Consider the following 49,856-nt stretch of genomic DNA (forward strand, 5'->3'; position numbering starts at 1 on the left):
CGTCAACAGCTTTCGCGGCATAAACGCTTAGGCTATTGTCTCATTAGCTACCGTTTGATGACCGAGGTAATTTACACACTAATTTGGACTTGACTGTGGCATGTTAGGGCCTTTATAATCATATATTATTAAATCACCCAGCTTTAATTTACTTTCATCAAATTTTCCATCAGTTTTGTAATCAACTTCCTTCCCCATATATTTAAGATGATCGCACCCGCCATTTGCAGGATAGGGAACATATTTGTAATATTCTCTTATGTCGATATCAGGAAAGACTGATTTATACAACGATGATTGCAACGATTGACAATCAAGATACATTTCACCTTCAACATACCTAATTGTACCATCCTCGTTAAACATATCTTTGGTAAGTGGGCCGTTTCCTGCTTTTGAATAGTTATAAATAGGTTCTCTTATTACTCGTTCATTACCCGATTTACTTAAATCATATGAAACTAATTTATAAGCATTGTCTACCAGTTTTTCCCTTAATCGATCTGCTACAACCACATTGAAAGTTTCATTTTGGATACTCTGTTCATTTTTATACACTGATGTCTGATCCGTTTCATTTCTGTTATTTAGCCCTTTACTTTTCTTGTATTCTTCCCAGGTATTTATCCTCCCTTCTCTGACCTGCATGAGTAAAGCCTTTAATTCTTCGTCTTTTTCATATTCAAGCAATTTATCGATGGTACCATTTTTCTCACTCAACAGCTTGGCAATATGGTAAGTCGGATATATTTCACCTGCTATGATCTTTTGCTCGACCCGTAAGATTTCATCCAGCTTTGCCATCGCCTCCTGTTGTTTTTTTTCGATTTTCTGCTCGTCGGCTACTCCTGCTTCATTTATCAGGGCAGGGATAAGCCCGGCTGCCAGCAATGCGGTAACCCTTCCAGTACCCAGTTTTATGTTCAAATTTCCCACTGCAAGCCTGCTGCCTATTGCGGTTGATACGCCCGTTACCCTGTATATCCCGCTTAGCGCCTTCTGCATGTCAAAGTTCAGCCCAAACTTTATACTGCTTTGCGCTATCAGCCGGGCTAGTTGACTTTCATTATTCCGATACCCAACAGCAGCATTGTGTGCTTCCTGTGACAGGGTATACAACTCCCAGGAAGCTTCTTCCGCATGCCTGTGCATCCTTTCCAGCACTTCACGTATCCTCCGGGTGTCTGCACGTACATAGCTCTCGTGATATTTTGCTTCCACCTGCCAAAGGAGGTTCATCACCGTTCTGTATATATGTCTTTCACAGTCTTCTATATCCATGCTGAACCTTTTTATTTGTTGGGACAACGTAACGGACGACTATATAGATTTTATGGCTGCAATTCTTTCCAATGGGAACGGTCGCAAAGCCTCAATGTATGGTTCCCATGAAGCCGTAAATATCATCATGGGTGAATAAGGAGTGATATAGTTAGTGAAAAAAATAAAATGTCTACTACTGTTTTTGCTTATTTTTATAATAGCAAGCTGCAGTGCTATTGAAAACAGAAGCAACCTGGACTCAGAAGTTAGTATAGCTTCATCGACCAGTTATACTGATTGGTGAGTGGTTATTGGTCTACGCGTTGGGGATTCCGTTGATAAACTGATGGATTTATATGGGAAGCCCGCTTCGGCATATAACGGTGCATTCCTGTATCATATCATACAGGAATACGGCTTTCATGATGATATTACCCTTCGAATCCATGCACATCACCATGTGCCTAAGGCCGGCATATGGGACAGGGATAATAGCCCTGGGATGCGGCATCCCGGGCATCGGTAAAGCGGATAAGGCTTTCCTGGTTAAAATCGGGCCTGCTGCTCAGCTCGATATACTGTCTGCAGGAATCCCGGCAATAGACCGGCTTCCCGTCATGTTCGTAGCCCACAAGCTCCGGCCTGCGCAGGATTCGGGCGCCGCCAAAGGCGTTGTTTTCATAAGGGACACCGGTTATGACCGGAAAGCCCTGAGCAAAGACCAGCATGCCCTCGTCGGTGAGGGCCCTTATCCAATCTGCGTCCTCAATCCTTGGGAACCGGAACTTATAGGTTACGCCCATTCGGGCGCTGAAGCCATTGAAACGCGCAATATGGCTTGCCAAGTCCTTTTCAATTGCCTGACTTACAGCTGCCAGACGGACTGCTTCAAAACCTTCCCGGGTCTGAAATTGGGGGAACATCGCCGTGAAATCCGTAAACAGGCCTTCCATTTCCTCACCGCTTGAAGCATCGCAAACGATCACCGCATCCTCCAGGGTATACCTGACGTAATACCGGCCATCCGCAGAGACGCCGGAGTAAGGTTTTTTCGGGTACCAACAGTAGTCCATGATAGTATAGCCATCAGGACCTTCATACTCGTTCAGCGCATAAACCACAAACCCGTCGCGCTCCAGAAAAACAATAACGGGCATACAGCCCTTCACGCGCATCATGCCCGCTCCATTGCCGTATACCCCGAAAGCATAGTACAGGGCATCAAATAAATGGGTCACGGCGATCTCACGGGTGTTTTGGAGGGTCAATCCGCTTTCATCGGACATCCGCCGCCTTTGCTGCGCCAGCACCGTCACCGCATCCTGCACCGCGTTGTCCACCAACTGATCGTAATAGGCCCGAAGCTCACGATCCTTGTGCAGCATGCGGGATTGTATGCCGGAAATGGTTAAATAGGGACCGATAATCATGATGAACACTATCGCCAGGCTAGTCAGCCTCATTTCTCACAAGCCCTCCTGCCCGTACAAAAATGGTCGGCGTTCGGGTATCCGAAAGCAGGAGCATGTCTCGCAAAGCCGTAGCCATGGTTTTTCCCCTGTTGCGCACCTCCACAAACAGCAAATCGCCGGCCTTCATGTCATATCTTCTGGCCTTGTCAAACACATCCGGGCCGGGTTCATCCGGGAACAATACGGACAGGATGGCATCCTCTCCCCGGGATATGCGGTTGATCTCATACTCCCCCGTGAATTCAAGGACTGTACCGTTTTGACGGTATACCGGATTGATCAGGCTTTGCACATGCTCCATGCGGATATCAAAGGTGCATCCGGTGGCATTAAGCCTGCGCACGAACTCGTTGTACATGTTGGGCGTTATATAACCCGCATCCCTCGCGGAATCCACAAACCGGTTGGTTTCCGTGAAGACCACCGTGTAGGCGGCATCGTCCTGCCGTTCCAGCATGTTCATGACAGGAACCAGGAACAGCAGGACCGCGGCCAGGAAGAATCCGAGTATCTTCCACAACGGGCTGTCCATGCTCATCTTCCCCTTATCTCTATTCTGACCGGCCTCCCGTAGGCATTGAAGCGGATATCGGCCTGATAGGTGCCGTCAGGATCGATGGACTCAAGCCGGAAGTCCTCATAGCTTTCGCCGTCTATCACAAGCTCAGGCAATTCCCCAAATTCGGACGGGCCTGCCGTATCTTCATACAGGCTATTCAGAATCCGCTCCCTGTCCGTCCGCCTTCTGGCAAGGAGCAAGTTGGCTACTTCGTGGCCTGTCATATCACCGAAGCATCCGGAAAAAGTCTCCATCGTGGCCACACCGGGCGTATCCGTATATTCCCTGACGCGGGAAGCATAGTCCCGGTAATCCCGGTATAGCGAGAAGAAGGACGTAAAGGCCAGAACAAGCAACAGTAAGGCGCAGCCTATGTACAAGGCCCGGTTCATCTGTTCGTTCATTTATTCCACCTGGGCGCAGATGATGCCCCTGACCACCTGGTTGCTGTCATAGATCAAATAGGAACGGAACTTGCCTGCCGGATTGATATATTTCCCGGGAAGGTTGCTGTTCTCCGCATCCCTTCTTGCCGCATCCCGCGCGGTTTTGCTGACGCTTTTCAAAAGCTCGTCCGATCCGTTGGACAAGATGACGCAGTTGCCATCGGCAGAGAGTGACCCCTTTGTTTCAGACACATACTGGGTGTAGCTGCTGATGCTGAGACCCGTGCCCCTTTTAGGATCCAGGTCCAGGGAGCGCCCACCGTTTGATCCCAATGTGGCAACAAGGACGATCACTTCTCCGCTTCTGCCTGACAGCGTATTGATGGCGCTGAGGATCTGTTCCCCCCTGACCTCTTTTCCGTCAAAGGCGCGCAAGTCTTCTTCCGCCATGCTTTGGGCAATGGAATTGATGTTGCTGTTGGCGGCGGCGCTGGCATTCTTCATGGAGCCGAATACGCTCAGTCCAATGGTAACAACGGCTATGAAAAGCAGAATGGAAACTCCCAGCCAAAGCGCTTTTGAAATGTTACTGTCCATATCGGCATCTCCTTTCCTGATATTTTGCTTATTCCAGATTTAAAATCCCGATAGTTGTTCATAAAATGCCGAAATGCTCTGCATTCCGGTTACCACCATGGGAACGATCAGATACAGGATGATGAGTGCGTAAACCGGCAAAAAGCCCACGATGTTTCCCAGGTTTTTTCTGCTTTCGACAATATGCTCGTTGAGCTCCTTGCGTTTTTCCTGGTTGTAGCGCATTTCATCCTCCAGTTCCTCAAAGGCTTTCTGAACTCCCAGCTCCTCATTGGCCAGCTGGAGGTTTTCAATGATCCCGTCCAGCGGTGGGAATGCGACATCCTCCTTGAGCTGTTCCAAGGCTTCTTCGGAACCCGAACTGAAATTGGCCAAACATTTCTGGATGGGATCTTTAAACTGGACCGAAAACATCTCCATCCACTCCAGGATCTCCTCCACATGGATTCGGTTCATGTCCTTGAGCATCAGGATAATGGTGTGAAACTGGGCCACTTCCTCCTCCATATCGATCCGCCTGACGGCTTTCAGAAAGCGAAGGTTCAGAACAGGTATCTGGTATCCCAGTACAAAAAACAACAGGCACAGGAGCAATTCATACCATTTGAACTTGCAGTTGCCCAGGCGATGGCATTTATCCAGAATCCTCTGGACGGCCAGGTCCTGGGCCGCCTGATCCTGTATTCCCTCTTCCGCCAGCGCCTCTCGGATAAGTGCTTCATCGGGCTTATGGCGGATCCGCGTCAGGATGTTCCTGTCCATATCGGTTATCTCCTGAAGTTTCTCATACTCCGCGTCGGACAGCCTGCCTCCCAGGTACCCTCTCGGAATCTCCGGAACATGCAGGATGCGGTGGGCATAGTTCAGATTGAGCCCGATAAACAGGGCAAGCCCAATGATGAACGCCGCAAGGCCTGCCAGGATCCTGCGCGTATAAAGAATCCGGATATTGATGCCCGACATGCTCCCCTTGATCAGGGATTCCAACTTCGCTCTTTTCGTCGTGTAGTTGCCGGGCACCAGCCGGTCCACGACAGCATAAAGGCCCATGTCATACAGCCGGTTCACCAGGGATTTTCGTTCACCGTAAAGCCTTTCCGGCCCGTCAAAGCGTTGGATTCTTCGTAAGGCCATGCACGCCGCCAATGCGGCGATAATCGTTCCAAGCCCCAGGACGATGCCGACCCGGCTGTTGTAAAAGTTGTCCAGTGGGGTAAAACTGTTTCCTGCCCATTGCCGCAGGGGCTTGATGAAGAAAATCGGCAGAAGCGAGATAACGTTCAGGCTTCTTAAGGCAAATCTCAGCCTTTCCCGCTTGAAGATCTCCGCCCGTATTTCGCCGCTCAGGTGGCTGATCCCCCTGACAAACACCGAACCCCCGTCCTTCCAGGTATCCCCATACTCCCTGGTGATGTAGATCATGCCTGCCAGGAGCTTCAGGTATTTGTTGGGCGCCACCTCATAGTAATGCTCAAGCCCGGTCTCCTGATCCGCTCCGGACAGGATGTCGCTGATGCGTTCAGCCTGCATGTAAATCTCATACAATCCTCTTTTATTCAAGGCCTCACAAGCCTCTGACTGGGCATCCTCCACCGACTTGAGCTCGTAATACTTGTGCCTGAGCAGTTCATGGTATACAAGCTGCTGTTTCAGCAGCCTAATATGGATATGAGATACGAAGATATCCATAACGGTATCCCCCAGGAGGAGCAAGACCAGCACAAATATAAGCAGCATACCCGGATCGCGGGTGATAAGCCAGAAAAACAGCACCAGCATCACAAAAGCGGACACCGTGATGAGAAATACGGAAGCGGTTTTTCTGCGGACGGTCCGTTCGTCGAAATGGGTATAAAACTCCAGCCGCTTTCGGATATAGTGAAGGATATATCTTGAGAAACGGCAGCGGTTCAAAATGGCATACAGGTATATGAGAAAGGCGGTTATGATCCCACTGCCGCTTCTCAGGCTTTTGCCTCCAAGACTCGCTTTTTGCTGTCTGACGGCCAGCAGGGCAAGCATTGCCGCGCCCAGGCCGCATGCAATGGCAACGATAAGGTAAGCGTTCATCCCACCAAACCCCGGTTCTTCTCAAGAAACCCGGAAAAGGCTTCACCATCCTCCTGGGACATGGCCTGGAGCATGCGGCGGACCTTTTCCCGGCTGATGGGGTTGACGATGCGGTATTCCCCATCCTGGAATTCTATAATGTTCCGCGTTTCAAAGCTCGGTCTGTCGGTCATTCTGGCGTAGAATTCAGCGGTGGTCTCCATGAAATCGGTTTGCTTCTGAGCCATGGTCTTTGCCTCTCTGAACGCCTGGGGATAAGGCTTTTGCGCAGGCAGTTCGATGATCTCGGTGATGCGCTCGATGTACCTTTTCCCCCTGAAATCCCTGGCAAGATGGATGTCGAAGTCCAGGACCGACACCACCTGCTGTTCGGCGATCTTTTCATTGTTGAACATCTCGCATTTGAGCAGGGAATTCCTCAGGGAATAGACCAGATCCCTGGTCGTTTTGGCATGATGGGTGAAAAGGGTGAACAGGGAAGCCACCTGTGCCATCTGCACCATCCATGCCGCGACTGGGTCGGTGGCCACTTCCCCGAGGATATTGACGCTGCCGTCGGTCTTTTTCTGGATGTCAAGACCCTCCTGGCCCGAGATGTTTTCAGTTTCCCGGAAGGTGAGGATATTGCGTTCCGGGTAGAGTTTTCTCAGGTGAAGCTCAAAGGCCATTTCCTGGACCCGCAGGGTCAATGTGGGATAAATATGCCGTACCATGGCCATGAGCAGGGTGGTTTTCCCGCTGCCCTGCTGGCCGGTGATTGCGGTGATCATACAGCCTTTGACCAGGTACTTGATAAGACTGACGGGAAGTTCTGCGCCCTTGTCGGTGATCAGTCCCTCAAGCGTCACATCGCGGATATGGAACTTGCGGACAAAGAAGGCCCAGGATTCCGAAAACGGTGGCCTGACCACCAGAACGCGGCTTCCGTCCTTCATCTCGTTCACACGGTAACCGGTAGCTTCGGACAGCTGGCCGCCCCGGTTATACCGGTAGATGTTCTGGCAGACCCGGCGCAGTTCCTTTTCGCTTTCAAAGCTCAAAAAATCCAGCTTGATGGTTTTCCCCCTGAAAAAGATCCATATGCTTTCATAGGATCTCGGCACCTTTTGGGCCGGCTCCCGGGACGGCCAGCCTGATGAAGGCCCGTAGAAATCCGCATCGGTAACGCCGGAAACGCCTCCCGAAACGCCGTCGATGTTCATATCCCGGATTTCATCAATGACGCCAAGCCCCTTGTATTTTTCATAAACGGCCTGGGTGATGATCTCAAGCTTGTCCTCATGGCTCAGCACGGGGCTTTCACGTTCATAGAGTTCCTCTATCTCCCGGGCCGTGATGATATAGCAGGAGCTGTCGTCATCGGATAATTTTTTCTCACGGTCCAGCCCGTTGGACTCAATCAGGACGGCCAGGGCATCCTGACCATACCGTTTTTTATACTCATGGAGCAGGATGAAGAATTTTTCCTTTACCGACAGCAGAAAAGGATTATCGAAGGGTATGGCGCTGCCAAGCCTATCCCTGGGTATATAGGCGCTCAGGATATCATAGATAAATGCCTTGACAAACTGCTTGTCCTCGATGGAGCCATGCATGCAGTTTTTCAAAGCCTTCTTCAGCACCAGGCGCTTATTGGCCTGCTTTTTGTATTCCACTTCATTGAGACCCAGTTCCAGAAGGTTTGCCCTGGTTATGGCGTCAAGGGATTCCTTGATATGTTCCACCAGGCTCGGTATGGTGTATTTGGAGGCATCCTGGTCCTTTTTGAACTCAGGCCTCATCTGGCGGCTTTTCAGAAAGAGCACCAGAAAAAGCGCCAGAGAAGCTAAAATAACGATGATGAACAGCGTGTTGATCAGGTCGGCGACGGGCATTTTTCACACCCTTTCAGCACATGGTCAACAAGCCCCGAAAAGGCCTGGGCGAACTCATGATCCGGTCCTTTCCTGGCCTGCAGGCAGTATGCCATAAAGTCAAAAACCCGGCCGGTATTGCAGGCATCCATGAACCCCACATGATAGGGAACCGGAAAAAGAGATTTGGCATCTAAACCGTATTCCCGGGCGATGTTGCCCAGCGTGAGCGATGATGCGGGTTCATAGCGGGAGATGACGTAAGCGGTCCTTTTGCCAGCCAGCACCGGGTGTTCCTCCATGGTCCTGCGGAAATCATCCAGGAGCACCCGGTTCTGACTGAGGCAGCAGACGATAATATCCGAATTCTCCAGAAGTCTGCGGCTGTTGGTCCCTTCAAGCCCGCTGTGCAGGTCCAGAATGATCAGGTCATAACACGCTTTGGCGCACATGAAAATGTTCAGCAGCAGATCCTGTTTTTCGGCGCACAGGTTTTCCCTCTTCGCGCTTCCAAACAGGAGATCCAGGCCATGGTTTTTCATCAGGGACCAGGTATAGTCCGGAATCATCTCGGGCCGAAGCCTGCCGTTCCTGTATAGGCGGATGAGGGCATCCAGTCCCTGATTCGTATAGTCCAGCATCCTGATGGCCGCCTGTTCCCTTTTCCTTAACAGGTAATGTTCCAGGGCATTCATTTCGATATGGTTCTGGGTTACCAGGATCCGGTAAGATGTTTTCAGGGCCAGAAAACAGGCTGCGGCCACGGCATTGGCCGTTGTGGCTGCCTGTCCGTGCATGTTTGACCAAAACGCGATTTGCAAACTACTTCATCCTTTCCGCCTTTTTCAGGCATTCCTTCAACTGCTTCAGCTCAATCCCCGTAAGGCTGTTGAGGATGTTGAGAACCTGCGCTTTCCAGACCGGAGAAAACCTCCTTATATGAAGCTTTTCCTCGTAAAGGCTCTCCATAAAGGCCGCAGCATTTCCTTCCTCAAAGTAAAGGACATGGTTCCAGGTCACATTGACCGCATCATACATCCTGCGGTAATAGAGCTTTTCCAAAAAGCCCGGGCTGACCCGGCAGTATTCATAGATGTCATAATAGATGATGTGGATATCGGTATAGGGGTATTGCTGCAGCAAGGCCCGGGTCTGCTCCACGGTATGCTCAAAGGCTGAGCGCTCGGCCTTGAGCAGGGAGACCAGCTTGACATCACGACCAGCATTCAGCGCAAGCTCCGTATCAATCAGCGCATAATCGCATGGATTGGTCTGCAGGAGCTGCTCAAGCTGTTCCCCGTTATGAAACTGGCGCACCTCGGTCCCGCAAAAATCGTATACATCCCCGTGATCCTCATCATAACCATACCGGCAGGCCGAGTATATCCTGACCGAATAGGCTGAAGCCAGTATCCGGGCGATGCTCAGCAGGAGTACCTTTTTGCTCTCGGTATGGGAGCCCAGAAAAACGATCCGCATGCCGCATCCTCCTCTACAGCCGGTTGTTCAGATCATCGGTCCGGGAATCTTCCACGGGCCGGTCATCGGGTTGCTCCGTTGCGATATCTGAAGGGGACGGACCGAACCGGCCGGGTTCCCCATAGACACCCCTTTTGCCTGAAAAGACAAGCTCCTCATCGATCCGTTTTTCAAAATTCATGCGGTTTCTCACTTCCAGCGCCTCGATGGCGCGGTCCACGATGTTCGGATTGGTGCTGATGAGCTCCAGGACCTCAAGATTAGCCGGATAGGTTTTTATAGCATCTTTCTGGATATCGGGCGCCACATACTGGACCGCATAAAGGGTGGACCCTTCCACCAGGCTGGCATCGACAATGGCACTGGACATGCGGAGGATCTCCTCCTCGGTCATGTGAAGCCAAATCAGGCTGTTTTGCCCGTTTTCCCCATGCCGGCAGTCAACCACCCTTTTCTTGGAAAGGATGATATAGTCAAGGCCATTGGGAAACATGATCCGCACATCAACGAATCCGCCTTTTTCCAGCCTTTCCGGCAGGTTCACCACCGTGTATTCCATCACCCTGAGATCATCCGGATACTCCTCCTCGGCGTAGAACAGGGACCGCGTCACGATGGTGTTTTTGGTGATATCACAACGCATGACCATCCCCAGGGCTTCCTCCAGGATCAGAACGGCATCGGATGGTATGACCCGTTCATTTACCTCCGCGGGTACCAAATCCGTATCCGCAATGGTTTCACCGGCTTTTTTATCCGACTGGAAGACATAGACAAGCGACATGGGATATTCCTCATTGAAGGCCTGCCGGGTTTCCTCCGTGATCTGCGCCCGCATCTCGGATTCCAGCCGGGCCAGGTTCGAGCGGTAGTACAGATAGCCTCCTGTCAGCAGGAGAACCGATATGGCCAGTCCCAGCAAAAAGGCCAGGACCATGTGAAAGCGGCGGGGCTTGATAAACAAAACCCTCTCCTCCTTTGAGCAGATTATGCGTTATGGGTGCATGCATCAAACCGGAACACACCCGATTCCCGACATCAGCATGGCCTCATCGAGAACCGCCTGAATATTCTTTTGTTCATTCCTGTTTTGACTGAAAGGATTGGAGACATGGGGAAAAATCAAAACATGGTTTGTCTGAAGTGTTTTTTTAAGTTGCCTGATGTCTGCCTTTCCGAAAGGCATAAACACATAAATCCATTCCCGGTTGGGATCAAAGAGGCGCATCCGATCCATGAAATCCCGGATCAAAGCCAGCTTCCAGTCTGCCGTGGGGCAAAGGACCAGCCGGATATCCGAGCGGTTGAATTCACTGATGGCTCTTTCGCCGCTAAGGCAGCCAAAATCCCCAACAATCCTGCTGAAACCCCTTCCATAGGGGTTGGCTGGTGTGCTGTGCGCCTTAAAATAAGTGATACCGTCCGCCACAAAAATGTCCTCATCCACATGGGTCAACCGGTTGCTTCTGCCCATCACGGCTTCCAGGCGCGCCAAATCCCCGTTGCCGCAGTGTTCGGCAAAGGCTGTCCTGTATCCCCTGGATGCAAAGTAATTGGCAAGGCAGAGCGCGGCGAAGGTGACCCCGGTACCGCGGGCGATACCCGCCACACCTATGATCAGGCGTCCGGCATAGTTGCCATGCGTACCTGACACGGTCCTTCCGGAATGCTGCAGGCTGTTCATCCGGCTGAGCAAAGCCAGGCAGGTCCTGGCATCCCCGATGCGTTTTGCGGGATCATGCCTGACAAGATCCTTTATAAAGTTTGCAAATGCCTCCGAAACACTGCTTTGATCCAGGTGATGCCCAATCTCATCATGGGTGATGGTTGCCGGATGGACACCCGTAGCCAGATGGAAAAGGGTCATCCCCAGGTTGTACAGGTCGGTTCGTTCATCGGATTTTCCGGAACCGAACTGCTCCGGCGCCGCATATCCCTGTGTCCCGATATAGACCGTATCCTCCAGAGATTGCTCATTGAAGGACTTGGCGGTACCGAAATCCACCAGGTGCAGCCTGCCGCTGCCATCCAGGATGATGTTGGAAGGTTTCAGATCCCGGTAGATGACCGGCGGCTGCCTGGAATGCAAATAGTCCAGCACATCGCAGAGCTGCCTGGCCCATTCGATCAGCTGCGCTTCGCCGACCTTTCCTCCCGCCTTCAGAAGTTCGGCCAGGGTTTTTCCCTCGATGTAATCCATGACGATGTAGGTGTACCGTTCATCCTCGAACAGATCGGCTACTCTTGGCAGCATGGGGTGATTCAGGCATTTCAGGATGTTGACCTCTTGCATCTCGCCGACGGCTGAGGGATTGCCCCTGTCGATGACTTTGATGGCCCAAAGGTTGGACAGGACCATGTTCTCGGCAAGGAAAACGGTGGAATAGCCGCCCTGACCAATGCGCTTCAATATTCTGTATCTGAGCCCAATAATCTCCCCTTGCTTCATATTTCACCATAATTATGTATGTATTTACAGTTTAGTATTATACCAGCATTTTTTATATTTTTCAATATAAAATTAGGAATGTTGTTAAAATATAGCGAAAATGAAAAAGGATAGCTGTCATAGCGACAGCTATCCTCATTTTTCACCGGTCAACGGGAAAATTATCTTCTTTTTTGGAGCTCCTGGCAGATGTCATCCCAGGTAAGGCCCCTGTCAACCATCAATACGGTGAGGTGATAGAGCAGATCGGCAATCTCGTATCGGATCTCATCGGGATTGTTGTTCTTGGCGCCGATGATCACCTCGGCTGCCTCCTCCCCGACCTTTTTGCAGATCTTGTCTATCCCCTTGTCAAACAGGTAATTGGTATAGGAACCCTCCTTGGGATTCACCTTTCTGTCGGACACCACCTGGTATATTTCATCCAGAATTTGGAATGACGCACTCATCGTAATCCTCCTCAAAACTCTATCTCGTTGAAAAAGCAGGTCCTGTTTCCGGTATGGCATGCAGGCCCCGTTTGTCTTACCTTCAGCAGGATGGTATCCCCGTCGCAATCAAGGAACAGGGAAACAAGCTGCTGGCGGTTTCCCGATGTTTCGCCCTTGGTCCAGAGGCACTGGCGGCTCCTGCTGTAATAGGTCACCTGACGGGTTGCCAGTGTTTTATTCAGGGCCTCCTCGTTCATCCAGGCCATCATGAGGACTTCTCCGGACTCAATATCCTGCGCGATGGCGGGAACCAGCCCCTGGCTGTTCCATTTGACGCTTTCCAGAAGTTTCTGACCGTCCATGCGCCGCCCTCCTAACGTTCCACCCGGATCATGCTCTCAATGGAGGAAACGGCAGCACAGCCCTTCATATCCTCCAGGGCACGAAGCAGGGATTGCTCATGGGCTTCATGAGTGATGAAGATGAGGCTGGCGTTTTCGCCCCTGTTCTTCTGGATGACCGATTCAATGCTCACGCCATGCTTGCCGAACAGGCCGGCAATCTCCGCCAGGACACCGGGACGATCGGAAACCAGCATGCGTACATAATACCGGGAAATCCAGTCCTTTTCAAAGATCACAGGCGCCCCGTCCATCCCCGTCCGGTGATGCCCGTTCTCGTTCTGGCAGGCCGTGATGATATCCGAGACTATCGCGCTGGCCGTGGGAAAATCCCCCGCTCCCCTGCCATAGAACATGAGGTTCCCCACGATATCCCCCTCAATGAAAATCGCGTTGTAGGAATCCCTCACCGCGCAGAGGGGATGGGATAGCGGAATAAAGGTGGGATGCACCCTGGCTTCAATCCTGTCGCCATGCTTCTTGCCGATGGCCAAAAGCTTAATGCCATATCCCAGTTGCTGCGCAACGGCGATATCCTCCGCAGTCACCCGGGTAATGCCCTCGCAGAAGACGTGTTCCAGCGGCACCTGGTTTCTGAAACAGATGGTGGAAAGGATGGAGAGCTTGAACTTGGCGTCAAGGCCCTCGATATCCGCGGTCGGGTCGGGTTCCGCATAACCCAGGCGCTGGGCTTCTTTCAATGCTGTGTTGAAATCGGATCCATCCTCCGACATCCGCGTGAGGATATAGTTGGTGGTGCCGTTGATAATCCCCATGAACTTTTGGATGTGGTTAGCCTGGAGAGAGCGTCGGATGGTTTTGATGATGGGAATGCCGCCGGCGACACTGGCTTCATAGTAAAGCCCGGCTCCGCTTTTCACAGCCTCCTGCTCCAGTGTGTGCCAATGCTTGGCGATGACTTCCTTGTTGGCGGTTACCACCGACTTGCCGTTCATAAGGGCTTTTCTGATATAGGTAAATGCAGGCTCCTCGCCACCCATGAATTCGGCCACCAGGTCTATCTCCGGATCGTTAAGGATCGTCCCGGCATCGGTCGTCAGGGTGGCGGGATCGATATCGACGGCACGCGGCTTGGACTTGTCCCTGACAAGCACCCATTTCACATCCAGATCCAGGCCTTCCCGTCTCTTGAACATTTCGGCGTTTTGCCTGAGGACCTTCATGACGCCGCATCCAACTGTTCCCAGTCCAAGGAACGCCAGTTTCACTTTTTTCATAAATCCTCCAAACCCCTTTTTCATGTGGCTAAAGCCGCACTGCATATGCACATGGGCTTAGCCACCCGGTTGTATATGCGTTACCCTTTAGGGTAAAATGTTACTATAAAAATGTTTAAGGCCGATTATGCCAAATCCCGGCGAAAAATGCCGGAATGAAACAGACATAATGACCTCCCATCCAAAGACAGGGATATTGCTGTTTATTTATAACATTATACCAAAAGGGACCGGGGCATTAAAGACCTTTTCTCTTAGGCACAGGAGGCACTTCATGCGCATATTGGCGGTAGCCGATACCGAAAGTGAATATATATGGGACCATTTTGACGCGTCAAGGTTTGAGGGCGTTGATCTGATCATCTCATGCGGTGACATCAAGAGCCAGTACCTGTCTTTTCTGACCACCATGATCAAGGCCCCTCTGTTCTATGTTCATGGCAACCACGATACCGGCTATGCGACAAACCCTCCCGAAGGCTGCGACAGCATTGAAGACAGGCTTGTCGAATACAAGGGACTGCGGATCGTGGGCCTTGGGGGCAGCATCAAGTACAATGATCATCCCTACCACAGCGTTCCGCCCTGGCAATACACCGAAAAACAGATGGCCAGGCGCATCCGGAGACTGGAAAGGAAGATCTGGATCAAAAAAGGTTTCGATATCCTTGTCACCCATGCGCCGGCTTACGGCATCTCGGACGACAAGGACCTCTGCCATACCGGATTTCAATGTTTTGTGCCGTTTCTGGACAAATACCGGCCACGTCTCATGATCCATGGCCACATGCACAGAAAATACGGCAAGGCGCCGCGTTCCATCGTATATAACGATACGCTGGTGGTGGACGCTTTCGGCTATTACCTGCTGGACATCTGAAGCATCATGCGCCCGCGATCTTGCCCGTGGAAAGATCGCTCAAGGGGTTGAGGCCCTTGGATTCCGGCATGGAGCATATCACGCCTTCCGCCAGCCAGTCCATCATCAGGATCTGAGGATGTTCCAGGATCTCGTCTTCTTCCACCACAAGCCTTCCTTCCCTGTCGCGGATCGGGCCTGTGAAGACCTTAAAGCTCCGGGAAATGATGGCGCTCTTGAAAAGTTCAATGAGTTTCCGGGTCTCAATGGGGATATGGGTTCTCGCATAGAAAAAGTCCAGCAAACCGGAGTCGAGGCCCCACCAGTAGTTGCGCATGGTACCGGGGGAGGACGGATCATGGCCCAGCCTGGTACCGCCCGCCAATACGCTCCTGATATACTTCTCATAAAAGATTCCCCAGTTCCAGACAGGCACGGCCAGGTATTTCTCAGGGACATAGTCGCCGTTTTCGTCCCGCTTGATAGTATACACGCCGTACTCCCTTGAGAACTGGCGGTTGACAAGGGTATTGTGGTGGCAGATGATATCGGCCCCCTGTTCGGCTATCCTTTTGGTGCATTCGGGCGTTGCGAGGGCAAAGTTCCATGTCTGCATCCATTCCACATAGACCTGCACCTCCGGCCTGATCATGCGCGCACCCAGCGTAAACGCATTGATACTGCTGATGACGTCATTGACAGGGAAAGGGGCGATATAGCCCAGTTTTCCCGTCCGGGTCATGGCGCCGGCCACAATGCCGCACAGGAACCTGGGCTCATGGATCCTGCCGAAATAGGTGTTCACATGTTTGAAGGAATGCATAGCCGAACAGTTGAGCAGGTTTACCCCGGGATTTTCCATGGCCACCTTCAGGGTCGCGTTGATCAGGGACGGGCTGGTGGTGAATATGATCTGGCAGCCCGCATCAATCATTTTCTGGAGGATGGGCGCAGCCTCAATGCTCTCCGGCAGCCCGGTGACCGTCACGGTCTCCACGTTCTGGGCCAGCACATGTTCCAGGTGCATCCGTCCCAGCTCATGGGAATAGACCCAGCTTGAAGAAGCGGCGTCATTGACATGGGCAAAGCCTACCTTCAGCTTTTCATTGCGCATTCTGCCGGTCAGCCTGCCGATGAAGCCGGATTCCACCTTGAGCTGCGGGCTTTTCTGCACCTCAACGGCCTGCTCACCCTTATGATATTCCATTTCGGCGATAAACCGCTTCATGATGGCCCGAAGTTCATCCTCCGGTATGGCGTCTTTGATGCCATGGATCTTGAGATAATCCAGGAAGGCATCGCCCGTCGTGATGGGCAGATTCCCGCCTCCCAGTTCATAGAATATATTTCTGAAAGCGTTGTAAACGGCGCTCAGAAAATACCTGAACCTGTCCTCTTCATTGATCATCCTGCTGGACGGTCGGTAATCCTTGATAAGCTCCCAGAGTTCCTGGAAGCTGCCTTCCTTTGAGAACCATATCTCATTGATGCCCGTCTTCTTGTTAAAGTCCATGAACTCATAGTACAGGCGGATATCCTTGTTGTTCTCATCATATTTCGGGATCAGCCGGGTCACATGCCCCTGGTAGGAATAGTTGTCCAGGTATTTGAGGACGCTGACCCGTTTATTTCCCTCCACAACATAGAACCAGTTCAGGTACTCGTATACCTTTATCGGATCGGAAAGGCCCTTCTTATTCTGAATGTTGTATACATGCTGCCACTTCATGGCAAACTCAGTGTCCACATCCATGAGCGGCATGTAATTGCGGGCGAAGGATATGCTCCGAAGATAGGTATAGGTGCCGCGGATCTTTTTCAGGGGTATATCCACAATGCCCATATCCACTTCGGACACGATGTCGATATTCTTCAGGGCACCGTCCAGAAACGGCAGGTAACCGTTCCGGCCCTGGGATATATAATTGGAATATTCTTTAAGCCCCAGCTTCCGTGCGTTTATGTAGGCCGTCAAGTCCTGACTCATAGCATGATTCCCCCTTTATGGGTATAGTTTGTTATCATCACAGTTATCCAGGAAGGAACATCCGTGGTGTAGATCTTCTGAAGTAGCTTATTGCATCGTTTGAGTGCCAGTAACAGCTGTTCTTTTGTGACGAGTCCCTGTTCATAGGCTTCGGCCAGTTCATCCAGATCCAGGACCTCAAGCCTTGCACCTTTCCTGAGCACCACATCCACAAGCAAATCGTGAAAATACAGGGCATCCTCTTCCGCATCGTAGCGGACATCGACGATATCGCAGTACCATGTGATATTGCCCTGCGCATCCTTCATGGCATTAATTTTCCATCCCTCGTCAAGAAAAATGCAGGAAATGCCGCTCTTGATATCGTTCCTCGGATGGATGGGATCCCATGACGTGACAAGATACCGGTGATCCCTGAAAAGAATCCTGTCGGAGGAAAGTTCCACAATCTCATAGGGCATGTAGCGGACGCGATAGAGCCTGGGCATGGTCCCTCCTGTCTGCGCCTGCAGCGCGGGTCGGTTGCCTGGAACGCCTTTCTGTCTGACGGATGACGAGCGGCTTTGGCGTTTTGATGATGCATATGCCGTGCCTAGATCTTGTTGGATAAATTTTATCAGAGCCGCAGGAAAAATAAAAGTCCATCATTTTGCACCTCCGCAACATCATAATCATATGTGGGTTTTTCCCGGTCCATTCGGGCAATATGCTATAATCTCTTTGACGAACACCGACGTTTTATGGTTTGACGTTTCCACCAGTGTGGTGAAAGGCGGAAAGCGGGCAGATGAGAAAGAAGAAGGATATAAAAAGGAATATACGAACGGAAAACCTGCCTGCCGTCATCCAGCCCAAAGCGAGAATGTGCATGAACTGTGTCAAAGGGCTGCCTGTAGGGATAAACGGTGACGTTTTATGCCGCGAAAAAGGCATTGTCACCTGGGATTACTGCTGCCCAAATCACCGTTTCTTCTACATGGAAGATCTTATGAAGATGGAATTCTACAGGTGTTCAAACTGCGAGTTCTTCACATTCCATCCCCATCCCTACATCCCGTCCTATGGCGTCTGCAGCCTGTTCTCTGTCAGAAAATGCGACGGCAGCGCAAAGAAGGCATGTTCCAAATTTGTGAAGAGAAAGGAAAGGAACGTTTCCTGACAGATAACACCAAAAAAGGGTATCCCGCGTTTTGCAGGATACCCATCTTGTTTATGGTCATGGATTCTCTCAGACAGCCTCTTCCGGATCGTTGATATCCAGTTCGATATCCCGGTATCTTGACATACCGGTTCCGGCCGGAATGAGCTTTCCGATGATGATGTTCTCCTTCAGACCGATCAGCGGATCGACCTTGCCCTTGATGGCCGCCTCGGTGAGTACGCGGGTGGTTTCCTGGAAGGAAGCAGCCGAGAGGAAGGACTCGGTGGCCAGGGACGCCTTGGTGATACCCAGCAGCGCCCGCTTGCCGGTGGCCGGTCTCAGGCCCTTTTCCTCAGCTTCCTGGTTCTTCCGCTCAAATTCAAACATATCCACCAGGCTGCCGGGGAGCATATCGGTATCGCCAGCTTCATCAATCTTGACTTTCCTGAGCATCTGCCTGACGATGACCTCGATATGCTTGTCGTTGATATCCACGCCCTGCAGGCGATAAACCTTCTGGACTTCCTGGAGCAGATAGGACTGCACCGCCTGCACGCCTTTGATCTTGAGGATGTCATGCGGGTTGACTGAACCTTCCGTCAGCTCGTCGCCCGCTTCAACGTAATCGCCGTCCATCACCTTGATGGTGGAACCGTAAGGAATGAGATAGGTCTTGATCTCGCCGGTCTCGTTGTTAACAACCTCGATCTCGCGCTTCTTCTTGGTGTCCTTGATCCTGACAACACCGGCAATCTCGGAGACGATGGCAAGTCCCTTGGGTTTGCGCGCTTCAAAGAGCTCTTCAACACGCGGCAGACCCTGGGTAATATCTTCTCCTGCGACACCACCCGTATGGAACGTACGCATGGTGAGCTGGGTACCCGGTTCACCGATGGACTGGGCGGCGATGAAGCCGACGGCTTCGCCCACGTTGCTTTCTTCACCCACTGCCAGGTTGATACCATAACAATGGGCACATACGCCGATCCTGGAGCGGCAGGTGAGCACGGAGCGGATCTTGGCCTTCTTGATGCCCAGGCGCTCTATCTTCTCGGCCATATCCTCGGTGATCAGTTCATTGGTTCTGACCAGCACCTCGCCGGTAGCGGGATCAACGATATCGGCCGCCGCATACCGACCGGACAGGCGCTCGGCCAGGGATTCGATGGGCTTGCCGCTGGCAACGATCTCCTGGACCTCGATGCCGTCGGTGGTGCCGCAGTCCTCTTCGCGGATGATCACATCCTGGGCAACGTCCACAAGGCGGCGGGTCAGGTAACCGGAGTCCGCCGTTCTCAGGGCGGTGTCAGCCAGACCCTTTCTTGCACCGTGGGTGGAGATGAAGTATTCCAGAACGTTCAGACCTTCACGGAAGTTGGACCGGATCGGGATTTCGATGGTTTCACCCGATGTATCGGCCATCAGACCGCGCATACCGGCCAGCTGGCGGATCTGGTTGATGTTACCGCGCGCACCGGACTGGGACATCATGTATACGGGGTTGAAGCGATCCAGTGTGTTGACCAGGGCATTCTTGATATCCTCGGTGGTCTTGCTCCAGGCCGTGATGATGGCACGCTTTCTCTCTTCCTTGTTGAGAAGACCGTTCCTGTAGTGTCTTTCGATCTCCTCGATCTTCCTGTCGGTCTCTTCGAGGTAACGCCGCTTGACTTCAGGAATAACCATATCGGTAATACCGATAGTGATGGCGCCCCTTGTGGAGTACTTGAAGCCCAATGCCTTGATATCATCGAGCACAAGGGCCGTTTTATGGGCTCCGTTGATCTTGATGCAGCGATCGATGATCTTGCCCAGTTCCTTCTTGCCTGTCACAAAATCGACTTCGTAGTCGAACATGGTTTCAGGATTGGTCCTGTCCACAAATCCAAGGTTCTGCGGGATAGCACTGTTGAAGATGATCTTGCCCACAGTGGTATTGATGACCTTGGACTTTTTGACACCATCTATTTCAAGGGTTCTCTTCACCTTGATCCTGGCATGGAGGCTGACATAGCCATTCTGATAGGCCATCAGCGCCTCCTCGGGAGACGAGAAGACCTTGCCCTCTCCGACAACACCGTTGATCACATTGCCGTTCTCATCCTTCACGGCTTCCTTCTCCATGGTCAGGTAGTAGCTGCCCAGAACCATGTCCTGGGTGGGAACGACAACCGGCTTACCGTCCTGAGGCTTCAAGAGGTTGTTGGCGGACAGCATCAGGAAGCGGGCTTCCGCCTGTGCCTCGGCCGACAGCGGAACGTGTACGGCCATCTGGTCGCCGTCGAAGTCCGCGTTGTATGCGGTACAAACCAGCGGATGGAGCTTGATGGCGCGACCTTCAACCAGCACCGGCTCGAAGGCCTGGATACCCAGCCTGTGGAGCGTAGGCGCACGGTTCAGGAGCACGGGATGCTCCTTGATCACTTCTTCAAGGACGTCCCAGACCTCGGTCTTCACGCGCTCAACCATTCTCTTGGCGCTCTTGATGTTGTGGGCAAGCCCCTTTTCAACCAGCTTCTTCATGACAAAGGGCTTGAACAGCTCCAGCGCCATTTCCTTGGGAAGACCGCACTGGTAAATCTTCAGTTCGGGACCTACCACGATAACCGAACGTCCGGAGTAGTCCACGCGCTTACCCAGGAGGTTCTGGCGGAAGCGGCCCTGCTTACCCTTGAGCATGTCGGAAAGGGATTTCAGCGGCCTGTTGCCGGGGCCGGTGACGGGACGTCCGCGGCGGCCGTTGTCAATCAGGGCGTCAACGGCTTCCTGGAGCATTCTCTTCTCGTTTCTTACGATGATCTCCGGAGCGCCCAGGTCCAGAAGCCTCTTCAGGCGGTTGTTACGGTTGATGACGCGGCGGTAGAGATCGTTCAGGTCGGATGTGGCAAAGCGTCCGCCGTCCAGCTGCACCATGGGGCGAAGTTCCGGGGGAATGACCGGAATGACGTCGAGGATCATCCATTCGGGCTTATTCCCTGAAGCACGGAAGGCTTCCACCACCTCAAGGCGCTTGATGGCGCGCACCTTCTTCTGGCCGTTGGAGGTTTCAACCTCCTCGCGGAGTTCCTTGGACATCTTATCCAGGTCCAGGTTTTGCAGAAGTTCCTTAATGGCTTCGGCGCCCATGCCGGCGCGGAAATTGCTGCCGAACTTCTCAAGGCTTTCCCGGTATTCCTTCTCGTTCAATACCTGCTTGTAGGCAAGCGGTGTGGTACCGGGATCAATGACCACATAGGCCGCGAAATACAGCACCTTTTCAAGGGCTCTCGGGGACATGTCCAGAAGCAGGCCCATGCGGCTCGGGATGCCTTTGAAATACCAGATATGGGATACGGGAGCGGCCAGTTCAATATGGCCCATCCTTTCGCGCCTTACCTTGGAACGGGTGACTTCAACGCCGCAACGGTCACAGATGATCCCCTTGTAGCGGACCCTCTTGTACTTGCCGCAATGGCATTCCCAGTCCCTGGTGGGACCGAAGATCCTTTCACAGAACAGGCCGTCCCTCTCGGGCTTCAGCGTTCTGTAGTTGATGGTTTCCGGTTTTTTGACCTCTCCCCGGGACCATTCCCTGATTTTCTCCGGGGAAGCCAGGCCAATCTGTATGGCATCGAAATTGTTCAGTTCAAACATCGCCCGTCACCCTCCTATATCTCATCGTCATCGTCTGAGATCAGATCGCCCCCGCCAAGCAGGTCGGTGACCAGATCCTCGTTCAGCTCATCGGCCGCGTTGAACTCGGCCTCGCTGATGGTGTCAATCTCAAACTCGTCATCTATCACATCTTTGCTTTCCTCATCCTCAAAGTCCAGATAGGATGCGGTCTCATCCTCACGGCCCTCGATGTTGACATCCAGCTCCTCCAGGTCATCGAAGACCGATTCCTTGATCTCGATCTCTTCGTTCTGGTCGCTGAATACCTTTACATCCAGGCACAGGCTCTGCAGTTCCTTCATCAGGACCTTGAAGGATTCAGGAATGCCGGGTTCAGGCACATTTTCGCCCTTGACGATGGCTTCGTAGGTCTTCACACGGCCAACCACGTCGTCGGATTTGACCGTGAGGACTTCCTGGAGCGAGTAGGCAGCACCATAAGCGGCGAGGGCCCACACTTCCATTTCACCGAAGCGCTGACCGCCGAACTGGGCCTTACCGCCCAGGGGCTGCTGGGTAACCAGGGAGTAGGGACCGGTTGAACGGGCATGGATCTTGTCGTCAACCAGGTGGGCCAGTTTCAGGAAGTACATGTATCCAACGGTGACGCGGTTGTCGAAGGGTTCACCGGTCCGGCCGTCATAGAGCACGGTCTTGCCGTCCTCGGGGAGCCCGGCCAGTTTCAGCGTCTCAAAGATGTCCTGCTCATTGGCGCCGTCGAATACAGGGGTGGCCACCTTCCAGCCCAGCGCCTTGGCCGCATAACCCAGATGTGTCTCCAGTACCTGACCGATATTCATACGGGACGGAACGCCCAGCGGATTCAGCACGATCTGCAGCGGTGTGCCGTCCGGCAGGAAGGGCATATCCTCAACAGGCAGGATCCTGGAAATAACGCCCTTGTTACCATGGCGTCCGGCCATCTTGTCGCCTACCGATATCTTTCTCTTCTGCGCGATGTAGACGCGCACCAGCTGGTTCACTCCAGGCGGCAGCTCATCGCCGTTCTCGCGGGTGAACACCTTCACATCCACAACAATACCCGACTCGCCGTGGGGCACTCTCAGCGAGGTGTCGCGGACTTCCCTGGCCTTTTCACCAAAGATAGCCCTGAGCAGGCGCTCTTCGGCTGTCAGCTCGGTCTCACCCTTCGGGGTGACCTTGCCCACCAGGATATCGCCTGAACGCACCTCGGCACCGATGCGGATAATACCCCTCTCATCCAGATCCTTGAGGGAATCCTCACCCACATTGGGAATATCGCGGGTGATCTCTTCGGGACCCAGCTTGGTATCGCGGGATTCAGCTTCATATTCCTCGATGTGTATGGATGTATAGACATCATCCCGTACCAGCTCTTCGCTGATGAGGATGGCGTCCTCGTAGTTATAGCCTTCCCAGGTCATGAACCCGATCAGGACGTTCTTGCCAAGCGCGATCTCGCCGTTTTCAGTGGACGGACCGTCGGCAATGACATCGCCCTCTTCAACCACATCGCCCTTCCTGACAATGGGGCGCTGGTTGATGCAGGTGCCCTGGTTGGAGCGCTGATATTTCAGGAGCTTGTAGTAGTCCTTGGTACCGGAATTGGTCCGGATGACGATTTCGTTGGCGGTAACCTTCTCCACCACACCCGAATTCCTGGCGATGATGCAGACACCGGAATCCCTTGCGGCCCGGTACTCAATACCGGTGGCAATGATGGGCGCTTCGGGCTTGATCAGCGGCACAGCCTGGCGCTGCATGTTGGAGCCCATGAGGGCGCGGTTCGCGTCGTCGTTTTCCAGAAACGGGATCATAGCCGTTGCCACGGAAACCAGCTGTTTCGGGGAAACGTCCATGTACTCGACCTTATCCCGATCCACTTCGATGATCTGATCCTGGAAGCGGCAGCCGACGCGCTTGTTGACGAAATACCCGTTCTTATCAAGCGGCTCGTTGGCTTCCGCGATGATGTAGGGATCCTCCTCGTCGGCTGTCATGTATTCGGTTTCGCCGGTAACCTGGCCGTTTACCACCTTCCGGTAGGGTGTTTCGATGAACCCGTACTCATTGACGCGGGCATAAGTACTCAAGGAACCAATGAGACCGATGTTGGGACCTTCCGGGGTCTCAATGGGGCACATGCGTCCATAGTGGGAGTGGTGAACGTCACGCACTTCGAAGCTTGCCCGGTCACGGGACAGACCGCCGGGACCCAGGGCGCTCAGACGGCGCTTGTGGGTCAGCTCTGCCAGCGGGTTGGTCTGATCCATGAACTGGGACAGCTGGCTGGAACCGAAGAATTCCTTGATGGCTGCAGCAACCGGACGGATGTTGATGAGCGCCTGGGGGGTTGCCGCATCGATATCCTGGATGGTCATCCTTTCGCGGACCACTCTCTCCATACGGGCAAGCCCGATGCGGAACTGGTTCTGCAGGAGCTCTCCCACTGAGCGGAGACGCCTGTTCCCCAGGTGATCGATATCGTCAACATGGCCAATGCCATGATCCAGGTTAAAGAGATAGTTGACGGTGGCAATAATATCTTCCCTGGTGATGTGCCTGGGCATCAGGCGGTCCCTGTTTTCCCTGAGCACGGCGATAAGCTCTTCTTCCTTGGCCTTTTTGTACTCGCTCAGGATCTCCATGAGGACATCGTAGCGGACCTTTTCGGAAATACCGGCCCTGGCAGGATCGAAGCCCACATAGCCGGACATATCCACGGTCAGGTTACCGATAACCTTAACCGGCTTGCCCTCCACATCCACATGAACCACATTGGTTCCTGAATTCTGGATCTTCCATGCCTTTTCCTCGGTGATTTCTTCTCCGGCCTTGACAATGACTTTTCCTGTATTATTATCTTTAATATCCTCAGCCGCTATCTGGCTCCTGATCCGGTTGGCAAGAGAAAGCTTCTTGTTGAACTTGTAGCGGCCAACATTGGACAGATCATAGCGCTTGGGATCAAAGAAAAGATTGTTGATAAGCGTGCTGGCGCTCTCCTCGGTGGGCGGTTCACCCGGACGGAGGCGCTTGTACACTTCAAAGAGTCCTTCTTCCCTGTTCTTGGTACCATCCTTGGCAATGGTGGCCAGAAGCTTGGGCTCCTCACCGAAAAGATCAAGGATCTCCGCGTCGGTACCGTAGCCCAAAGCGCGCAGGAACTGGGTGATAGGCAGCTTTCTGGTCCTGTCTATGCGCACATAGACGACCTCGGCAGAATCGGTTTCATATTCGAGCCAGGCGCCGCGATAGGGAATAACCGTATTGGAAAAGAGGTTATTGCCGGACCTGTCCTTCTCCCTGGCATAATAAACGCCCGGGGAGCGGACCAGCTGGCTGACGATAACACGCTCGGCGCCATTGATGACGAAGGTTCCGGTTTCGGTCATAAGCGGGAAATCACCCATAAAGATTTCCTGTTCCTTGACCTCGCCCGTCTCCTTGTTGATCAGGCGGACCTTCACCTTAAGGGGCGCGCAGTAGGTGGCGTCCCTCTCCTTACACTCCTCGACCGTGTACTTGATGTTGTCGGTTTCGAGGGTGTAGTCGATGAATTCCATGATTAAATTTCCGGTATAATCAGTTATGGGAGAAACATCCCTTAAAACTTCCCTGAGACCTTCTTCGAGAAAATGCTTGTATGAGTTTTTCTGGACTTCAATCAGATTGGGCATTTCAAGGACTTCTTCGATTCTGGCATAACTCATGCGCGTCGTCCTGCCAAATTTGACCGGATGAACCATTCATATCACCTCGTCGGACTCATTAATTAGGCAAAAAAACATAAAAATATAGAAGGGGGAAAGATCAATCTGTTCCGGCGGCTATGCTTGATTTTCCGCAAGTAATTGGCCGGTTGGATTATGCATGCAAACAATACACTCCAAAGTATCATTCTCCCGCTCTATATTTTTAAGTTCCCAAAAGATTATTGACATGTATTGTACTGTTCATACAATTGTGCTATACTAGGGATGAATAAACTACGGTGAATATGCACAAATCAAAAGCCAAATACAACACGTCATTTACAATAATGCAGTTAATAATTCTAACACAGTGAAAAATCAATGTCAATAGAAGGCGTTGATTTTTTTATTGGGCAAAAAACTGCCGATCAGCGCCTGTATCAAACACCACCTCAACGTTATTCGACAATCCGTATCTCAAACCTGTCAAAATGGACCGCACTGAAGAACTGGTCCGCATTGAAGGATGTCCGCCGGAACCGGACATACTCCCTTGTGTTTTTCGTAAGCCAGAGGGGCACTTCGATGGACAGCTGGGAGCATAATGCCACCAGGCATTGCTCAAGGCGGTCCTGGTAGGTGCCCGATTCATCGTCCACGTCCACGATCCTTTCATCAAGGATGGTTGCGCCCTTATACAGCTTGCCGGACATTTTCATCGCCTTGCTCCCCCTTGCACACGAAAAACCTCTGCCTGGCCGTTAGCCGGCCCGGCAAAAGCATCCGCGCCTCAGCCTCACTTTCCATTCTAATAGAAGACCTCCACCAGGTACAACCCCATGGCTGGGGCTGTCATCCCCAGGGTATTCCTGTCGCCCGTCTCAAACGCCTCCAGGATGACCTCCGGCGCGTAGCGCCCTCTGCCAATATCCACCATGGCACCGGTCATGATGCGGACCATGTTATACAGAAACCCATTTCCCTTGGTGTCATAACACAGGATTTCACCCTGAAAGGTCCAGGCGGAATGGGTGATGGTCCTCTCAAAGGTCTTGTTCTGGTGTCCTGAAGCGCAGAAAGCCCGGAAATAATGGGTTCCTTCAAGATAGCTGGCAGCTTTGGCCATCGCCTCCAGATCCAGTTCATCCCGCACATGCCAGGCCCGGTTCTCCCAAAGCGGTGAGCGCTGCTTCCTGTTCAGGATCAGGTAGCGGTAATGCTTGCCTTTTGCCGAAAACCTGGGGTGGAAGTCGAGGGGCGCCTCCTCCGAACGCAGGACGCAGACCCCCGGCGACAAAAGGCTGTTGAGGGCTAGGGCGAATTTCTCGGCAGGAATGTTGGATTGCGTTTTGAAGCAGGCCACCTGCCCCAGGGCATGAACGCCGGCATCAGTCCTTCCGGCACCGTCGGGCATCACCGTCTCACCGGTCAGCTTTCTGATGGCCTCAGCCAGCTCCTGCTGAACCGTCCAGGCATTGTCCTGGTACTGCCATCCGTGATATTTGGAACCGTCGTATTCCAAAATAAGCTTGATGTTTCTCATGAATCAGACCTTACAAACGCTGCTCAATCATGTTCGATTCAGGCCCTGGATATGAACGCGGCCCCTACAATGCCGGCATCATTGCCCATTTGGGCGGCCACAAGGCGCGGGTTCTCGAGGCCCTCGGCACAATAGGTCCTGCCCTTCAGCTTTTCCCTTAAGGGGGCGAGCAGGTACTCCCCTTCCTTTGAAACACCGCCGCCCAGCACCACAACATTGGGCTGGAAGATGTTGATCATGTTGGCCAGACCCTCTGCCAGCATTTCTATATACTGATCCACCACTTTTTTACCGGTTTCATCGCCAAGTCGTGCAGCGTCGAAGGCGGTTTTGGCATTGATCTTGCTCAGATCACCGTTGACCAGCTTGTGGATGGCCGACTGGGGATTCTCTTCTGCCGCCCGGATGGTTTGGCGAATCAGGGCGGTTGCCGAGGAGTAGGCCTCCCAGCAGCCTTTCCGTCCGCAGGTGCATGCTTCGCCGTTCATTTGAATCACAACATGCCCCAGCTCGCCGCCTGCGCCGTTGAAACCGATATACAGCTTATTATCGATGATCACGCCGCCGCCTATTCCTGTTCCGATGGTGATGACCACCGCATAGGGGTCGCCTTTCGCGGCGCCTGCCACGCTTTCGGCAATGGCTGCACAGTTGGCGTCGTTTTCAAGGTATACGGGAAGGTTGAAATGCTTCTGGAAGAGATCCCGAATGGGTACATTCCTGAAGCCCAGGTTGTTGTTATAGATGATGATGCCGTTCTTCCTGTCGGGTGCACCCGGGCTTCCAATGCCTATGGAATGGATCTGGTCCTCCTTAAGGCCCGCTTCCTCCATGAGCTGTTTCACCAGGGCGCACATATCCTCGACAATCGCTTCGGAAGCACGGGTCCTCCCTGTAGGAACACTGCCCTTCCTGACAATGGACCCGTTCTCATCCACAATCCCGGCGGCAATATTGGTTCCGCCCAAATCAATCCCTATGTAGTACATGGACATCCTCCCTGAAATTCCGCCTCAGACGCCAAAGGGTATTGTCGGACACGGCGGCAGGCACCCTCGGCCTTTGGCCATTCTTCCTTCTGCATTCTGGGCGCTTTTATATGCAATAATAAGCGATAAACCTGCGTTATTTTCCTGAATCCTGCAAAATACCATGATTCGGGGCATTTTGCAGTTGTTCGGAGATCGCATTCATTATATGATATAATGATGGCATGGTCAATAAAAGGTTGTTTTTCACGCAAAGAGAGGACAAGCCATGATTAGAGGAAAGAAAGTCATCCTGAAAACCGTTTCCCCGGAAGAAGTGGATCACATATACGAACTCATCACCGACATCAATAAAAAAGGGCCATACTGGCACCTGCAAATCCCTCCCCTGAACAAATTCAGGGAAGAATACAGGGAGACCGGCTTCTGGTCCCGCGACGAAGGACGCATGCTGATCCTTTCCCACGAAGGGGACTATGTGGGTGAGATACTCTATTTTAAAGGTCTGGACTACCAGTCGGGCTATGAGGTCGGCTACGAGCTGTTCGATTTGAAATACGCGGGCATGGGCTATATGACTGAGGCCCTCATGCTGTTCTGCGCCTATTTGTTCGCTGTCTGGCCCATCAACAGGCTCCAGGTGAATGTGATGAGCGGAAATCTTCCAAGCGCCCGCGTGGTGGAAAAATGCGGGTTCACCTATGAGGGAACCATGCGTCAGGCCACCTTCCACAACGGGGTTTATCACGATTTGAAACTGTACTCCATCCTCCGGGAGGAATGCCCCCCGCTGGCATCGCTCCTGGCTGAGGGAGATGCACCATAACCTGTGGTTTTCTTCGCATGTCTTATCTTTCCGGCCGGCAGGGCTTATTCTGTAAATCCCGGGAACCATTCCTGCCGGCCTTTCCCGGAAAACGCCTCCCTGCATGATCCGTGCTGGACAGGGACACACTAATTCATGCATTCCCTGTGACGGAGGTTGTATCAGTTGGAAGGCATTCTGCCTTTGATCTGGAAGACCCTGCTATTGTACATTGTGATAATTGTCAGCATGCGCCTTATGGGCAAGCGGCAGATCGGCCAGCTTCAGCCTTTTGAGTTTGCCGTAGCCGTTATGATCTCGGAGCTTGCGGCACTGCCTCTGACCGAGGATGACCGGAAGCTCCACCACGCCCTCATCCCCATCGCCGTGCTGGTCACCTGCCAGCTTTTGATCTCCTACATTTCCATCAAGGGTGTGAGGATAAGAGGCTACATCTGCGGAAAGCCCACCGTCGTGATCCGTAACGGCAGGATGCTTGAAAAGACCATGCGCAAGGAAATGTGCACCATCAATGAGCTCCTGGAACAGCTCAGATTCCACAGCGTGCAGAACGTCAGCGACGTGGAGTATGCAATCCTGGAAACCAACGGTCAGCTGAGCGTCATCCTCAAGTCCCAGAAGCGCCCGGTCACACCTGAGGATCTGAAGATCGAAACGAAATACGAGGGATGCACCATCGATCTGATCATTGACGGAATCCTGATGGAAGAGACCATGAAGAAAATGAACATCGACAAAAACTGGCTGGACCAGCAGCTGAAAGAGCGAGGCATTTCCGATTACCGGATGGTCTTCTATGCTGCAGTGGACACATCGGGCAATCTTTACGTTCAAAAAAAGGGAGAATACCTGGAATAAAAAAAGTTCCCCAAAGGAACCCTGTGTTCATGCACGCGCATTGAGCAGAAGGAACTCGGCAATCTTGTTCAGGATCTCCAGTTCCAGCTTTTTGACATTGATATTCGGAAGTACGCTCCGTATCTCCTCCGGATAATTGATGGTGACCTTGGGCGGCTGTCTTAAGACCTCCACCACAACGTCACTGAAGGAAACCTCCTGATCCTGGTAGCTGACCCTGACCTTGAAGACAGGATCAAAACTTTTTTCTTTGATAACGTTCACCGAGATATACATGAGAGCGCATCGTCCTCTCAAAATCATGTTGTTTTTGAGATCGGCACGGATGAATCATGCGCCTTCAATATGATCATATACCCGCTATTCCCTTTTAATAACAAAAAGTTCTCAAAATCTGTCACAGGTTCAGTGGGAGATCATCAAAAAGCGCGTTCCGAAAAGGATCAGGAGGAACAGGATGCCCGCCAGGCTTGCAACCAGATCCAGCCGGGTAAACCGGATCTGTTTCAGTCGCGTTCTGCCCTTGCTGCCGCAGTAACATCTTGCTTCCATGGCCTCCGCCAATTCATCGGCACGCTTGAAGGCGCTGACGAAAAGGGGAACCAGAACCGGTATAAAGCTCTTGATCCGTTTCAGGATATTTCCCGTATCAAAATCCGCTCCTCTGGAAGCCTGCGCCTTCATGATGCGCCCGGTCTCCTCCATGAGGGTGGGAATGAACCGGAGAGCGATGGACATCATCATGGCGATCTCATGGGCAGGAACCCCCACCCGTTCCAGGGGCTTCATCATGCGTTCAATTCCGTCGGTCATGGCCATGGGCGTGGTGGTCAGGGTCATCAGCGACGCCACAATAACCAGCATCACAAGCCTGAAGAACAGCATTATCGCCGAAAGAAGGCCTTCATAGCTAATTACCACGGGCCCAATCTTTACCAGCGGCGTACCCTGGACAAAAAAGATGTTCAGGATGGCAGTTATGGCCAGGATCAGCATCAGGGGCTTGATGCCTTTCAGGGATTGCTTGATCGGAATACCGCTGATGACGAGCAGGATGGCGACAAAGGCGCCCATCATCACATATTCCTGCCATGTATTGATGATGAACACGGCCACCATGAGCAGGGCGGTCCAGATGATCTTGGACCGGGGATCCAGCCTGTGCAAAACCGATTCGCCCGGGATATACTGTCCCAGCGTGATATTGCCGATCATGCGTTATTCCCCCCTTTGTGCGTTTCCTTGGCCAGCATAGTCTCTGAAATGCTTCTGACCGCCTCTGAAATGGTCAGTACATGGCCATTCACCGGATAGCCAGCCCGGTGCAGATTGCGGAAAAGCCGGGTGATTTCCGGAATATCCAGGCCCAGGCTGCGGAGCCGGTCCTCCTGGCTGAACACCTTTCTGGGGGTGTCCAGCATCTCAAGCCTTCCCCGGTTCAGCACGGCAATCCGGTCGCAATAGGCGGCAATCTGCTCCATGCTGTGGGAAATGATGAGTATCGTGGTACCCTGGGTCCTGTTGAGTTCGGTGAGAATGGCAAAGACCTCTTCACTTCCCCGCGGATCCAGTCCGGCTGTCGGTTCATCCAGTACAAGTATCTCGGGCTCCATCACCAGCACGCCCGCTATGGCCACCCTTCTTTTCTGTCCGCCGGATAGTTCAAAGGGCGATTTCCACAGCAGTTCCTCGGACAGTCCGATGATGTCCAGGACGCATTTTACGCGCCTTTCGATTTCGTCCTGGGGAAGTCCCAGCCTGGACAGCCCGAAAATGATATCCTTATAGACCGTTTCCTCAAAGAGCTGGTGCTCCGGGTACTGGAAAATGAGACCTACCTTCTGGCGCAGCTCCTTCAGGGACTTCCCGCCGCATTCCAGACCGTCCACCGTAACGCTGCCGGAGGTAGGCTTAAGAAGCCCGTTCAGATGCTGTACCAGCGTGGATTTCCCTGAACCGGTGTGGCCTATGATGCCCAATATCTCGCCCTTCATGATATCCAGGCTCACTTCCTGGAGCGCCTTTCTCTCAAAGGTGGTCCCGGGCATGTAGGTATGGCTCAGATCACGGATACTGACTATCACTTCTGCGGGTTCCTTCGCCACAGCCGGTTCCTGCAGGGCCGGATGATGAAACCCCGACTTTTTCAGCACTGCCTTCAGGCTTTCTTCCGCCTCTTCAAGGGTAAGGGCAGTTCCCGCCTGTACAAGCCCTTTGGCTTTCAGTTCATGCATGAGCTGCGTCACCTGGGGCACGCTGAGGCCTAGTTTTTTCAGTTCATCCACCCGGGAAAAAATCTCCCTGGGCGTGCCCTGCATCGCGATGCGCCCCCTGTCCATGACCAGCACCCGATCGGCATGTACCGCTTCCTCCATGTGATGCGTGATCAGGATGATGGTGATTCCCTTCTCCCGGTTGAGGGTGCGAATCAAATCGATGACCTCTTTCCGCCCTCTCGGATCCAGCATGGACGTGGATTCATCCAAAACGATGCATTTGGGTTCCATGGCCAGTATGCCGGCTATGGCGACACGCTGCTTCTGTCCGCCCGACAGCATATGGGGCGAATGCTTCATATGCTCTTCCATCCCCACATACCTGGCTGCCGCATCGATGCGCCTTCTGATTTCACTCGGATCCAGACCCAGGTTCTCCGGCCCGAAGGCCAGATCCTCCTCCACCGTTGTGGCGACCAGTTGGTTGTCAGGATTCTGGAATACCATTCCCAGGGTTCTTCTGATCTCCCAAATCTTATCGCCTTCAGCCGTGTTCATGCCATCTACCCACACCGTACCACCCGTGGGAAGCAACAAGGCATTCATCAATCGGGCCATGGTGGATTTTCCGGAGCCGTTTCGACCCAACACCACGACAAATTCGCCTTCCCGGATGGATTCCGTAATACCGTTGACGGCCGGTGTGGAAGGCTGCCCGGCAGCATGTGTCCCATATTCAAAATAGACATCCTTGAACTCAACCATATGCATCCCCTGATCCGCGACAGTTGCCATGATTTGTGTTCCGTGTTCCTGAAATCAAGAGCGGGGCGTTCCATCCAGTCATGGACTTGCAACACGAAAGCCCGTCCTGAAAGAACAATGGAGAACGGAAACCCCTGCCCGCTCTCCATCGCTTACCCAAATTCTATTCAGTCGTATTTTATACAAGCTCCAGCACAACGATTTCCGCGCCGTCGCCTCTTCTTTGTCCGAGTTTGTACATACGGGTATATCCGCCTTTTCTGTCCTTGTACTTCGGAGCGATTTCATCGAACAGCTTGTTGGTAAGGCTGATGGATTTACCCTCCTGATCCTTTACCCTGTAGACCCAGCTCATGATCTGCCTTCTGGCTGCAAGCCTTGAAGGAGCGTCTACAGTCCTCAATTCTTCCTTCTTTTCCCTCTCAACTACCTGATACTCGTTACCGTTTTTGCTGGTTACGGTTTTCAGGATTTTACGGCCTTTGCTGTCAACAACCGGAACGCTGACAGTGACACTCTTGGATGTAAAATTATCGCATTCCCTTACAGCAAGGGTAATGAGCTTTTCTGCGATATTCCTGACTTCTTTTGCCCTCATTTCGGTTGTCTCTATCCGTCCGTGCTGGAAAAGAGAGGTTACCAGGCCTTTCAGCATCGCCTTGCGCTGATCCGTAGGCCTTCCCAATTTCCTTTGTGCAGGCATTTTATATTCCCTCCCTAGTTACTGTTACTCATTAATCTTCAGATGGAGCAAGCTTTAAGCCGAGCGCCGCCAGTTTCTGGACCACTTCCTCAAGGGACTTGCGCCCGAGATTTCTCACTTTCATCATTTCTTCCTCGGTCTTGCTGATCAAATCTTCAACCGTATTGATACCGGCTCTCTTCAGGCAGTTGTACGACCTGACTGAAAGATCCAGTTCCTCAATGGTCATCTCCAGAATCTTGTCCCTTGCGGGCTCGCCCTTCTCAACAAGAACCTCCGTATTCTTGGCCCTGTCGGTCAGGTTGATGAAGAGATTCAGGTGATCGCTCAGTATTTTGGCCCCAAGGCTGATTGCTTCATCGGGAGCTATGGAACCGTCGGTCCACACTTCAATGGTCAGCTTGTCATAGTCGGTAATCTGACCGACACGTGTGTTCTCAACCGTATAGTTGACCTTTTTTACAGGTGAGTAAATGGAGTCAACCGGAATCATGCCGATGGGCTGATTGGACATCTTGTTCTTTTCAGCGGGAACATAGCCCCTGCCATGGCTCACGTTGAGCTCCATATAGAACCTGTTGTTTCCGCTCACCGTAGCAATATGCAAATCCGGATTCAGAATCTCAACGTCCGCATCCGGCTTGATATCGGACGCCTTGATTTCGCCCTCACCCTCAAAGTCGATGTACAGGGTCTTGGGCTGTTCGCTGTGGAGCTTTAGCCGAAGTTCCTTGATGTTCAGGATGATTTCGGTCATATCTTCCACAACACCGGGAATGGTGGTGAACTCATGCAGCACGCCGTCGACCTTGATGGATGTAACCGCTACTCCCGGCAGAGATGAAAGCAGTATCCTTCTCAGGGAATTGCCAAGCGTGATGCCATAGCCCCTCTCCAAAGGCTCAATGACAAACTTCCCGTAGGTATTGCCTTCCGCGCTCTCTACACACTCTATCCTTGGCTTTTCCATTTCGATCATCAGTCAACCCTCCTTGGGTTATTAGAATTCCGAGCGCAAGAGCTATCGTAACCCATAGGTTTACTTCGAGTACAGCTCTACGATCAGGTGCTCCTGTACCTGGAGGTCGATATCCTCGCGGGTAGGCAGTGCAACGACCTTGCCCGTAAGATTTTCCTGATCGACTTCAAGCCATTTCGGTACGACCTTGGAGCCGGTAACGTCAAGGATTTCCTTGAACCTGACGGATTTCCTGCTCTTTTCGCTGACGCTGATGGCGTCATTTACCTTTACAAGGTATGAGGGAATATTGACGCGCTTCCCGTTAACTTCGAAATGGCCATGTGTCACAAGCTGACGGGCTTCGGCACGGGTCGTGGCAAATCCCATCCTGTAAACCACATTGTCAAGCCTTGTTTCCAGTATCTGAAGCAGGAGTTCGCCTGTGATACCCTTCTTGCGGGATGCCATTTCAAAATACTTTCTGAACTGACTTTCAAGAAGGCCATAGAACCTCTTTGCCTTCTGCTTTTCGCGAAGCTGAAGACCATATTCTGAGAGCTTCTTTCTCTGAGCGCCATGCTGGCCGGGAGCATATGCCCTTCTGCTGATAGCACACTTATTTCCATAACATCTTTCGCCCTTGAGGAAGAGTTTCTGCCCTTCCCTTCTGCAGAGCTTGCAAGATGCACCTGTATATCTAGCCATCGATTGCTACACCTCCATTATACCCTTCTTCTCTTAGGCGGCCTGCAGCCATTGTGGGGGATCGGGGTTACGTCCTTGATCGAACTAACCTCAAGCCCTGCTGCCTGAAGCGCGCGAATAGCGGCTTCTCTTCCCGCACCGGGTCCTTTTACGAAGACTGCTACTGTCTTCATTCCATGTTCCATGGCTGCCTTAGCCGCTGCTTCAGCTGCCTGCTGAGCCGCGAAGGGCGTGCTCTTCTTGGAACCTCTGAACCCGAGCCCGCCGGCACTTGCCCAGGATATAGCATTACCCTGAACATCGGTTATGGTAACTATCGTATTATTAAAAGAAGAATGAATGTGGGCAGCGCCACGTTCAATATTCTTTTTTTCCTTCCTCTTCCTTGCCCTTCTAACAACTTTTGCTGCTGCCATTTTTATTCATCGACCTCCCGACTACTTCTTCTTATTGGCAATGGTCTTTCTCGGACCCTTTCTGGTCCTGGCATTGGTCTTGGTCCTCTGCCCACGAACCGGCAGACCCATTCTATGTCTAATTCCGCGATAGCATCTGATTTCAATAAGACGCTTGATGTTCATGGCAATCTCTCTTCTGAGATCACCTTCAACGGTATATTCCTTTTCAATGGTTTCGCGGAGCTTGCTGATCTCATCATCCGTCAAATCACGCACACGTGTATCGGGATTCACACCGGTCTTAGCCAGTATTTCCAGAGAGCGACTTCTCCCTATCCCGTAAATGTACGTCAGGCCGATTTCAACTCTTTTTTCTCTTGGCAAGTCTACACCTGCTATACGAGCCAATTCACTACACCTCCGATTGGTTAGCTGTTTGATTAATCATTTTGATTTGGGTTATTCTATATGATAAAGATCTTTGCATGCTCCCCAGGGTTGAAAAGGCCCATAGGGATCAGCCGCCATACAAAAATCATTCTTCCCAATATTACACAACCTTAGACCATTTTGCTGCCAACCGGGCATAACACCGTCACGGTCCGCTGTACCTGTCGGGGACGATCGCCGCAAAATAGCCTTTGATTCAGGACCATGCGGGATCCAGGTCACAACAGAACCCCTTATGCCTTGTTCGGTTTATTTCCCAATAAACCCGGTCATGAGACGCTGTTTTCCGACTGACTGCAAAGCCCGGCTATGAATGATGACCGGCGCCCTGAAGGTCGCCGGTTGTCAATCCGTTTCATTGCTTTGCTGTGGTTCAACCCTGTCTCTGCTTATGCTTGGGATTTTCACAGATGACCATAACGCGGCCCTTTCTGCGGATAACCTTGCACTTTTCACAGATCTTCTTTACTGACGGCTTTACTTTCATTGTCTCAACCCTCCAATCATGCTGGCACTTGAATCACGATTTACCTCTCCATGTAATTCTGCCGCGTGAGAGGTCATATGTGGACATCTCAACGGTAACCTTATCGCCGGGAAGAATTCTTATATAATTCATTCTTAGCTTTCCGGATATATGGGCGAGAATGACATGTCCGTTTTCCAGCTGCACTCTGAACATGGCGTTCGGAAGCGCTTCCACAACCGTACCTTCCAGTTCTATGACATCTTCCTTCGACACTTTAACCCTCCTCGCACGCAGAATCAGCCGATTGCTCCTCCAAATACCTTTCAATCGCCTTCCTCAAATCGGCATCCGTCAGCTTCTTTCGACTCAGAACCGTTTGAGATATCTCATCTGCTATCTTATGGGTAATCCTCAAATGTTTGAGTTTCTTCTTTTTTGGTTTGCTTACAGGCCTTAGATCACCGTCGGCAATCAGGACATGAGCATCATCAGCCACATCAATAATGATGAAAAGCCTGTCTTTGTCCCTGCCAGCCTTGGACCATACATAGCGTCCGATCACGGCATCCAAGCCATTCACCCCGTTTCTGGACTAAAGCCCAAGTCAATATTGTATATGATTTTTCTTATTTTTTCAATATTCTAATTCAGTTTCAGCAATTTCAATAAAGAGCGGTAAGGATTTCCGGTCCGTTGGGCGTTATGGCAATCGTGTTCTCATGATGGGCCGACAGTTTTCCGTCAGCCGTTACCACTGTCCACTTGTCACCCAGCACACGGACGCGCCAGGTTCCGACATTGACCATGGGTTCGATGGCAAGCGTCATTCCAGGTGAGAGCCGAACCCCTTTATAGGAGGAAACATAGTTCGGTACCTGGGGTTCTTCATGCATCTCACGACCAATGCCATGGCCCACATAATCCCTGACCACCGAAAAACCGTTCGATTCCACGTAATTCTGTATGGCCCGGGAAATGTCAATGATCCGGTTTCCTTCCACCGCTTGCGCCATGCCCCTGTTGAAAGCTTCTTCGGTTACACGGATCAGCTTCATGGCTTCAGGCGACACCGCTCCGACGGGGTATGTACGGGCGGCATCCCCATGATAACCGTCCAGTATGGCGCCTGTGTCAATGCTGATGATATCTCCCGCTTTGAGGACTCTGTCCCCGGGAATACCATGAATCACTTCTTCGTTGACCGATGCGCAGATGACTCCCGGAAAATCGATTCCACCGTAGGGACACGGCACGCCTTTGAACGAAGGAATTGCTCCCTTGCTCCTGATGACTTCTGCGGCAACCCTGTCCAGCTCCCTGGTGGTTACGCCCGGCGCGATCATCTCTTCCAGTTTTTTATGGACGAGCATGACCACTTCACCGGCTCGTCGCATCTTATCGAGTTCCCTTTGGGATTTGATACTGATCATGCTCATACTCCATCCGGTTGACGCCCAAGGGCTGCCATGATATCCCTGAATGTGGATTCAATGTCCTTGTCACCGTCAACCTCGATAATCAGACCGCGTTTGCTGTAGAAGTCAATGAGTGGACTGGTCTGATCATGGTAAGTTTTCAGGCGCCTGAGGACAGTCTCCTCACGGTCATCATCCCGGATATAGAGGGCCGAGCCGCAGGCATCGCAGATGCCCTCCTGCTTTGGCGGATTGCCGGTGATGTGGTAAACCTTTCCGCAGGAACACATCCTTCTGCCCGACATCCTTTTCACGATCACGTCGTCATCAACGGTAATATTGATCACGGTGTCTATCTTCTGGTTCCTGGCTTTCAGCATTTCTTCGAACATCTCGGCCTGTGGGAGCGTTCTCGGGAAGCCATCCATGATGAAGCCGTTACGGCAGTCATCCTGTTGCAGCCTGTCCTTCACGATCTCACAGGTCAGGTCATCCGGAACAAGCCCGCCTGATGCGAGGATGTCCGATACCTTTTTACCAAGCTCGGTTTGCTGTTTTATGTTTGACCTGAAGATGTCACCCGTTGAAATATGGGGAATCTTGAGTGCTCCGGACAGCAGCACGGCCTGCGTTCCCTTGCCTGCTCCGGGAGGCCCTAGCAGTATCAGATTCATAGCGTATCCAGCCTCTTTTACATATATAATATAATGTATTCTATAAGGCGTCGCCAAAACCCAGTTGACAGTGGCGCGGCAAAAGCGGATGGTACACACCCGCTTTTGTACCGCTGCCAGGTTTTATTCCAGGAATCCCTTGTAGTGCCTCATCATCAGCTGGGACTCAACAGCCTTCATGGTATCGAGGGCAACACCGACCATGATGAGAACCGATGTACCGCCGAACCACACGTTCCGAAGGCCAGAAACGAATCCGAGCAGGATGGGCAGTACGGCTACTATAGCCAGGAAGAAGGCACCGAACCATGTGATGCGGTTCAGCACTTTCGATATATAGTCCGCGGTAGGCTTGCCCGGACGTATACCGGGGATGAACCCGCCGTTTTTCTTGATGTTGTTAGCCAGTTCCACCGGATTGAACACCATGATGGTATAGAAGAAAGTAAAGAACAGGATCAGCAATGCATATACCACCATGTACAGCCAGTGCTGATGGAAGTTTGCAATCCAGAGGAGGAACTTGCTGGTGGTATTGGGGGCCACCAGTCCGATAAGGGTGGGCAGGAATGCCAGGAATGACATGGCGAAAATGATGGGAATAACGCCGGAAACATTCACCTTCAAAGGAATATGCGTGCTCTGGCCGCCATACATTTTCCGACCAACCACTCGCTTGGCATACTGGACCGGAATCCTTCTTTCTGCCTGGGTTACCCAAATGACGAACATGACCACCGCAACAAAGACCACGATGATGGCTGCCACGATCAGGATACCGATGGCCAGCTTATTGTCGAGGGAATAAGCCTTGACAATACCGTACAGTGTGCTTGCTGCCTGGGGTCCTCTAGAAATAATGTTAACGAAAATGATCAGGGATATACCATTTCCAATACCGTACTCGTTGATCTGCTCACCAAGCCACATGATGAAGGCCGTACCTGCCGTCAGGGCGAAGGTGATGGTCAGATATGAAAGTACGCTGGGTTTCACGATTGCGCCTCTGAAGCCAATATAGGTGAAGGTGGCCTGCAGGAAACCCAAAATCACGGTTCCGTAACGCACCCACTGGGCCAGCTTCTTCCTGCCTTCCTCGCCTTCCTTCTGGAGCCTCTCCAGGGCTGGAATGGCGATGGTCAAAAGCTGCATGATGATGGATGCGTTAATATAGGGCGTAATGGACATGGTAAAGATACTGGCGTTTTCAAACGCACCGCCGCCTATGATGTTCAGGAACCCAAACAAGCCGCTCTGGTTCTGAGCCATGCTGGCCAAAACGCTGGCGCTGAGTCCGGGTACAGGGATATACACGCCCACCCGGTAGACTACAAGAAGAAGGAATGTGATCAGGAGCTTCTTCTTGAGATCCGGGATCTTCCAGGCATTTTTGAGCGGGGCCAGAAAGTTTTCCATTTATACCACCTCTGCTTTTCCTCCTAAAGCTTCAATCTTTTCGGAGGCTGTTTTTGTAAATCTGGCGGCCTTAACATGCAGCTTCTTGGTCAGGTTACCGTTACCCAGAACGACAATGCCATCGTTGATCTTCTTGATGATGCCGTTTGCCTTAAGAAGCTCGGCTGTAACCTCGGTGCCGTTCTCAAACACTTCGAGATCGGAGAGCTTCACCTCGGTATATACCTTTCTGAACTCGTAGTTGTTGAAGCCCCTCTTGGGGATTCTTCTATAAAGAGGCATCTGACCGCCTTCAAATCCCGGTCTTACGCCACCGCCTGATCTTGCGTTCTGACCTTTTGTTCCTCTGCCGGCTGTTTTACCGTTTCCGGAACCATGGCCTCTACCTTTTCTCTTGGGAGCCTTCTTGGGCGCTCCTGGTCTCAGTTCATACAGTTTCACCGGTTGCACCTCCTTTACACTTCCTCAACGCTCACAAGGTGTGATACCTTCTGGATCATACCGCGAATCTGAGGATTGTCCTTCTGTTCGACTGTCTGTCCAACCTTGCGAAGGCCGAGAGCGGCTACTGTAGCCTTCTGATCCTGCTTTGCCTTTATTGTACTCTTTTTCAGAGTAATTTTTAAATTGCCCATTGAAAGCTACCTCCTAACCCCGGATTTCTTCAACGCTCTTACCTCTGTACTTGGCTACCTTTTCAGCGGTCATGAGCTTTGAAAGGCCGTCAATGGTTGCCTTGACCATATTGATCGGGTTGTTGGAACCCAATGATTTGGTGTAGATGTCGCGAATGCCCGCAAGTTCCAGCACAGCTCTGGCAGGACCGCCGGCAATAACACCGGTACCTTCCTTACCAGGCTTCAGCAGAACCTTGGACGCGCCAAACTCACCGACAACCTCATGAGGAATGGTGGTGTTTTCCATGGGAACGAAGATAAGGTTCTTCTTGGCATCCTCGATGCCCTTGCGGATGGCATCGGGAATTTCCGTAGCCTTGCCGCTGCCGACGCCCACATAGCCGTTCTCGTCGCCGACAACCACCAAAGCGCTGAAACGGAAGTTTCTACCACCCTTAACAACCTTGGTAACACGGCCTATATTAACAACCTTTTCCTTCAGGTCCAGCGTGTTCGGATCAATTTTCTGCAACTGCAATGTGTTCCCCTCCTTACTCGGATATCCGGACTAAAATTCCAGGCCGGCTTCTCTTGCACCCTCGGCCAGTTCCTTAACCCTGCCATGATAGAGGTAGCCGCCTCTGTCGAAAACGACGTGCTTGATTCCTTTTTCCAGAGCCTTGCTGCCAATCAGCTTACCTACTTCCCTGGCCGCAGCCTTGTTTCCTGTGCCGGCAAGCTTTCCTTTCAGGGCCTTGTCAAGGGTGGAAGCAGCAACAAGAGTGGTGCCGTTTGTATCGTCAATTATCTGGGCATAAATATGCTTTGCACTTCTGAAAACACTGAGCCGCGGCCTTTCGGATGTGCCGAAGATCTTCTTGCGCACCCGAACATGCTTGCGGATCCTGATTTTATTCCTGTCAATCTGCTTGATCATGCCACACTCACTCTCCTTTCCTATTTACCGGTCTTGCCTTCCTTGCGGATGATGTTTTCACCGGTGTATCTGATTCCCTTACCCTTGTACGGCTCAGGCGGACGCTTAGCACGGATCTTTGCGGCCACTTCGCCGACTACCTGCTTATTGGCGCCTTTGACGATAATCTTTTCAGGCGACGGAACCTCAATGGTGATACCGGCGGGTTCCTCCACCTCTACGGGATGGGAATATCCGAGTGTCAGAATGAGCTTCTTTCCCTGCTTTTGGGCTCTGTAACCAACACCGACAATCTCAAGCTGTTTTTCAAACCCCTGTGTCACACCGACAACCATGTTGTTGATCAGCGCCCTTGTCAGGCCGTGCAGGGCCTTGTTGAACTTCTCGTCATTGGGCCTTGTGACAACAATGGTATCTCCTTCTTTTTTAATGCTCATATTCTTGTGGAAAGTTTCAACCAGGGTACCCTTGGGTCCTTTTACGGTCACTTGCTGACCGTTGATCGTCACATCCACACCTGCCGGGATCTGCACCGGCAATCTACCTATTCGGGACATGTTATGTGCACCTCCAGTCCTTAGATTGAGGACAGCTTCCTGTCCTTTTCAGAACTCTTCCTTCCTGTTATTATCCTTTTATTGATTATCCAATTACCAGACAAAGGCAAGGACCTCTCCGCCAACGCCGAGCTTTCTTGCTTCCTTGTCCGTCATAACGCCCTTGGACGTAGAAACAATAGCGATTCCCAGGCCGCCCAAAACTCTGGGAAGTTCATTCTTGCCGGCATACACCCTCAAGCCGGGCTTGCTGATGCGCTTGATGCCGGTGATGACATTCTTCTTGTTTTCAACATACTTCAGGGTGATCCTGATGATTCCCTGCTTCTTGTCGTCGATTTCAGTGAATTCCTTGATGTATCCTTCATCAAGCAGGATCTGGGCAATCCGCTTCTTGAGCTTTGATGCGGGGATATCGACGGTTTCATGCTTTGCGTTCGCAGCATTCCTGATTCTTGTCAGCATATCCGCAATGACATCGGTTGCATGCATTGTTACAGACCTCCTTTCGCGACTGTTACCAACTTGCCTTCTTTACGCCGGGAATCTGACCCTTGTACGCCAGTTCCCTGAAGCAAATACGGCAAATGCCAAATTTTCTGAGATACGCATGGGGTCTGCCACAGAGCTTACAACGATTATAGTACCTGGTTGAGAACTTGGGTTTTCTTTGCTGTTTGATGATCATGGATTTCTTCGCCACTGCAAATACCTCCTTTAGCTCCTGGCAAACGGCATTCCGAGAAGTGTCAGCAATTCTCTCGCTTCTTCATCGGTCTTGGCTGTGGTAACAAACGTGATGTCCATACCACGCACCTTGTCGATCTTGTCGTATTCGATTTCCGGAAAGATCAGCTGCTCCTTGATGCCCAGGGTGTAGTTGCCTCTTCCGTCGAAGGAATCCGGGCTGACGCCCCTGAAGTCCCTTACCCTCGGAAGACCAACATTGAACAGCTTATCCACAAACTCGTACATCCTGTTTCCACGCAGTGTTACCTTGCAGCCAATGTTCATGCCTGCACGAAGCTTGAACGCTGCCACTGATTTCTTGGCCTTGGTGATAACCGGCTTCTGCCCGGTTATGGTGGCAAGATCATTGGCTGCGCTCTCAATGGCCTTGGGGTTATCCTTGACATCCCCAACACCCATGTTGAGAACAACTTTTACAAGCTTCGGGATCTGCATGGGGCTTTTGTAATTGAACTTGCTCTGAAGAGCCGGAGCCACTTCAGCATTATATTTGTCAAGCAATCTTGGCATGCTCGTGTCAACCTCCTTAAGGATTAGTCTTTATTCTCTCGGATAATGTCAATGACTTCTCCGCACTTCTTGCAGACCCGCGCTTTTTTCCCGTCATCAAGAAATTTCTTGCCAACCTTGGTAGGAACACCGCATTTTTCGCAGATGAGCATGACCTTGTCAGCGTATATGAAAGCTTCCTGGTGAATGATTCCGCCCTGGAAGCCCTTGTTCGGTCTCGGCTTAACATGCTTGGTAACGACATTCACACCTTCGACAAGAACCTTCCGGGCGCTGGGATCCACATCGAGGACCTTGCCCTTTTTGCCGGCGTCCTTGCCGCTGAGCACGTATACCATATCTCCCTTTTTAACATGCAACTTTCCCATGAGCCAAGCCTCCTTCCTTTACAGCACTTCCGGAGCAAGAGAAATGATTTTCATGTAGTCCTTGTCTCTGAGCTCCCTTGCAACGGGCCCAAATATACGGGTTCCTCTCGGGTTACCGTCATCCTTGATAATAACGGCTGCATTCTCATCAAAACGAATAACGGATCCGTCCGGCCTCTTCAAACCCTTTACCGAACGAACGATAACTGCCTTTACAATTTCACCTTTCTTGACAACACCGCCGGGCGTTGCATTCTTAACCGAACAAACGATCACATCGCCAATGTTGGCATACTTCCTCTTGGAACCGCCCAGGACTTTTATGCACATCAATTCCTTGGCGCCAGTGTTGTCAGCCGCCTTTAAATAGGTCTGTGCCTGAATCATGTTCTGCGCCTCCTCTTACTTCGCCTTTTCGATGATCTCGACCAGACGCCATCTCTTGTCCCTGCTGAGCGGCCTGGTTTCCATAATCAGAACGCGATCACCGACTTTGCATTCATTATTCTCGTCATGGGCCTTGAACTTGGTTGTCCTCTTCACGGTCTTCTTATAGATCGGATGCCTTACGTTATCTTCAACAGCCACGACAATGGTCTTATCCATTTTATCACTAACAACCCTGCCAACGCGGGTCTTTCTCAAATTCCTTTCTGCCACGCGAAACTAACCTCCTTCCGCCTGAAGGCCCATTAAGCCTTCCTGATTCCGAGTTCCTTTTCACGGATGATGGTCTGCACCCGTGCGATATCCTTCTTTATCTGCCTCAGCTTCATAGGATTCTCCAGCTGGCTTGTGGCATGCTGGAACCTGAGCTTGAACAGTTCGGCCTTGAGCTCGTTGAGCTCCTCATTGAGTTCGTCACGCGTCTTTTCCCTGAGCGCTTTCAGTTCAGAAGCTTTCATCCTATACACCTACCTCTTCATTACGCGCTATGATCTTGCACTTGATGGGCAACTTGTGGGAAGCCAGTCTCAAGGCTTCTCTGGCAATATCTTCCGGTACGCCTGCGATCTCAAACAGCACACGGCCCGGCTTGACAACTGCCACCCAGTATTCGGGGGAACCTTTACCGGAACCCATACGAGTCTCGGCTGGTTTCTTGGTAACCGGCTTGTCAGGGAAGATCTTAATCCATACCTGACCGCCCCTCTTGACAAAACGTGTCATGGCAACACGCGCCGCTTCAATCTGATTGCTTGTGATCCATGCCGGTTCTACGGCCTGCAGTCCATATTCGCCATAGGCAATGGTGTTGCCGCGGGTAGCCTTACCGGTCATGCGGCCTCTCTGAACCCTTCTGTATTTAACCCTCTTGGGCATTAACATTACGCTTCTCCCCCTTCCTTCTTCTCCTTCTTCTTGCTGGGAAGAACCTCGCCTTTATAAATCCATACCTTTACGCCGATTTTTCCATAGGTTGTGTCGGCTTCAGCAAAACCGTAGTCGATGTCTGCACGCAGTGTCTGCAGGGGTATTGTTCCCTCATGATAATGCTCCGTACGCGCGATTTCGGCACCGCCCAGTCTTCCGGAAACCTGGGTCTTGATACCCTTTGCACCGAACTTCATAGCCCTGGACATGGCCTGCTTCATGGCGCGACGGAAGGAAATACGCTTTTCAAGCTGAGAAGCGATGCTCTCGGCAACGAGCTGTGCATTCGTCTCGGGCGTCTTAATCTCTGTGATGTTGAGCAGAACGCTCTTGCCCGTCATCTTCTCCAGCTCCTTGCGGAGGGCTTCGATGCCCGCTCCCTGCTTGCCGATGATGATACCCGGCTTGGCGGCATGAATATTGATCTTGACCTTTGTCGCAGCCCTTTCGATTTCAATTCTGGCAACCCCTGCGATATAGAGCTTTTTCTTGATATACTTGCGAAGCTTGACGTCTTCTACCAGGAAGTTGCTGAAATCCTTGGCGCTGGCATACCATTTTGTGTCCCAGTCTTTAATGATTCCTATTCTCAGTCCATGCGGATTTACTTTCTGGCCCATAATGCAACCTCCTTATTTTGCCCTTTCCTTGAGAACCAGGGTAATATGGCTGGTCCTCTTGCGGATTCTGAATGCCTGTCCTCTTGCTCTTGGCATAATCCTCTTCAGGGTCGGACCCGGATCGGCGTAGATCTCAGAAACATACAGGCGATCCCTGTCCAGCTGGTTGTTGTTCACCGCATTGGCTTCAGCGGACTTCAACAACTTGTAGATGATCTCCGATGCATTTCTGGGCATATACTTCAAAATGGCATAAGCCTCATCAATGTTCTTGTTCCTAATCAGATCGATAACCAGTTTGGCCTTCCTGGTGGAAACCCTGGCATACCTGACCACAGCACGGCCTTCGTTCTTGCCGATGCCAAGTACCTTCCGCTCCTTCTTTGTCAGAACAGGAAGCTTCTTGGATTTGCTGCGGGTCTTCGCATATTGTTCAAGCAGCTCGTCCTTTTTCTCGAGCAGCTCCTCTTTTGACATCACCTTTCTGCCCAAATCAATTCCTCCTTCCACTCAGACAGTGCTTACTTCTTAAGCTTTGTCCCTTTTTCGTCCTTGCCGTGGCCCCTGTAGGTACGGGTTGGAGCAAACTCTCCAAGCTTGTGTCCTACCATATCCTCGGTGATATATACCGGAACATGCTTGCGGCCGTCATGAACGGCAATCGTATGGCCAACCATCTGCGGAAAGATAGTGGACGCGCGGGACCAGGTCTTCAGAACCTTTTTCTCGTTTTTATCATTCATTTCAATAATTCTGGCCAGCAGCTTTTCATCAACATAAGGGCCTTTCTTCAGCGATCTACTCACGGTACAAACCTCCTTCCAGCCTATTACTTGCGTCTCTTGACGATGAGCTTGTTGCTCTGCTTGTTCTTCTTACGGGTCTTGTAACCGAGAGTCGGCTTACCCCAAGGCGTAACAGGGCTCGGCATACCGATAGGAGACTTACCTTCACCACCACCGTGGGGATGATCAACAGGGTTCATAACAACACCGCGAACGGTTGGCCTGATACCCATCCAGCGTTTTCTCCCGGCCTTGCCTATAGAGATGTTCTCGTGGTCAACATTTCCGACCTGGCCAATGGTAGCCTTGCACTTGATGTTGATCTTGCGAACTTCACCGGAAGGAAGCCTGACTTGGGCATAGGAGCCTTCCTTTGCCATGAGCTGGGCAAGGTTTCCTGCAGCCCTTACAAGCTGACCGCCCTTGCCGGGCTTTAATTCAATGTTGTGGATGACGGTACCTACAGGAATGTTCTCCAGAGGCAGCGCGTTACCCGGCTTGATATCCGCGTCGGGTCCGGAAATGACCTGATCGCCGACCTTCAGTCCGTCGGGCGCGATGATATACCTCTTTTCGCCGTCCACATAGGTAAGCAATGCGATACGGGCTGATCTGTTCGGATCGTATTCAATGGATGTAACCTTTGCAGGAATATTGTCCTTATCCCTCTTGAAGTCAATGATTCTGTACTTCTTCTTGGCGCCGCCGCCATGATGGCGCACGGTGATCCTGCCGTAGGCGTTTCTTCCGCCCTTCTTCTTCAGCGGAGCAAGAAGGCTCTTTTCCGGTTCCTTCTTGGTTATCTCCTCAAATGTCGATACAGTCATGAATCTTCTTGCAGGAGATGTCGGATTGTACTTCTTGATTGGCATTTCTTCCACTCCTTTATTCTATTGGGAACAGGCCGTTATCAGGACGACTGCGGATCCTATATCTCCGACCTGCCCGACTCTTTATGATCTCAAACTTTACTGACCTACACCGAACTCTTCAATGCTGGTCTTATACTTCTTGGCGGTTGCGACTTCCTTGCCGCCCTTGGTCAGATAGGTAACCGGCTTGGGATCGGTGTCGATCTTGACAATCGCCTTTTTGAAAGCCTCGGTCTTGCCGACATGAACGCCCATCCTCTTCTGCTTGCCCTGATAGTTGATGGTGTTGACTGAGAGGACCTTCACCTGGAAAAGCTTCTCAACGGCGTTCTTGATCTCTGTCTTGGTGGACCTTCTGTCCACAATAAAGGTGTACTTCCCCTCGGCTATTTCCTCATTGCTCTTCTCGGTAATGTAGGGGCGAAGGATGATATCCTCTGCGCGCTTCATCATGCATACACCTCCTCAATCTTCGCGATGGCTTCCCTGGTGGCGATGAACTTCTTGTACTTGAGAATGTCGTAGGTATTGATGGTGTTCACCAAAGCCGTCTTCACACCGCAGATATTTCTGGAGGACTTGATGACCTTTTCATCCACCGCAGGAAGCACGATCAAAGCTGAGGAATCCACTTTCAGGTTGTTCAGAACCTTCACCATCTGCTTGGTCTTGATTTCATCAAGCTTCAGATCGTCCAGAACCACAATGTCGTTCTCCAGAACCTTGCTGGAAAGAGCGCTCTTGAGAGCAAGTCTCCTGACCTTCTTGGGCAGGGTGTACTTGTAGCTTCTGGGTTTCGGTCCCAGGGCGATACCGCCGCCAACCCACTGGGGTGAACGGATGCTGCCGTGACGGGCACGTCCGGTACCCTTCTGTCTCCAGGGCTTCCTGCCACCGCCTCTGACTTCGGCCCTTGTCTTTGTGGACTGGGTTCCCTGCCTTGCATTGGCAAGAATGTTTACAACTGCGGCATGCATTGCCACCGTATTGATTTCAACGCCGAATATGTCATCACTGAGAATCATATCGCCGACCTTTTGGCCGTCCATATTATATACATCTACTTTTGGCATATCATATCCTCCTTCCGAGCCAGTATTTCGTTATGCCTTTGCCTTCACTGAATCCTTAATCATAAGGAGGCCGCCCTTTGGCCCGGGTACTGCGCCCTTGACAAGCAAAAGCCCTCTTTCAGCATCTACCTTCACAACTGTCAGATTCTGAACGGTCACTCTTTCAGCGCCCATATGCCCCGGCATGACCTTACCCTTGAATACGCGGCTCGGGTCGGAGTGCGCACCCATGGAGCCCAGGCCTCTGTGATAGCCCGAACCGTGGGACATACGGCCCCGTCCTGTTCCGAAGCGCTTGACGGTACCCTGGAAGCCTTTACCCTTGGAAATACCGGTAACGTCCACCTTGTCGCCATCGGCGAACATGTCTTCTACCTTGATGACGCTGCCGACTTCGAAACCGGAAATATCGTCAAGCCTGAATTCCCTCAGATACCTCTTGGCAGGAACCTTAGCCTTCTCGAACTGGCCTTTCAGGGGTTTGTTGAGCTTCTTGGCCGGAACATCTTCATAACCGACCTTGAGAGCGTTGTAGCCGTCAATCTCCACGGTCTTCTTCTGGACAACCGCTACGGGTCCTGCGGAAATAACGGTTACCGGCACCATGTTGCCATCCTCTGTGAATACCTGGGTCATACCTATCTTTTTGCCAAGCATGCATTTTTTCATCTTGAATAATACCTCCTGTCATTGGTTCAGCCGTGCCGGCCGAACTTAACATTATATTTCATTTATGAATTAAAGCTTGATTTCGATATCCACACCTGCCGGAAGATCCAGCCTCATCAGGGCGTCTACCGTCTTGGGAGTGGGCATAAGTATATCGATAAGCCTTTTATGTGTTCTCATTTCGAACTGCTCACGAGAGTCCTTATATTTATGGGGAGCACGCAGGATGGTCACAACTTCCTTCTTGGTCGGAAGCGGAACCGGCCCCGATACTTTAGCACCCGTTCTCTTCGCTGTTTCGACGATCTTCTCTGCGGACTGGTCGATGACCTGATGATCGAAAGCCTTCAGCCTGATTCTGATTTTCTGTTTGTTCGCCATATACAAACCTCCTCGAGTATTGATTTTGCTGGCGCAACAAGCTATACTCTGTACACTCTGCCGGGTGTTTCATGTCTAATCATAGGAAAAGCCCAGATTTTACCTGGGCCACAATACAAGCATACAAAAATAAACATGCATGATGTACAGTGACTTGTCGCCCGGTTTCTTGGAATCGGACATTCTCCACTGCAGTTCCCAGTCTGTTTCACCTGCCATCTGCAGCTTCATCGTATGCCAATGTCACAGCATGAAATATTGTACTACAGGATTCTTTGATTTGCAAGAAAAATTTACGCTTCCGCCTGAAAATATAAATTGCAATATTAAATGCCGTGAAAAAATTGGTAAATCCATTGCTTACTGGAATAAATTCTATACATCATACCGCCATTTCTATGGCTGACCTATAACCAAACATTCTTCTTGGATATTCATT

Annotated in this window: 60 protein-coding genes and 1 pseudogene; 4 read left to right on the plus strand and 57 right to left on the minus strand. The window is 51.7% G+C overall.

The window, feature by feature from the left end:
- Positions 1 to 78: 78 nt before the first annotated feature.
- The 14 genes from F3H12_RS05760 to F3H12_RS05825 all read right to left on the minus strand — a co-directional run bounded on the left by F3H12_RS05760 (position 79) and on the right by F3H12_RS05825 (position 14,198).
- Positions 79 to 1,281 (minus strand): hypothetical protein, encoded by a 1,203-nt coding sequence (locus F3H12_RS05760; protein WP_149678392.1) that lies wholly within the window; start codon positions 1,279 to 1,281, stop codon positions 79 to 81.
- Positions 1,282 to 1,727: 446 nt separating this feature from the next.
- The gene (locus tag F3H12_RS05765) at positions 1,728 to 2,726 is read right to left on the minus strand and encodes a hypothetical protein (protein WP_149678393.1); all 999 of its coding nucleotides are present in this window, start codon (positions 2,724 to 2,726) and stop codon (positions 1,728 to 1,730) included.
- Positions 2,713 to 3,267 carry a hypothetical protein gene (locus F3H12_RS05770; protein ID WP_149678394.1) on the minus strand — a complete coding sequence of 185 codons (555 nt, stop codon included), beginning with the start codon at positions 3,265 to 3,267 and terminating at the stop codon, positions 2,713 to 2,715. Before F3H12_RS05770 ends, F3H12_RS05765 begins: the two co-directional genes overlap by 14 nt.
- A gap of 2 nt (positions 3,268 to 3,269) precedes the next feature.
- Positions 3,270 to 3,698 (minus strand): hypothetical protein, encoded by a 429-nt coding sequence (locus F3H12_RS05775; RefSeq protein WP_149678395.1) that lies wholly within the window; start codon positions 3,696 to 3,698, stop codon positions 3,270 to 3,272.
- The gene (locus F3H12_RS05780; protein ID WP_149678396.1) at positions 3,699 to 4,277 is read right to left on the minus strand and encodes a hypothetical protein; all 579 of its coding nucleotides are present in this window, start codon (positions 4,275 to 4,277) and stop codon (positions 3,699 to 3,701) included. It lies immediately after the preceding gene.
- Positions 4,278 to 4,316: 39 nt separating this feature from the next.
- Positions 4,317 to 6,347, minus strand: coding sequence for a hypothetical protein (locus tag F3H12_RS05785; protein WP_149678397.1), 2,031 nt, complete (start codon positions 6,345 to 6,347; stop codon positions 4,317 to 4,319).
- Positions 6,344 to 8,221: an ATPase, T2SS/T4P/T4SS family gene (locus F3H12_RS05790; protein WP_188118401.1), complete on the minus strand. Its 1,878-nt coding sequence runs from the start codon at positions 8,219 to 8,221 to the stop codon at positions 6,344 to 6,346. The genes F3H12_RS05785 and F3H12_RS05790 overlap by 4 nt, the downstream gene beginning before the upstream one ends.
- Complete coding sequence (locus F3H12_RS05795; RefSeq protein ID WP_149678398.1) at positions 8,203 to 9,021, minus strand: CpaE/TadZ family protein; 819 nt, start codon at positions 9,019 to 9,021, stop codon at positions 8,203 to 8,205. The genes F3H12_RS05790 and F3H12_RS05795 overlap by 19 nt, the downstream gene beginning before the upstream one ends.
- Position 9,022: 1 nt before the next feature.
- Positions 9,023 to 9,679, minus strand: a complete 657-nt coding sequence (locus tag F3H12_RS05800) for a hypothetical protein (RefSeq protein ID WP_149678399.1) — start codon at positions 9,677 to 9,679, stop codon at positions 9,023 to 9,025.
- Positions 9,680 to 9,692: 13 nt separating this feature from the next.
- Positions 9,693 to 10,643 (minus strand): SAF domain-containing protein, encoded by a 951-nt coding sequence (locus F3H12_RS05805; protein ID WP_149678400.1) that lies wholly within the window; start codon positions 10,641 to 10,643, stop codon positions 9,693 to 9,695.
- A 45-nt stretch (positions 10,644 to 10,688) separates the two neighbouring features.
- Complete coding sequence (locus F3H12_RS05810) at positions 10,689 to 12,089, minus strand: serine/threonine protein kinase (RefSeq protein ID WP_188118402.1); 1,401 nt, start codon at positions 12,087 to 12,089, stop codon at positions 10,689 to 10,691.
- Positions 12,090 to 12,289: 200 nt separating this feature from the next.
- Positions 12,290 to 12,577: a phosphoribosyl-ATP diphosphatase gene (hisE, locus tag F3H12_RS05815; RefSeq protein ID WP_149678402.1), complete on the minus strand. Its 288-nt coding sequence runs from the start codon at positions 12,575 to 12,577 to the stop codon at positions 12,290 to 12,292.
- A gap of 11 nt (positions 12,578 to 12,588) precedes the next feature.
- Positions 12,589 to 12,921: a phosphoribosyl-AMP cyclohydrolase gene (gene hisI / locus F3H12_RS05820; protein ID WP_149678403.1), complete on the minus strand. Its 333-nt coding sequence runs from the start codon at positions 12,919 to 12,921 to the stop codon at positions 12,589 to 12,591.
- Positions 12,922 to 12,932: 11 nt separating this feature from the next.
- On the minus strand, positions 12,933 to 14,198 hold the full coding sequence (locus F3H12_RS05825) for a homoserine dehydrogenase (protein ID WP_149678404.1): 1,266 nt from the start codon (positions 14,196 to 14,198) through the stop codon (positions 12,933 to 12,935).
- A 274-nt stretch (positions 14,199 to 14,472) separates the two neighbouring features.
- On the opposite strand from F3H12_RS05825, the gene F3H12_RS05830 reads away from it, so the two are divergent.
- Entirely contained in the window at positions 14,473 to 15,078 is a 606-nt protein-coding gene (locus F3H12_RS05830) for a metallophosphoesterase family protein (protein WP_149678405.1), read from the plus strand.
- 4 nt (positions 15,079 to 15,082) lie between these two features.
- Here F3H12_RS05830 and F3H12_RS05835 read toward each other — a convergent pair whose 3' ends face one another.
- The gene (locus tag F3H12_RS05835; protein WP_149678406.1) at positions 15,083 to 17,044 is read right to left on the minus strand and encodes a BMP family ABC transporter substrate-binding protein; all 1,962 of its coding nucleotides are present in this window, start codon (positions 17,042 to 17,044) and stop codon (positions 15,083 to 15,085) included.
- Positions 17,041 to 17,532, minus strand: coding sequence for a ribonuclease FAU-1 family protein (locus F3H12_RS05840; protein WP_149678407.1), 492 nt, complete (start codon positions 17,530 to 17,532; stop codon positions 17,041 to 17,043). Before F3H12_RS05840 ends, F3H12_RS05835 begins: the two co-directional genes overlap by 4 nt.
- A 299-nt stretch (positions 17,533 to 17,831) precedes the next feature.
- On the opposite strand from F3H12_RS05840, the gene F3H12_RS05845 reads away from it, so the two are divergent.
- Entirely contained in the window at positions 17,832 to 18,203 is a 372-nt protein-coding gene (locus F3H12_RS05845; protein WP_149678408.1) for a hypothetical protein, read from the plus strand.
- Positions 18,204 to 18,272: 69 nt separating this feature from the next.
- Here the strand turns inward: F3H12_RS05845 and rpoC are convergent, their stop codons facing one another.
- From rpoC to F3H12_RS05870, 5 genes are all read right to left on the minus strand, one after another.
- On the minus strand, positions 18,273 to 21,818 hold the full coding sequence (rpoC, locus tag F3H12_RS05850) for a DNA-directed RNA polymerase subunit beta' (protein WP_149678409.1): 3,546 nt from the start codon (positions 21,816 to 21,818) through the stop codon (positions 18,273 to 18,275).
- Positions 21,819 to 21,832: 14 nt separating this feature from the next.
- A complete protein-coding gene (rpoB, locus tag F3H12_RS05855) occupies positions 21,833 to 25,570 on the minus strand; it encodes a DNA-directed RNA polymerase subunit beta (RefSeq protein WP_149678410.1) in 3,738 nt (1,245 codons plus the stop codon).
- Positions 25,571 to 25,974: 404 nt separating this feature from the next.
- Positions 25,975 to 26,235, minus strand: a complete 261-nt coding sequence (locus F3H12_RS05860) for a hypothetical protein (protein ID WP_149678411.1) — start codon at positions 26,233 to 26,235, stop codon at positions 25,975 to 25,977.
- 89 nt (positions 26,236 to 26,324) lie between these two features.
- Positions 26,325 to 27,059: a tRNA pseudouridine(38-40) synthase TruA gene (gene truA, locus F3H12_RS05865; protein ID WP_149678412.1), complete on the minus strand. Its 735-nt coding sequence runs from the start codon at positions 27,057 to 27,059 to the stop codon at positions 26,325 to 26,327.
- A gap of 38 nt (positions 27,060 to 27,097) precedes the next feature.
- Positions 27,098 to 28,048, minus strand: coding sequence for an ROK family protein (locus F3H12_RS05870; protein WP_149678413.1), 951 nt, complete (start codon positions 28,046 to 28,048; stop codon positions 27,098 to 27,100).
- 268 nt (positions 28,049 to 28,316) lie between these two features.
- On the opposite strand from F3H12_RS05870, the gene F3H12_RS05875 reads away from it, so the two are divergent.
- Positions 28,317 to 28,874 carry a GNAT family N-acetyltransferase gene (locus tag F3H12_RS05875; protein WP_149678414.1) on the plus strand — a complete coding sequence of 186 codons (558 nt, stop codon included), beginning with the start codon at positions 28,317 to 28,319 and terminating at the stop codon, positions 28,872 to 28,874.
- A gap of 165 nt (positions 28,875 to 29,039) precedes the next feature.
- Positions 29,040 to 29,732, plus strand: coding sequence for a YetF domain-containing protein (locus F3H12_RS05880; protein ID WP_324448188.1), 693 nt, complete (start codon positions 29,040 to 29,042; stop codon positions 29,730 to 29,732).
- Between the two features lie 27 nt (positions 29,733 to 29,759).
- Here F3H12_RS05880 and F3H12_RS05885 read toward each other — a convergent pair whose 3' ends face one another.
- From F3H12_RS05885 to rpsJ, 36 genes and pseudogenes are all read right to left on the minus strand, one after another.
- Positions 29,760 to 30,008: a hypothetical protein gene (locus F3H12_RS05885; protein ID WP_149678415.1), complete on the minus strand. Its 249-nt coding sequence runs from the start codon at positions 30,006 to 30,008 to the stop codon at positions 29,760 to 29,762.
- Between the two features lie 129 nt (positions 30,009 to 30,137).
- The gene (locus tag F3H12_RS05890; RefSeq protein WP_149678416.1) at positions 30,138 to 30,947 is read right to left on the minus strand and encodes an energy-coupling factor transporter transmembrane component T family protein; all 810 of its coding nucleotides are present in this window, start codon (positions 30,945 to 30,947) and stop codon (positions 30,138 to 30,140) included.
- Positions 30,944 to 31,885, minus strand: a complete 942-nt coding sequence (locus F3H12_RS13630) for an energy-coupling factor transporter ATPase (protein WP_422822200.1) — start codon at positions 31,883 to 31,885, stop codon at positions 30,944 to 30,946. The genes F3H12_RS05890 and F3H12_RS13630 overlap by 4 nt, the downstream gene beginning before the upstream one ends.
- 6 nt (positions 31,886 to 31,891) lie before the next feature.
- Positions 31,892 to 32,743: pseudogene (locus F3H12_RS13635) on the minus strand (energy-coupling factor transporter ATPase); the annotation flags it as partial.
- Positions 32,744 to 32,891: 148 nt separating this feature from the next.
- Positions 32,892 to 33,416 carry a bL17 family ribosomal protein gene (locus F3H12_RS05900; protein WP_149678417.1) on the minus strand — a complete coding sequence of 175 codons (525 nt, stop codon included), beginning with the start codon at positions 33,414 to 33,416 and terminating at the stop codon, positions 32,892 to 32,894.
- 31 nt (positions 33,417 to 33,447) lie between these two features.
- Positions 33,448 to 34,395 carry a DNA-directed RNA polymerase subunit alpha gene (locus F3H12_RS05905; RefSeq protein WP_149678418.1) on the minus strand — a complete coding sequence of 316 codons (948 nt, stop codon included), beginning with the start codon at positions 34,393 to 34,395 and terminating at the stop codon, positions 33,448 to 33,450.
- A gap of 60 nt (positions 34,396 to 34,455) precedes the next feature.
- On the minus strand, positions 34,456 to 35,082 hold the full coding sequence (gene rpsD, locus F3H12_RS05910) for a 30S ribosomal protein S4 (protein ID WP_149678419.1): 627 nt from the start codon (positions 35,080 to 35,082) through the stop codon (positions 34,456 to 34,458).
- Positions 35,083 to 35,099: 17 nt separating this feature from the next.
- Positions 35,100 to 35,498 (minus strand): 30S ribosomal protein S11, encoded by a 399-nt coding sequence (rpsK, locus tag F3H12_RS05915; RefSeq protein ID WP_149678420.1) that lies wholly within the window; start codon positions 35,496 to 35,498, stop codon positions 35,100 to 35,102.
- A 21-nt stretch (positions 35,499 to 35,519) separates the two neighbouring features.
- Positions 35,520 to 35,888, minus strand: a complete 369-nt coding sequence (rpsM, locus tag F3H12_RS05920) for a 30S ribosomal protein S13 (protein WP_149678421.1) — start codon at positions 35,886 to 35,888, stop codon at positions 35,520 to 35,522.
- Positions 35,889 to 36,303: 415 nt separating this feature from the next.
- Positions 36,304 to 36,417 (minus strand): 50S ribosomal protein L36, encoded by a 114-nt coding sequence (rpmJ, locus tag F3H12_RS05925; RefSeq protein ID WP_149678422.1) that lies wholly within the window; start codon positions 36,415 to 36,417, stop codon positions 36,304 to 36,306.
- A 33-nt stretch (positions 36,418 to 36,450) separates the two neighbouring features.
- A complete protein-coding gene (gene infA, locus F3H12_RS05930; protein ID WP_149678423.1) occupies positions 36,451 to 36,672 on the minus strand; it encodes a translation initiation factor IF-1 in 222 nt (73 codons plus the stop codon).
- Between the two features lies 1 nt (position 36,673).
- Positions 36,674 to 36,979: a KOW domain-containing RNA-binding protein gene (locus tag F3H12_RS05935; protein ID WP_149678424.1), complete on the minus strand. Its 306-nt coding sequence runs from the start codon at positions 36,977 to 36,979 to the stop codon at positions 36,674 to 36,676.
- A gap of 82 nt (positions 36,980 to 37,061) precedes the next feature.
- Entirely contained in the window at positions 37,062 to 37,829 is a 768-nt protein-coding gene (gene map, locus F3H12_RS05940; protein WP_149678425.1) for a type I methionyl aminopeptidase, read from the minus strand.
- 2 nt (positions 37,830 to 37,831) lie between these two features.
- Positions 37,832 to 38,488, minus strand: coding sequence for an adenylate kinase (locus F3H12_RS05945; protein WP_149678426.1), 657 nt, complete (start codon positions 38,486 to 38,488; stop codon positions 37,832 to 37,834).
- 123 nt (positions 38,489 to 38,611) lie between these two features.
- Complete coding sequence (secY, locus tag F3H12_RS05950; RefSeq protein ID WP_149678427.1) at positions 38,612 to 39,904, minus strand: preprotein translocase subunit SecY; 1,293 nt, start codon at positions 39,902 to 39,904, stop codon at positions 38,612 to 38,614.
- The gene (gene rplO, locus F3H12_RS05955; RefSeq protein ID WP_149678428.1) at positions 39,905 to 40,345 is read right to left on the minus strand and encodes a 50S ribosomal protein L15; all 441 of its coding nucleotides are present in this window, start codon (positions 40,343 to 40,345) and stop codon (positions 39,905 to 39,907) included.
- Between the two features lie 14 nt (positions 40,346 to 40,359).
- Positions 40,360 to 40,539 (minus strand): 50S ribosomal protein L30, encoded by a 180-nt coding sequence (gene rpmD / locus F3H12_RS05960; RefSeq protein WP_149678429.1) that lies wholly within the window; start codon positions 40,537 to 40,539, stop codon positions 40,360 to 40,362.
- Positions 40,540 to 40,552: 13 nt separating this feature from the next.
- Complete coding sequence (gene rpsE, locus F3H12_RS05965) at positions 40,553 to 41,053, minus strand: 30S ribosomal protein S5 (protein WP_149678450.1); 501 nt, start codon at positions 41,051 to 41,053, stop codon at positions 40,553 to 40,555.
- Positions 41,054 to 41,089: 36 nt separating this feature from the next.
- Complete coding sequence (gene rplR, locus F3H12_RS05970) at positions 41,090 to 41,458, minus strand: 50S ribosomal protein L18 (protein ID WP_149678430.1); 369 nt, start codon at positions 41,456 to 41,458, stop codon at positions 41,090 to 41,092.
- A gap of 20 nt (positions 41,459 to 41,478) precedes the next feature.
- Positions 41,479 to 42,015 (minus strand): 50S ribosomal protein L6, encoded by a 537-nt coding sequence (rplF, locus tag F3H12_RS05975; RefSeq protein ID WP_149678431.1) that lies wholly within the window; start codon positions 42,013 to 42,015, stop codon positions 41,479 to 41,481.
- A 93-nt stretch (positions 42,016 to 42,108) separates the two neighbouring features.
- Positions 42,109 to 42,507 (minus strand): 30S ribosomal protein S8, encoded by a 399-nt coding sequence (rpsH, locus tag F3H12_RS05980; RefSeq protein ID WP_149678432.1) that lies wholly within the window; start codon positions 42,505 to 42,507, stop codon positions 42,109 to 42,111.
- 25 nt (positions 42,508 to 42,532) lie between these two features.
- Complete coding sequence (locus tag F3H12_RS05985; protein ID WP_149678433.1) at positions 42,533 to 42,718, minus strand: type Z 30S ribosomal protein S14; 186 nt, start codon at positions 42,716 to 42,718, stop codon at positions 42,533 to 42,535.
- Positions 42,719 to 42,732: 14 nt separating this feature from the next.
- Positions 42,733 to 43,275, minus strand: a complete 543-nt coding sequence (rplE, locus tag F3H12_RS05990; protein WP_149678434.1) for a 50S ribosomal protein L5 — start codon at positions 43,273 to 43,275, stop codon at positions 42,733 to 42,735.
- Between the two features lie 23 nt (positions 43,276 to 43,298).
- Positions 43,299 to 43,643 carry a 50S ribosomal protein L24 gene (gene rplX, locus F3H12_RS05995; RefSeq protein ID WP_149678435.1) on the minus strand — a complete coding sequence of 115 codons (345 nt, stop codon included), beginning with the start codon at positions 43,641 to 43,643 and terminating at the stop codon, positions 43,299 to 43,301.
- An 18-nt stretch (positions 43,644 to 43,661) separates the two neighbouring features.
- Positions 43,662 to 44,030 carry a 50S ribosomal protein L14 gene (gene rplN, locus F3H12_RS06000; protein ID WP_149678436.1) on the minus strand — a complete coding sequence of 123 codons (369 nt, stop codon included), beginning with the start codon at positions 44,028 to 44,030 and terminating at the stop codon, positions 43,662 to 43,664.
- Positions 44,031 to 44,045: 15 nt separating this feature from the next.
- Positions 44,046 to 44,303: a 30S ribosomal protein S17 gene (gene rpsQ / locus F3H12_RS06005; protein WP_149678437.1), complete on the minus strand. Its 258-nt coding sequence runs from the start codon at positions 44,301 to 44,303 to the stop codon at positions 44,046 to 44,048.
- A gap of 32 nt (positions 44,304 to 44,335) precedes the next feature.
- Positions 44,336 to 44,548 carry a 50S ribosomal protein L29 gene (rpmC, locus tag F3H12_RS06010; RefSeq protein ID WP_149678438.1) on the minus strand — a complete coding sequence of 71 codons (213 nt, stop codon included), beginning with the start codon at positions 44,546 to 44,548 and terminating at the stop codon, positions 44,336 to 44,338.
- A gap of 1 nt (position 44,549) precedes the next feature.
- Positions 44,550 to 44,972, minus strand: coding sequence for a 50S ribosomal protein L16 (gene rplP, locus F3H12_RS06015; protein WP_149678439.1), 423 nt, complete (start codon positions 44,970 to 44,972; stop codon positions 44,550 to 44,552).
- Entirely contained in the window at positions 44,972 to 45,637 is a 666-nt protein-coding gene (gene rpsC / locus F3H12_RS06020) for a 30S ribosomal protein S3 (protein ID WP_149678440.1), read from the minus strand. Before rpsC ends, rplP begins: the two co-directional genes overlap by 1 nt.
- A gap of 12 nt (positions 45,638 to 45,649) precedes the next feature.
- A complete protein-coding gene (gene rplV / locus F3H12_RS06025) occupies positions 45,650 to 45,997 on the minus strand; it encodes a 50S ribosomal protein L22 (protein WP_479694067.1) in 348 nt (115 codons plus the stop codon).
- 161 nt (positions 45,998 to 46,158) lie between these two features.
- Entirely contained in the window at positions 46,159 to 46,443 is a 285-nt protein-coding gene (gene rpsS, locus F3H12_RS06030; RefSeq protein WP_149678442.1) for a 30S ribosomal protein S19, read from the minus strand.
- 23 nt (positions 46,444 to 46,466) lie between these two features.
- Positions 46,467 to 47,294, minus strand: coding sequence for a 50S ribosomal protein L2 (gene rplB / locus F3H12_RS06035; RefSeq protein WP_149678443.1), 828 nt, complete (start codon positions 47,292 to 47,294; stop codon positions 46,467 to 46,469).
- Positions 47,295 to 47,390: 96 nt separating this feature from the next.
- The gene (gene rplW, locus F3H12_RS06040; RefSeq protein ID WP_149678451.1) at positions 47,391 to 47,744 is read right to left on the minus strand and encodes a 50S ribosomal protein L23; all 354 of its coding nucleotides are present in this window, start codon (positions 47,742 to 47,744) and stop codon (positions 47,391 to 47,393) included.
- On the minus strand, positions 47,744 to 48,367 hold the full coding sequence (gene rplD, locus F3H12_RS06045) for a 50S ribosomal protein L4 (RefSeq protein WP_149678444.1): 624 nt from the start codon (positions 48,365 to 48,367) through the stop codon (positions 47,744 to 47,746). The genes rplW and rplD overlap by 1 nt, the downstream gene beginning before the upstream one ends.
- Before the next feature lie 30 nt (positions 48,368 to 48,397).
- Positions 48,398 to 49,036, minus strand: a complete 639-nt coding sequence (gene rplC / locus F3H12_RS06050) for a 50S ribosomal protein L3 (protein ID WP_149678445.1) — start codon at positions 49,034 to 49,036, stop codon at positions 48,398 to 48,400.
- Positions 49,037 to 49,105: 69 nt separating this feature from the next.
- On the minus strand, positions 49,106 to 49,417 hold the full coding sequence (rpsJ, locus tag F3H12_RS06055) for a 30S ribosomal protein S10 (RefSeq protein ID WP_149678446.1): 312 nt from the start codon (positions 49,415 to 49,417) through the stop codon (positions 49,106 to 49,108).
- Between the last annotated feature and the right edge of the window lie 439 nt (positions 49,418 to 49,856).

It is taken from the genome of Thermoclostridium caenicola (assembly GCF_900142095.1).
GTDB classification, from domain to species: Bacteria; Bacillota; Clostridia; order DSM-8532; family DSM-8532; genus Thermoclostridium_A; species Thermoclostridium_A caenicola.

Bases quoted from the DNA above. Each gene is read 5' to 3' on its own strand.
- rpmC (WP_149678438.1), bottom strand. From the start codon at position 44,548: ATGAAAGCTTCTGAACTGAAAGCGCTCAGGGAAAAGACGCGTGACGAA.
- F3H12_RS05785 (WP_149678397.1), bottom strand. From the start codon at position 6,347: ATGAACGCTTACCTTATCGTTGCCATTGCATGCGGCCTGGGCGCGGCA.
- rplN (WP_149678436.1), bottom strand. From the start codon at position 44,030: ATGATTCAGGCACAGACCTATTTAAAGGCGGCTGACAACACTGGCGCC.
- rpmJ (WP_149678422.1), bottom strand. From the start codon at position 36,417: ATGAAAGTAAAGCCGTCAGTAAAGAAGATCTGTGAAAAGTGCAAGGTT.
- F3H12_RS05830 (WP_149678405.1), top strand. From the start codon at position 14,473: ATGCGCATATTGGCGGTAGCCGATACCGAAAGTGAATATATATGGGAC.
- F3H12_RS05765 (WP_149678393.1), bottom strand. From the start codon at position 2,726: ATGAGGCTGACTAGCCTGGCGATAGTGTTCATCATGATTATCGGTCCC.
- rplD (WP_149678444.1), bottom strand. From the start codon at position 48,367: ATGCCAAAAGTAGATGTATATAATATGGACGGCCAAAAGGTCGGCGAT.
- hisI (WP_149678403.1), bottom strand. From the start codon at position 12,921: ATGGACGGTCAGAAACTTCTGGAAAGCGTCAAATGGAACAGCCAGGGG.
- rpsJ (WP_149678446.1), bottom strand. From the start codon at position 49,417: ATGGCGAACAAACAGAAAATCAGAATCAGGCTGAAGGCTTTCGATCAT.
- F3H12_RS05875 (WP_149678414.1), top strand. From the start codon at position 28,317: ATGATTAGAGGAAAGAAAGTCATCCTGAAAACCGTTTCCCCGGAAGAA.
- rplW (WP_149678451.1), bottom strand. From the start codon at position 47,744: ATGAAGCGCGCAGAGGATATCATCCTTCGCCCCTACATTACCGAGAAG.
- rplP (WP_149678439.1), bottom strand. From the start codon at position 44,972: ATGTTAATGCCCAAGAGGGTTAAATACAGAAGGGTTCAGAGAGGCCGC.
- F3H12_RS05870 (WP_149678413.1), bottom strand. From the start codon at position 28,048: ATGTACTACATAGGGATTGATTTGGGCGGAACCAATATTGCCGCCGGG.
- F3H12_RS05775 (WP_149678395.1), bottom strand. From the start codon at position 3,698: ATGAACGAACAGATGAACCGGGCCTTGTACATAGGCTGCGCCTTACTG.
- F3H12_RS05905 (WP_149678418.1), bottom strand. From the start codon at position 34,395: ATGATCGAAATGGAAAAGCCAAGGATAGAGTGTGTAGAGAGCGCGGAA.
- F3H12_RS05890 (WP_149678416.1), bottom strand. From the start codon at position 30,947: ATGATCGGCAATATCACGCTGGGACAGTATATCCCGGGCGAATCGGTT.
- secY (WP_149678427.1), bottom strand. From the start codon at position 39,904: ATGGAAAACTTTCTGGCCCCGCTCAAAAATGCCTGGAAGATCCCGGAT.
- rpsK (WP_149678420.1), bottom strand. From the start codon at position 35,498: ATGGCAGCAGCAAAAGTTGTTAGAAGGGCAAGGAAGAGGAAGGAAAAA.
- rpmD (WP_149678429.1), bottom strand. From the start codon at position 40,539: ATGGGCAATTTAAAAATTACTCTGAAAAAGAGTACAATAAAGGCAAAG.
- F3H12_RS05945 (WP_149678426.1), bottom strand. From the start codon at position 38,488: ATGAATCTGATACTGCTAGGGCCTCCCGGAGCAGGCAAGGGAACGCAG.
- F3H12_RS05790 (WP_188118401.1), bottom strand. From the start codon at position 8,221: ATGCCCGTCGCCGACCTGATCAACACGCTGTTCATCATCGTTATTTTA.
- rplE (WP_149678434.1), bottom strand. From the start codon at position 43,275: ATGCCAAGATTGCTTGACAAATATAATGCTGAAGTGGCTCCGGCTCTT.
- rplR (WP_149678430.1), bottom strand. From the start codon at position 41,458: ATGATCAAGCAGATTGACAGGAATAAAATCAGGATCCGCAAGCATGTT.
- rpsH (WP_149678432.1), bottom strand. From the start codon at position 42,507: ATGCATGCAACCGATGTCATTGCGGATATGCTGACAAGAATCAGGAAT.
- F3H12_RS05845 (WP_149678408.1), top strand. From the start codon at position 17,832: ATGAGAAAGAAGAAGGATATAAAAAGGAATATACGAACGGAAAACCTG.
- F3H12_RS05825 (WP_149678404.1), bottom strand. From the start codon at position 14,198: ATGAAAAAAGTGAAACTGGCGTTCCTTGGACTGGGAACAGTTGGATGC.
- rpsC (WP_149678440.1), bottom strand. From the start codon at position 45,637: ATGGGCCAGAAAGTAAATCCGCATGGACTGAGAATAGGAATCATTAAA.
- F3H12_RS05770 (WP_149678394.1), bottom strand. From the start codon at position 3,267: ATGGACAGCCCGTTGTGGAAGATACTCGGATTCTTCCTGGCCGCGGTC.
- F3H12_RS05840 (WP_149678407.1), bottom strand. From the start codon at position 17,532: ATGCCCAGGCTCTATCGCGTCCGCTACATGCCCTATGAGATTGTGGAA.
- F3H12_RS05800 (WP_149678399.1), bottom strand. From the start codon at position 9,679: ATGCGGATCGTTTTTCTGGGCTCCCATACCGAGAGCAAAAAGGTACTC.
- F3H12_RS05860 (WP_149678411.1), bottom strand. From the start codon at position 26,235: ATGAAAATGTCCGGCAAGCTGTATAAGGGCGCAACCATCCTTGATGAA.
- rpoC (WP_149678409.1), bottom strand. From the start codon at position 21,818: ATGTTTGAACTGAACAATTTCGATGCCATACAGATTGGCCTGGCTTCC.
- F3H12_RS05780 (WP_149678396.1), bottom strand. From the start codon at position 4,277: ATGGACAGTAACATTTCAAAAGCGCTTTGGCTGGGAGTTTCCATTCTG.
- F3H12_RS05835 (WP_149678406.1), bottom strand. From the start codon at position 17,044: ATGAGTCAGGACTTGACGGCCTACATAAACGCACGGAAGCTGGGGCTT.
- rplX (WP_149678435.1), bottom strand. From the start codon at position 43,643: ATGGGAAAGTTGCATGTTAAAAAGGGAGATATGGTATACGTGCTCAGC.
- map (WP_149678425.1), bottom strand. From the start codon at position 37,829: ATGATCAGTATCAAATCCCAAAGGGAACTCGATAAGATGCGACGAGCC.
- hisE (WP_149678402.1), bottom strand. From the start codon at position 12,577: ATGAGTGCGTCATTCCAAATTCTGGATGAAATATACCAGGTGGTGTCC.
- F3H12_RS05885 (WP_149678415.1), bottom strand. From the start codon at position 30,008: ATGTATATCTCGGTGAACGTTATCAAAGAAAAAAGTTTTGATCCTGTC.
- rplF (WP_149678431.1), bottom strand. From the start codon at position 42,015: ATGTCCCGAATAGGTAGATTGCCGGTGCAGATCCCGGCAGGTGTGGAT.
- rpoB (WP_149678410.1), bottom strand. From the start codon at position 25,570: ATGGTTCATCCGGTCAAATTTGGCAGGACGACGCGCATGAGTTATGCC.
- F3H12_RS05900 (WP_149678417.1), bottom strand. From the start codon at position 33,416: ATGCCTGCACAAAGGAAATTGGGAAGGCCTACGGATCAGCGCAAGGCG.
- F3H12_RS05760 (WP_149678392.1), bottom strand. From the start codon at position 1,281: ATGGATATAGAAGACTGTGAAAGACATATATACAGAACGGTGATGAAC.
- rplB (WP_149678443.1), bottom strand. From the start codon at position 47,294: ATGCCAATCAAGAAGTACAATCCGACATCTCCTGCAAGAAGATTCATG.
- rpsD (WP_149678419.1), bottom strand. From the start codon at position 35,082: ATGGCTAGATATACAGGTGCATCTTGCAAGCTCTGCAGAAGGGAAGGG.
- truA (WP_149678412.1), bottom strand. From the start codon at position 27,059: ATGAGAAACATCAAGCTTATTTTGGAATACGACGGTTCCAAATATCAC.
- rplC (WP_149678445.1), bottom strand. From the start codon at position 49,036: ATGAAAAAATGCATGCTTGGCAAAAAGATAGGTATGACCCAGGTATTC.